The sequence below is a fragment of the Sphingobium sp. genome, from assembly GCA_023266575.1.
Taxonomy (GTDB): Bacteria; Pseudomonadota; Alphaproteobacteria; order Sphingomonadales; family Sphingomonadaceae; genus Sphingobium.
On the sequence record JAHFPV010000003.1, the window covers coordinates 56721 to 112747 of the forward strand.

A 56027-nucleotide genomic window follows, 5' to 3' on the forward strand; every position below is an offset into this window, starting at 1 on the left:
GGCGACAAATGGGCGGTGGTGCGCGCGCGTCCGCCGATCGAGGCGCTGATCGCGGGCGACAGCATCCCCGACTGGCTGGCCGACTGATGCACAGCCTGCCCGTCTTTCTGCGCCTGACGGGCAGGCCGGTGATCCTGACCGGGGATGGCGAGGCGGCGGACGCCAAGCGCCGCCTGCTTGAGCGGGCGGGCGCAGTCATCGTGGGCGAGGAGGACAAGCGCGCGCGGATTGCTATCGTGTCCGACGGGGACGTGGCGACGGCGGAGCGGCTGCGGGCGCGGGGCGTGCTGGTCAATGCGACCGACAATCCCGACCTGTGCGATTTTACCCTGCCAGCCATCGTCGATCGTGACCCGGTGCTGATCGCTATCGGGACGGGCGGCGCATCGGCGGGACTGGCCAAGGCGTTGCGGCAAAGGCTGGAGGCGCTGTTACCTGCCCGGCTCGGTGAATTGGCGCAGGCGCTGTTTGCCGCGCGCGGGGCGATCAAGGCGCGCTGGGCGGACGCGGGGGCGCGGCGACGGGGGATTGACGCGGGGCTGGCGCCGGGCGGGACGATCGACCCGCTGCGCGCTGATGCGGTGGATGCGCTGGCTGGCTGGCTGGCGGCTGACGGACAGGTGGAAGGTTCGCGGCTGGTCGCGATTGCGTTGCTGTCGGGCGATCCCGACGATCTGACTTTGCGCGCGGCGCGGCTGCTGGGGGAGGCGGATCGCATCTATCACCCGGCGTCGGTGCCAGCGGTGATCCTCGACCGGGCGCGGGCTGATGCCGCGCGGATCGTCGCGGATGTGCCGCCTGATGATCCGTGCGAGGGGCTGTCGCTCTGGGTGACGTTGGACGGGTCGATGGCCTGACGGTGGGTGATTCAGCCCTGCTGCGCGCTCAGTCGTTCGACTTCATCATGCAGCGCCTGGATGGACGAGACCAGGCGGGCGCGGTCGGCCTGGAGTTCGCGCAGGGTTTCGCGGGTTTCGCCCAGTTCCACGGCGCGGCGCGCAATGCGGGCGTCGAGTTCGGCATTGTGGCGGGTGAGCGTACCCAGCGTTTCGGCGCGCTGGCAAAGATGGCGCATACGGGCGTCCAGCACGTCGAAATCAAAGGGTTTGACGACATGGTCATCGGCCCCGGCATCCAGCGCCTCCACCGTCGACTGGCTGTCGAGCCGCCCGGTGAGCATGACGAAACAGGCGGATAGGGCCAGGTTCGCGGCGCGGATTTTCTTCATCGTCGCGACGGCGGGCAGCATCGTCAGCCCCATGTCGATCAGAATGATGTCGGCGGGGCGCGTCACCAGCAGGTTGACCGCGACAAAGCCGTTTTCCGCCAGCGCGACATCATAGTTGAGGTGCGACAGGCGGCGGGCGACGACGGCGCGCGCGGTGGGATTTTCATCGATCAGCAGCACGCGCAGGCGGCGTTGGGGGCGGGCGATCTCGCTCATGTCCTGATCTTCAGGCCGACGGCTGCGATTGCGCTTGAAGATCTGCATGGCTCCACCCTTTTGCTGCGCTCCAAAGGATAGGATTGCCGCGCAAAGAAATGGTTAACGGAGGGTAGCCACGATTAAATTCATTTAATTGGTTCGATGCGCGCGTGCGCCATAGCCTCCCCTTTGCGACCCACAGAAGGAGGATGCTTATGCCACAGACCGTGCCGCAACTGGCCATTGACGACATTGTCGACCTGCCCGCCGGGGCCAGCCTGTTCGGGTTGCAGGATGGCGATGTGCTGGACATCAGCCTGATGGATATTGTGATCGCGATCATCGACCAGCCGTGACGCCAGGGGCGTTGGGGGCGGCGCTGGGGCAGGCGGTGGCGGCGGCCCAGGATGCGCCGTTCGGCCGGGCACTGGCGCTGATCCGGCCATTTCTGCACGATATAGGCTGGTTTACCGATCTGCTGGCACAGGGCTGCGCGGCGATGACCGCCGATCCCATGCACCTGCCCGGCTTTCGCGCGAGCCGCAGCGGTGCGGCCCGGCATCTGGTGCTGGCGCGAACCGAGCGGATCTGGCTGTCGGCGACGGTGATCGACCCGGTCAAGCAAGCGGGTTCGCGGGTGCATTTTTCCGGTCGCCATATGCTCTGCCGCCCGCTTAATCGCGCGCTGCGGGGTGAGGGGTTCCGGCTGGAGGGAGAGCGGGCGGTGCCGACCGGGCCGCGTCATTGCGCGGTGGGCGATGTGCTGGAACTGGACGAGCGGCGTGAGACGCTGCGCATCCTGCCGGACGACGCGCCGCTGATGCTGTTGCGGGCGCAGATTGCGGGGCGAGGCCCGGTCTGTTCGCGCATATATGAGTCCGCAACCGGCGCGCTGGTGGCGCGGGCGGAGGCGGATGAGGGCCATGCCCGCGCGCTGATGCTGCTGTCGCTGCTGCGAGTGCAGGGGCGTAGCGATGCGGCGGCGCAGTTTGTTCAGGCGCTCGACACGCCGCTTGCCCCGCAGCGCTGGGCGGTGATGCGCGAATATCTGGCGCTCGATACGGCAAGCGCTTTGCCTGCGTTGCGCGCGATGGCGCAGGCGGAAAGCGACGCGGCGGTGCGGGCGCTGGCGGCGCGGACGCTGGCGCAGATCGGGGCTGTGCCATGCCCCGCCTGATCGAACCGGCACCGGATGACAATGTCATCGACCTCGATGCGCTGGTCGACTGGTGCGAGAGTGCGGCCTTCGATCCCGGCTGCGAGGAAGGGCTGGCCGCTGCCGCGCCGATGCTGCGGGCGTTGGGACGCAACCGCGATTTCCTGGCAGACTTCGCCATCGCCGAACTCAAGACGCGCTGCGCGGGTCAGCGGCAGGCCAATCCCTATTCGGCGCAGGTCATGCTGCTTCGCCCTCCCAGGGGCAAATATGTGCTGCGTGCCGCCTTCTGGCCCGCCGAGCGCGACCATGTGGTGCGGATGAGTGGTCCTGCCCCCTTCCTCTATCATGTGCCGCATGATCATGGTTTTGACTTTCTGACCATCGGCTATCTGGGACCGGGCTATGGCTCGGACTATTATGCCTATGACGGCGATGTCGCGGGCGCGGCGGGAGAGGTGGTGGCGCTACGTTTCGTGGAGCGAAGCCATTTGTCGCAGGGGCGGATGCTGCTCTACCGCGCCAATCGCGACATTCATGCGCAAGTGCCGCCCGATTCCCTGTCGGTCTCGCTCAACATATTGGCCAGCGCGCCCGATCAGGGCTGGCGGCGGCAATATCGGTTCGACACTGTTCGCAGCACGATCGCCGAATGTATGACCGTGGCCAGCGCGCAATTGCTGCTGGAACTGGCGGTGGGGTGCGGCAGCGGCAATGCGATCGACCTGGCCCAGGATTTCGTCGCGCGCCATCCTGCCGACGCGATGCGGCGGACGGCGTGGGATGCGATCGGCACCGGGCTGACCGGCGTGGCGCGACTGGCGCATTGGGAATCGGGTGCGCGCAGCAGCAGCCCGCTGATCCGGTTCGCCAGTGAAGCGGCGCTGCAATCTGTCCACAATGGATAGGGATTGGCTTGTCTTTGCGCTGTGTCGGCGTTCGGATGCAGCGGGTCAGTTATTGGTGGATGACGGGTGGGCAGGCGGGTCGATTGTCACGGATTGGGCAGTGATTTCGCACCGCTGGCACGGGCGCTGAGCGCGCGCGGCTTCGATCTGGCGATGCAGGGGGCGGGCGGCGATCCGCCACGGGTCAGCATCAGCGATGCGACGATCCTCTGGCAGGGCGTGGACGATCCCGCCGCCCGCGCCCGCGCGCTGGAGGGGGGCGCGCAGGATGTTGTCGGCCCGTGGATGCATGAGGGGGAAGCAGTGGCGCGGATCATCCGGCTGGCCCGCGACGACCAGCCCCGCTTGCGGGTGGGCGACCTGCTGATCCATCTGGTCGACCGGCAAGTCGAACGGGCGGGCCGGGCGATCCCGCTGTTGGCGCGCGAATATGCGCTGCTGCTGCATCTGGCGCGGCAGCCGGGGGAGGCGGTCAGCCGCGACGCGCTATTACGCGCGGTATGGCGGCTGGAATTTGATCCCGGCACAAACAGTGTCGAGGTGCATATGTCGCGTCTGCGCGCCAAGATCGACCGGGGGCATGACTGGCCGCTGCTGCGGACGGTCAGGGGGCGGGGCTATGCGCTTTGCCCGGCTGGTGGTGGCGCGCCGTCCGGGGCGTAGGCGCGCAGGAACAGATCGACCGCCAGCATGACATCTGCGTGCATCGCATCCGGCAATGGCTGGGCAATCTGTCCGAGCATTAATTGCTGATGACTGCCTGCCATGGTCAGGGCCATCAGCGTGCGCGCAGCGTCGGCTGGATCAGCCTGTCTGAGCTGGCCGCGATCCATCGCGCCTTGAATGAAGTCAGCGAGCAGGGCGCGTGTGTGTCGCGGCGCAAGCTCGAAGAAAATCCGGCTGAGTTCGGGAAATCGCGCGCCCTCTGCATAGATCAGCCGGTGCAAGGCGATGGCTTGTGCGGAGCAGACCTTGTCGAGCAGACTGCGGCAGGCGCGCAGCAGCGTTGGCTCCAGCAGGCCGCACGGATCGAGGATTTGCGAGAGTTGCACGCGATAGGCAGTGGCCACCCGATCAAGGACGGCAGAAAATAGCTCTTCCTTTGACGGGAAGTGATTCCACAGCGTCCCCTTGGACCCGCCCAGCGCCGCTGCGATGCCCGACATGGTCGTCCCGGCATAGCCATGTTCCAGGAAATATCCTTCTGCAACCATAAGGATAGCGTCACGCCGGTCCAGTCGACGCGCTTCCCTTCGGCTGGGGGGAGAGGATGTATCCAGACATGTCATTAAACCGTACCATAGAGTATGGTAATTTTGTTGACAAGGCCTCGCAACGGCGGCAATGGCAGTTTTCATACTGGATGGTACGGTTTGTCATGTCGGTGAGTCGCCTGTTTCCCCCCCAACGCTTACTGGTTCCGGTGAGCGCCCTGACGCTGCTGTCGGCGTGCGCGGCTGTGCCTGATCTTGGTCCCGCGCCTGCGATCCGCACGGCGCAGAGCGTTGCGGCGCAGGACAGTCTGCGCGCGCCCGACGCGGCCTGGCCGGGCGAGGGCTGGTGGACCGCCTATGGCGACCCGCAATTGACCGCGCTGATAGAGGAAGGGCTGGCCAACGCGCCCGACATGGCGATTGCCGCCGCCCGCTTCGCGCAAGCGCAGGGCATGGCGCAACAGGCGGGCGCTGCGCTGCTGCCGTCGGTCGATCTGGACGCCAAGACGGGGACCACCAAGCAAAGCTACACTATGGGGCAACCCAAGGAATTTATTCCGCAGGGCTGGCTCGGCACTGGTCAGGTGGCGCTCAATCTGGGCTTCGACCTTGATCTGTGGGGCCGGAACAAGGCCGCGCTGGCCGCCGCCACGTCGCAGGCGCGCGCGGCGCAGTTGGATGCGCAGCAGGCGCGGCTGGCGCTGACCACGGGGATTGCCGACGCCTATGCCGATCTGGCGCGGCTGTATGACGAAGCCGAATTGCAACAACGCACGCTCGATATCCGGGTTGCCAGCCAGAAGCTGGTCGCCGATCGCAGCCGCAATGGCCTTGAAACGCGCGGCAATCTGCGCCAGTCGGACGCGACCGTTGCGGCGGCGCGGGCGCAGCTGGCGGGCGCGCGAATGGCGATTGCGCTGCGCCAGCATCAGATTGCCGCGCTGGTCGGGGCCGGGCCGGATCGTGGCCTGGCGATCACCCGCCCGCCCAAGGGCCGCTTGATGCCGGTCGGCCTGCCCGCCGATGTCACCACCAATCTGGTCGCCCGCCGCCCGGACATTGCCGCCGCGCTGGCCCGGACGGAAGCCGCAGCTAAACAGGTCAAGGTCGCCCGCGCCGATTTCTACCCGGCGGTGCGGCTGAGCGCGCTGATCGGGGTCCAGTCGCTGGGTTACAACACTATGTTTAACGGCACCGGCGTCAACGGATCGGCCAAACCCTTCTATAACAGCCTGTTCGACAAGGATTCGCTGTTCGGCAGCGCCGGTCCTGCGATCAGCCTGCCGATATTCCATGGCGGCGCGTTGCAGGGACAGTATCGCGGCGCGCGCGCCAGCTATGACGAGGCGGTGGCCAATTATGACAAGAGTGTGCTGGCCGCCTATCGCGACGTCGCCGATGCGCTGACCAGCCGCTGCACGCTCGACGATCGGCTGGTGGACGCCCGCGCGGCGCTGGCGGCGTCGCAGGACGCCTATGGCATTGCGCGCAAACGCTATGATGGTGGTCTGTCCACCTATCTCGACGTGCTGAATGTCGAGGATCAGCTGATCGCTGCGCGCCGGTCCGTTTCCGCGCTGGAGGCCAGCGCCTTTTCGCTCGATATTGCCCTGATCCGTGCGCTGGGTGGCGGTTTCGTCGCCAGCGCCACCCTGCCCAAGGACGCTGCGCATGGCTGATGCCGCCCCCGAATTATCCGACACGCAACAGGCGGATCGCGCGACCGCGCGCAAGACCTGGCTGACCCGGCTGGCGTTGGCGGTGATCGTGCTGGGGCTGCTGTGGGCGGCATGGTATCTGCTGATCGGGCGCAACCATGTCAGCACGGACAATGCCTATGTGAACGCGGAAATGGCGCAGGTGACGCCGCTGATCTCCGCGCAGGTGACGCAGGTGCTGGTCAGCGATACCCAGGCGGTGAAGCGTGGTGACGTGCTGGTGCGGCTCGACCCGACCAATGCGCGCATCGCCATTGCCCAGGCACAGGCCGATCTGGCCGAAGCGCGCCGGAAATTTCGCCAGAGCAGCGCGACCAGCAATGCGCTGGAAGCGCAGGTCGATGCACGCGGCGCGGACATTGCACAGGCGCGCGCCCAGCTGGCGACGGCACAGGCCAATGTCGACAAGGCGCGGATCGACCTGCAACGGCGCGAGGCGCTGGTGGGCGAAGGCGCGGTGTCGGGCGATGAAGTGACCAGCGCGCGCACCGCCTATGCCGCCGCGCGCGCCGCGCTGGACCTTGCCCGCGCGGGCGTCACCACGGCGCAGGCGACGCGCAGCGCGGCGAGCGGGCAGCTGGCCGCCAATGATGCGCTGGTCAGCGGATCGAGCGTTGATACCGATCCGGGCGTGATGGTGGCGCAGGCCAAGCTGGACGCGGCCAAGCTGGACCTGGACCGCACGGTGATCCGCGCGCCGATCGACGGTGTCATCACCAAGCGGCAGGTGCAGGTCGGCCAGCGCGTCGCGCAGGGCAGCCCGATCATGACGATCGTGCCGCTGGCGCAGGCCTATGTCGACGCCAATTTCAAGGAACGCCAGCTGCGCCAGGTGAAGGTGGGGATGCCTGCCACGGTGATCGCTGACATTTACGGCAGCGATGTCGTCTATCATGGCAAGGTGGTGGGCTTTTCCGGCGGGACCGGATCGTCGCTCTCGCTGATCCCGGCGCAAAATGCGACCGGCAACTGGATCAAGGTCGTCCAGCGCCTGCCCGTCCGCATCGCGCTGGACCCCAAGGAACTGGCCGCCCACCCGTTGCGTGTCGGCTTTTCGACGGAGGTCGAGATCGACCTTTCGCGTCACTGAAGGGCCGGATCGTGAGCGGCGAGGATAATATCTTTAACCGGCTGACGCCGCGCCAGCGCACACTGGCCGGGCTGGTACTGGCGCTCAGCAATTTCATGGTCGTCCTTGACCTGACCATCGCCAATGTGTCCGTGCCGCATATCGCCGGCAATCTGGGCATCACCCCCGATCAGGGGACGTGGATCATCACATCCTACGCGGTCGCCGAAGCGATTTGCGTGCCGCTGACCGGCTGGCTGGCGCAGCGCTTTGGCGTGGTAAAGATGTTCATCTGGGCGATGATCGGCTTTGGCCTGTTTTCCGTGCTGTGCGGCCTGTCCATGTCGCTCAGCATGATCGTCGTCTGCCGCATCGGCCAGGGGCTGTGCGGTGGGCCGATCATGCCGATGTCGCAGACGCTGATGCTGCGCGTCTTTCCGCCCGAACGGCGCGCGCGGGCGATGGGCCTGTGGGCGATGACGACGCTGCTGGGACCGGCGATGGGACCGATTATCGGGGGCTATATCAGCGACAATTGGAGCTGGCACTGGATCTTCTTCATCAACCTGCCGATCGCTGTCCTGTGCGTGTTCGCGGCGATGGCGCTGCTGCGCCCAGTTGAAACGGAAACGGCGCGGGTGCCGATAGACAAGGTTGGGTTGGGTTTGCTGGTTTTCTGGATCGGCTGCCTTCAGATCATGCTCGATCTTGGCCGTGACCATGACTGGTTTGCCGATCCGCTGATCGTCATACTGGCGATTCTCGCGCTGATCGGCTTCCTGGCCTTCATCATCTGGGAATTGACGGAGGTGCACCCGATCGTCGATCTGCGGGTGTTCCGTCATATCGGCTTTACCACCGGGGTGCTGTCGCTGGCGCTGTGCTTTGGTGCCTATTTTTCCGGCATCGTCGTCATCCCGCAATGGCTCCAGTCGTCCATGGGCTATACCGCGACCTGGGCTGGCATCGTCACTGCCTTCACCGCGATGGCCGCGTTGATGAGCGCGCCGATCGCCGCCAGGATGATGGGCCGAGTCGATCCGCGCTTCATGATTTCGGGTGCGGTGTTGTGGCTGGGCCTGATGACCCTGTGGCGCGCGCACTGGACCAGCTCGGTCGATTTCTGGACGATGGCCGCACCCCAGTTCATCCAGGGGTTCGCCATGCCCTTCTTCATGATCCCGCTGACGACGCTGACGTTGGGGTCGGTGCGGCCGGAAGAGACAGCCTCCGCGGCGGGCCTTCAGAATTTCCTGCGCACCATGGCGCTGGCGATTGCGACATCGCTGGTGCTGACCGGCTGGGGCGATGGCCAGCGTGTATCGCGCAATGAGCTGGCGGGCGCGCTCCAGCCCGCCGACACGCAATCGGCGCTGGCCAATATCGGCATGTCGGCCGACCAGGCGCGGCAGGTCATATCGAACATCGTTGATCAGGAAGCGCTGGCGATTGCTGTCGATTATATATTCTTCATATCGGCCATTATCCTGTTCGTGGCCGCCGCCGTGGTCTGGCTGGCACCGCGCCCGCGCGCCGATGTGGACACGTCAGCGGCGCATTGACGCGGCGCAGCATCGCGGCCACTTAAGGCGCGAAGAGGCGGGGACAGATGCGAATCGTCATCATCGATGACAGTGGATTGCGGGCCAGCGTCTTGGAAGAGGGGCTGCATGAGGCGGGCTATGACGATATTCATATCGTCCCGCCGCGTGGCGGCTTTGTCGCGCGCCTCGAACGCATGGCCCCCGATGTCGTACTGATGGACCTGGGCAGCCCCAGCCGCGATACGCTGGAGGAAATGCTGACGGTCAGCCGCGCGCTGGCCCGGCCGATCGCCATGTTCGTGGACCAGTCGGACGAGGCGATGATCGGCGCGGCGATCGACGCAGGCGTGTCCGCCTATGTCGTCGATGGATTGCGCAAGGAACGGGTCAAGCCGGTGCTGGAACTGGCGGTGCGGCGTTTCAACGCTTTTGCCAAGATCCAGAGCGAACTGGATGAAGCCCGTAGTGCGTTATCCGACCGCAAGGTTATCGACCGGGCCAAGTCCATCCTGATGAACCAGCGATCGTTGAGTGAACAGGATGCCTATGCGCTGCTGCGGACGGCGGCGATGAACCAGGGCAAGAAGATTGTGGAAGTGGCGCAGGCGCTGATCACCGCCAGCGACCTGTTGGGAGGGGGATTATGACGATAGGGTTGCGCATCGCCTTCCTGCCGCTGACCGATGCTGCCGTTCTGGTGGCGGCGCGGGAGCGGGGTTTTGCCGAGGAAGAGGGGATCGCCCTTGATCTGGTGCGCACCACCAGTTGGGCGACGCTGCGCGACCGGTTGGTCTATGGCCAGGTGCAGGGCGCGCATATGTTGGCGCCGCTGGCTGTCGCGGTAACATTGGGGCTGAGCCAGCAGCCAGCGCCTTTGGCCGCGCCCTACAAGCTGAACGTCAACGGCAATATGCTGGTGATGGCGTGCGATTTTGCTAAGGCGCTGGAGCCGGTCATCGCCAACCGACTGGCCGATCCGCTGGGCACCGCGCATGATTTTGCCGCCGCGATCGGCCTGTGGCGACGCAAGCCGGTGATCGGCGTGGTCCATCGCTTTTCCGGCCATGCGATCATGCTGCGTTACTGGCTGGCGAGTGCGGGCGTGGACCCGGACCGCGACGTCGTGCTGCGCGTGCTGCCGCCATCGCTGACGGTCGAGGCGATGCACGCGGGCGAGATTGACGGCTTCATCGCGGGCGAACCCTGGGGCAGCGCGGCGGTGGAGGCTGGTTTGGCGGAAGCCGTGGCGATCGGCGAGCGGATATGGCGGCGCGGGGTCGAAAAGGTGCTGGCTTTCCGCGAATCCTGGCTGGAGGAAAATCCGCAAGCCGTCGACCGGCTGCTGCGCGCGCTGGTGCGGGCGGCGGCGTGGTGCGATGACCCGGCGCACAGGGATGACCTTGCCAACCTGCTCGCCCGCCCGGATTATGTCGATCAGCCTGCCTATCTGATTGAACGCGCGCTGTCGGGCGGCATTGTCGCGCGGGCGGGGGAACCGCCGATCGTCAGCCCGGATTTCATGCTGTTCGGACGGGAGGCGACGCCCTTTCCGTGGCGCAGTCAGGCGCTGTGGATCTATTCGCAACTGGTGCTTTGGGGTATGGTCGATCACGATCCGGCGACAGCGACACGCGCCGGGGCGGTGTTCCGTCCCGACATATTCCGCCGCGCACTGGCCGACAGCAATGTGCCGATGCCCGGTGCCAGCATGAAGCTGGAAGGGGCAGTCGCCTCTCCATTGGCGGTCGGATCACGCCGGGGCGAACTGACGCTGGGACCGGACAGCTTCTTTGACAAGCGGGTGTTTGACCCGGAACGAATCGAAGAGTTTTTGGCAGGATTTGCGCCGCTACGTTGATTTGGCGGGAAAAATTGTGCCTTGCAACATGACGCGAATCGCGAGATAAGACATGTAACCGCGCGACGATGCGCGTTTGACAGGAATGCGCCATCCCAAGGTCGGGACCGTCATTCCGACCTATCATACAGCAAAGCCGCTGACCGGACTCCCCATCGGGTGATGTCCGGCCTGCGGCTTTTTTTGTTCATTTTCGAGTCTGGGATGACCTATCATGGCAACTGCTTATTGGGATGGCGACAAGGAGGGTGAACTGGCCCCCGCCACGACCAGCTTCTGGAAGGCCGGCCATACGCCGACGCTGATTGCGGCCTTTCTCTATTTCGACCTGGCCTTCATGGTGTGGGTGCTGTTGGGGCCGCTAGCCCCGATGATCGCCAAGACGCTGATGCTGACCCCGGCCGAAAAGGGGCTAATGGTCGCCACGCCCACGCTGATGGGCGCGCTGCTGCGCGTCGTCAACGGGCTGCTGGTCGACCGCATTGGTCCCAAATTGTCGGGTGCGATCAGTCAGGTCATCGTCATCATCGGCCTGTTCACCGCCTGGGCCATGGGCATCGACAGTTTTGAAGGCACGCTGGCGCTGGGCGTCGTGCTGGGCTTTGCAGGCGCAAGCTTCGCGATCGCGCTGCCGCTCGCCAGCCGCTGGTATCCCGCCGAGCATCAGGGCAAGGCGATGGGCCTGGCGGGCATGGGCAATTCGGGCACGGTGCTGGCCGCCCTGTTCGCGCCGGGTCTGGCCAAATTGTTCGGCTGGAACGCGGTGCTGGGCCTCGCCTGCATCCCGCTCAGCATCGTGTTCGTCATCTATATGATCATGGCGAAGGATGCGCCCAACGCGCCGCCGCCCAAGAAGATGATCGATTATTTCGAGCCGCTCAAGCAGGCGGATGCCTGGCTGCTGATGGCCTTTTATGCCGTCACTTTCGGCGGTTTCGTTGGCCTTGCCGCCAGCCTGCCGATCTATTTCACCGATCAGTTCGGCCTGACCCCGGTGATGGCGGGCTATTGCACAGCGGGCTGCGTGTTCGCCGGGTCGCTGGTCCGTCCGATGGGCGGGGCGCTGGCCGACAAGATTGGCGGCGTGAAGGCGCTGATGATCGTCTATGTCGTGGCCGCGATTGCGCTGGCCGGTGTTGCTTTCGCCACCACGCTAGCTTCTGCGCTTGGCCTCTTCGTCCTCGCCATGCTGGCGCTGGGCACTGGCAACGGGTCGGTGTTCCAGCTGGTGCCGCAGCGGTTCCAGGCGGAAATCGGCGTGATGACCGGCCTGGTTGGCATGGCGGGCGGCATTGGCGGCTTCTATCTCGCCAGTTCGCTGGGCTTTGCCAAGCAACTTACTGGCAGCTTTTCGGCCGGGTTCCTGATTTTCGCCGGGCTGGCGGTCATCGCTTTTGTGGGACTTGCGATGGTCAAGGCCCGGTGGCGCGCGACCTGGAGCACGGGCGCGCGCATCTGATTGGAGTTTGGAGGGGCGGGGGCGGACCTTTACAGCAAGGCCGCCTCCTTAAATTGGTCGCAACATCATCCGAGGGGGGATGACTATCATGAAATATCTATACGCAACGGCGGCCACATTGGTCGCCGCAGGGACCGCCATGTCCACGGCCCAGGCCCAGGACATCAAGCTCAAGCCAGTGGCCGAAGCGCGGTTGCGCTACGAACATGCCGATCAGGACGGGCTGGCGACGGAAAAGTCCGACGCGCTGACCATCCGCGCCCGCGCCGGGCTGGTCGCGACCAGCGGGGCTTTGAGCGCCACGGTGATCGGGCAGGGCAATCTGGCGGTGGTCGACAAATATTTTGACGGGCTGAACGGGGCCGCGACCCGGCCGATTGTCGCCGATCCTGAAAATATCGCGCTCTATATCGCGCAGCTCCAGTACAAGACCAAGATGGTCACGCTGACTGGTGGCCGGCAGAAGATCGCGTTGGATGACGAACGGTTTGTCGGCAATGTCGCCTTCCGCAACAATGGCCAGACGTTCGACGCGGTGCGGATGGAACTCACCCCGGCCAAAGGGCTGAAACTGGACGTTTCCTATGCGTGGAGCGTGCGCACCATCTGGGGTTTTCAGGGTAAGGGCGCGCGGCAGCAGGCGGTGAGCGGCGACAATATTTTCGCCAACCTCTCTTATGTCACGCCGGTCGGTACGCTCACGGGCTTTGCCTATCTGGTCGATCAGGATGAAGCGGCGATGCAGGCCTACCGCCTGTCGAGCCAGACCTATGGTGTGCGGCTGGCCGGGACGCAGCCTTTGTCCAAGGCGGCGAAACTCTCCTATCAACTGAGCTACGCCAGGCAGGCCGACCATCATGCCAACCCCAATAATTACAGCGCGGATTATTGGCTGGCGGACGCGACGTTGGACGTGAAGGGCTGGAAACTCAACGCCGGTTACGAAGTGCTGGGCGCCAGCAGCGGCGCGGCCTTCACCAGTTTCCAGACGCCGCTCGGCACCAATTTCAAGTTTCAGGGCTGGGCCGACAAATTCCTGACGACGCCGGGCAACGGCATCCGCGACCTTTATGTCGGCGGTGGCTATGGCTGGAAACAGCTGGGTCCGCTGTCCGGCGTGGCGCTGATGGCTGTCTGGCATCGGTTCGACAGCGACCGGCTGGACCAGCATTATGGCGATGAAATCAACCTTATCGCATCGGCGAAGGTGAAGAAGACGGCGCTGTCCGTCCGCTACGCCAAATATGACGCCAAGACGATGGCCACGGACACGCAGAAATTGTGGCTTCAGGCCGACTGGGCCTATTGATCGATCACGAACGGAATCGCTTGAGCCGTCAGGCGATTCCGTTTATGGTGCATTGCAAGAGGGCGATGTTGCCCTTCCAACCATAGCCGAAGCGATCCACGGACGGATCGGCAAGGCGACTATGATGGCAAAGCCGCCATCCTGACTTTCGGTTCTCACCGGGGGTCAGGATGGCGGCTTTTTTGTTTTCCGGAGTGACGAGGATGGAATTTCAGGACGGATTGAGTCCGGTAACGGACAGCGAGGAGGAAATCCTTGTCCCGGCCGATGACGTGCGCGAACATCTGGTGGTGGTCGGCAACGGTATGGCCGGGTGCCGCGCGGTCGAGGAATTGCTGGCGCGCGATGCCGGGCGGTATCGTGTCACCATCTTCGGGGCCGAACCGCATGTGAATTATAACCGGATCATGCTGTCCCCAGTGCTGGCGGGCGAAAAGACGTTCGATGACATCATCATCAATGACCGCGCCTGGTATGATGATAATGGCATCACGCTGATCACGTCCGATCCGGTGTCGGCGATCGACCGCACGCACAAGAGTGTCACGAGCCAATCGGGTCGCACCATCGGCTATGACAAGCTGCTGATCGCCACGGGGTCCGACCCGTTCATCATCCCTGTTCCCGGCAAGGATTTGCCCGGCGTCATCAGCTTCCGCGACATGAAAGATGTCGATGTGATGCTGGCGGCGGCTGAGGCGGGCAAGGCCATTGGCGGTGGTGAAGCCGTGGTGATCGGTGGCGGGCTGCTGGGGCTGGAAGCGGCGCATGGCCTGACCCTGCGCGGCATGAAGGTGACGGTGCTGCACATCATGCCCACGCTGATGGAGCGGCAGCTTGATGAAGCCGCCGCCTGGCTGCTCAAGAGCGCGCTGGAAGGGCGGGGCCAGACGATCCTGACCGGTGCCGACACCGCCGAGATTTACGGCGAAGGCAAGGTTGAAGGCGTGCGCCTGAAGGATGGCACGCAAATCCCGGCCAGCCTGGTGGTGATGGCGGTGGGCATCCGCCCGTCGGTCGCGCTGGCGCGCGAGGCGGGTCTGGATGTCGGACGCGGCATCAAGGTCGACGACCATATGGTCACCAGCGATGCGGACATATTGGCCGTGGGCGAATGCGTTGAGCATGACGGCAATGTCTATGGCTTGGTCGCGCCGCTGTGGGACATGTGTCGCAGCCTGGCCGATGGCCTGACCGACCGGCACACAGGCTATAAGGGCAGCGTCACCTCGACCAAGCTGAAGGTCGCTGGTCTGGACGTCTTTTCCGCAGGGGACTTTTCCGGCGGTGAAGGCTGCGAGGACATCGTCCTGCGCGATGCGTCGCGCGGCGTGTACAAGCGGGTCGTGGTGAAGGACGACAGGGTCGTCGGCGCGGTCCTCTATGGCGATACGGCTGATGGCGGTTGGTATTTCGACCTTTTGAAGCGCGGCGAAAATGTCGCCGACATTCGCGACCTTTTGATCTTCGGCCAAGCCTTCGCCTCTGGAGGAGGCGCTATGGACCCTAAGGCGGCCGTTGCAGCGCTCTCGGACGATGCCGAGATTTGCGGCTGCAACGGCGTTTCCAAGGGGCAGGTTGTCGCCTGCATCGAAAAGGGGGCGTGCAGCCTGGACGCGGTGCGCGCGGGCTGCAAGGCATCGGCGAGCTGCGGCAGCTGCACGGGTCTTGTGGAAAATATCCTGGCGTTGACGCTGGGCGACGATGTCCAGTCCGGTCCCAGGACGATGTGCAAATGCACCAGTTTCGGCCATGACGATGTCCGCCGCGAAATCGTGGCGCAGGACATGCGCTCCATCCCCGAAGTGATGCAGAAGCTGCACTGGTCCACGCCCGATGGCTGTTCCTCCTGCCGCCCGGCGCTCAATTATTATCTGCTGTGCGCGCTGCCCGGCGTCTATGTCGATGACCAGCAGAGCCGCTTCGTCAATGAACGGATGCACGCCAATATCCAGAAGGATGGCACTTATTCGGTCGTCCCGCGCATGTGGGGTGGCCTGACCAACCCGCGCGAATTGCGCGCGATCGCCGATGTGGTGGAGAAATATGACGCGCCGATGGTCAAGGTCACCGGCGGTCAGCGGCTCGACATTTTCGGCATCAAGAAGGAGGATCTGCCCGCCGTCTGGGCGGAACTGAACGCGGCGGGCATGGTGTCCGGCCACGCCTATGGCAAGTCGCTGCGGACGGTCAAAACCTGTGTCGGGTCCGAATGGTGCCGCTTTGGCACGCAGGATTCGACCGGCCTTGGCGTCAAGACTGAGCGGATGACCTGGGGATCGTGGATGCCGCACAAGTTCAAGATTGCGGTATCGGGCTGCCCGCGCAATTGCGCGGAAGCGACGATCAAGGATTTCGGCGTGGTCTGCGTCGATTCCGGCTATGAGCTGCATGTCGGCGGCAATGGCGGCATCCATGTCCGCGTCACCGACCTGCTGTGCAAGGTCGCGACCGAGCAGGAAGCGCTCGATTATTGCGCGGCCTTCACCCAGCTCTATCGCGAGGAAGCCCGTTATCTGGAACGGACAGCGCCGTGGATCGAGCGGGTCGGCGTCGACTATGTGAAGCAGCGCATCGTCGAGGATGATGCCGGTCGCGAAGCGCTGCGCGCCCGATTCCTGTTTTCGCAGCAGTTCATGCAGGACGATCCCTGGGCGGAGCGGGCGGCGGGCGCGAACAGCGACCTGCACCAGCATCTCGACCCCATCTCCATCGCGGCGGAGTGAGACATATGACCGACTGGATCGACATCGGCACGCTGGCCGACATTCCGCAGCGCGGTGCGCGCACCGTTCAGATTGGTGGCGAGAAAGAAATCGCGGTGTTCCGCACCGGCGACGACCAGATTTTCGCCCTGGTCAATGAATGCCCGCACAAAAAGGGACCGCTGAGCCAGGGCATCGTCCATGGCCACAGCGTCGCTTGCCCGCTGCACAATTGGAACATCGCGCTGAAAAGCGGCGAAGCGCAGGGCGAGGATAAAGGCTGCACCCCGACGATCGCGGTGAAACAGGAGGATGGTCGCATCCTGATCGCGCGACCTGAACTGGCGAAGGTGGCCGCCTGATGAGCCAGGCGATCCGCACCACCTGCGCCTATTGCGGCGTCGGCTGCGGCATCGCGGCGACGCCGACCGGCGGCCGCGCCGTGACGATCAGGGGGGATGAGACGCATCCGGCCAATGCGGGCAAGCTCTGTTCCAAGGGTACGCATCTGGGCGAGACGGTGGGTCTTGAAGGCCGTCTGCTCCATCCCATGACCGGCGACAAGCGCGCCAGTTGGGACAAGGCGCTCGATCTGGTCGCCAGACGCTTTGCCGACACGATCGCCAGACATGGTCCCGATAGCGTCGCTTTCTACGTCTCCGGCCAGATCCTGACCGAAGATTATTATGTCGCCAACAAGCTGATGAAGGGCTTTATCGGGTCGGCCAATATCGACACCAACAGTCGCCTTTGCATGTCGAGCGCGGTCGCCGGGCATAACCGCGCATTCGGCGAAGATGTCGTCCCCGCCAGCTATGACGATCTGGACGAAGCCGACCTGATCGTCCTCGTCGGCTCCAACACCGCATGGTGCCACCCGATCGTCTATCAGCGGATACAGGCCGCCCGCGCCGCGCGCGGCACGAAACTGGTGGTGATCGATCCGCGCCGCACCGAAACCTGCGAAGGCGCAGACCTGCATCTGGCGCTGCGGCCCGGCAGTGACGTCGCGCTGATGAACGGGCTGCTCGCCTGGATGGAGCAGGCAAAGCTGCTCGACGCGGATTTTTTGGCGCGCAGCGTCCATGCGCCCAACGGCTTCTGGGACCATATCCGGACCGGCCATGACCTGTGGACCACGGCCAAGGCGTGCGATGTCTCGCCTGCCTCGCTCCAGCAATTTTACGAACTGTTCGCCGCGACCCCGCGCACCGTCACCATGTTCAGCCAGGGGATCAACCAGTCGATCCGCGGCACGGATCAGGTCAATGCGATCATCAACGTCCATCTCGCCACCGGCCGCATCGGCAAGCCGGGCGCGGCGCCTTTCTCCATCACCGGCCAGCCCAACGCCATGGGCGGGCGCGAAGTCGGCGGCCTTGCTTCCTCGCTGGCGGCGCATATGGATTTCGCACCGGACAATGTCGCGCGCGTCGGCCGTTTCTGGGCCGCGCCGACCATGGCGACCAAGCCGGGGCTGAAGGCTGTCGACATGTTCCGCGCCGTCAACGAAGGCCGGATCAAGGCTTTGTGGGTGATGGCGACCAACCCCGCCGTGTCGATGCCCGACGCCAATCGCGTCCGCGAAGCGCTGGAGACGGTTCCTTTCCTCGTCGTGTCGGAGGTGATGGCCAACACCGACTCCAGCGTCCACGCCCATGTCCGCCTGCCCGCCGCCGCATGGGGCGAAAAGGACGGCACCGTCACCAATAGCGACCGCACGATCAGCCGCCAGCGCGCGCTGCTGCCGCTGCCCGCCGAAGCGAAACCCGACTGGTGGATCGTCACGCAAGTCGCCCGCCGCATGGGGTGGCGCAACGCCTTTGCCTATGATCGTCCCGCCGACATCTGGCGCGAACATGCGCGCCTGACCGCCTATCAGAATGATGGCGTGCGGCTGCTGAACCTGCGCGCGCAGGCGACACTGGGCAATGACGCCTATGAGGCGATGGAGCCGTTCCGCTGGGGCGGCACGCCCTTTGCCGACGGGCGCTTTTCGACGCCGGATGGCAAGGCGCGGTTGCTGCCGGTCAGCCAAATGGATGTGCAGGGTCCGCTCAAGGACTGGCCGATGACGCTCAACACGGGTCGGTATCGCGACCAGTGGCACACGATGAGTCGCACCGGCCTGTCGCCCAAATTGGCGCGCCACCGGGGGGAGCCACTGGTCGAGGTCCATGCGGACGACGCAGCTGCGCTGGGCATCGCCGACGGTGATCTGGCCCGCGTATCGACGCCGCAGGGCGACAGCCTGTTCCGCGCGCGGATCAGCGATGGCCAGCGTCCCGGCGACGTCTTTACCCCGATTCACTGGACCGACCAGCAATCGACCGGCGGCCGCACCGGCCTGCTGCCGCGCCCGCTGGTCGATCCCCATTCGGGTCAGCCGGGGTTCAAATCCACCCCGGTCAGGGTCGAAAAAGTCGCCACCGAATGGAAGGGCTTTCTGATCCTGCGCGGGAGCGAACCCGTGCGCGTGCCATGCCTGTGGGCCACGCGCATCACCGTGCCGGGCGGCGCGCTCTATGAAGTGGCGGGCAATGGCGATCCGGCGCGGCTGGAAGCGTGCCTGCCCAAGGGCGATCGGGTCGAGGCGATCGACATGACGCGCGGCACCCGCCGCGTCGCGATCATCCGCGACGGCAAGCTGGCAGGCGTACTGATCGTCACCCGCAGCGGCATATTGCCCACGCGCGACTGGCTGATCGGTCAGTTGGCGGTGGAAGGTGTGGGCGCATCGGTGCTGGCGGCACGCGGGCCGGGGAGCCAGCCTGACAAGGGCGCGGTGGTGTGCGTCTGTTTCGACATTGGGCTTAACCAGATTGTTGCGGCCATTCGCGAACAGAGGCTGGTCGATGTTCCCGCGATCGGCGCAGCCTTGGGGGCGGGGACCAATTGCGGGTCATGCCGCCCGGCGCTGGCCAACATATTGGCCCAGGCCCAACAGGAGACGCTTCATGCAGCCGAATGAGTTGATCGCGCCCGGACAGGTGTGGCTGGTGGGCGCGGGGCCGGGCGACCCGGACCTGCTGACGCGCAAGGCGGACAAGCTGATCGCCGCCGCCGACATCGTCTTTTACGACGCGCTGGTCGGGCCGCAAGTGCTGGACCTGATCCCAGCCGGAGTCGAGCGGGTGAGCGTGGGCAAACGCTCCGGTCGTCACAGCAAGCAACAGGACAGCATCAACGATCTGCTGCTGGCCGCCGCCCGTGCGGGCAAGCGGGTGGTGCGGCTGAAGGGCGGTGATCCGTCGATATTTGGCCGGTCGGCCGAGGAAATGGACCATCTGGGTGACGCAGGGATTGCCGTGCGCATCTGCCCCGGCATCACCACCGCCAGCGCGGCGGCGGCAAGCGGCCATGCCTCGCTTACCCTGCGCGGCAAGGCGCGCGGGCTGACTTTGGTGACCGCGCATCTGAAGGCGGGCGAACCGTTGAAACTCGACTGGGATGCGCTGGCGCGGCCCGGCGGGACGATCGGCATCTATATGGGCCGCGCGGCGGCGGGCGAAATCGCGCGCAACCTGATCGCGGCAGGGCGCGACCCGGAAACCCCGGTGATGGTGGCGGTCAATGTCTCGCTGCCCAGCGAACGGCTGATCCGCGGCAAGCTGTCGGCGCTGGCCTTTCTGGTGCAGACGATCAGCGACGAAGATCCGACCCTGCTGCTGATCGGCGAAGCGGTGGCGGGGACGCGGGTGCCGGTGCAGATTGGGGCGAGCGTGGCTTTACCTGCCTAACTACCGTCGCTCGAAACGAACGGGTGTTGCGTGTTATAACCCCGCCAGATCCTCAGGCCGGTTGATATTGGGCATGACCAGCCCCGGCATCTCCACCACCCGCGCGCCGATGCGGTCGAGCCAGCCATAGATGGAGCGGTTATTGTCCGCCGCCAGATGCGCGTCGAGTTCAGGCGCGAGAGATGCAGGCCACCAGCCGAGCAATTGCTGGCCTTTCAATATCGCCGCATCCGCCCCGATCAGTGCCGCTGGCAGGTCCACCGGATAGAGTGGCATGTCGCACCCCGTCGTCAATACCCCGGCAAAGCCGTGGTTCTGCGCATCATGCAGCGCGGCGTTCAGCCCGCCCAATGGTCCCATGTCCGGCGCGGGCCGATCGGCCAGGCCACCCGCGCGCCCGCAGATCACCACCTGCGCGACATGGGGCGCAAGGCCTGCGATCGCATGGTCCAGCAAGGTCCGTCCATCCGCCATCACGGCCAGCGCCTTGTCGCTGCCAAAGCGGCTGGACCGGCCCCCCGCCAGCACCGCGCCCAATATGAGCTGTTCCGTCATGATGCTTCCTTGATAGCGCCCTTCTATCAGGCCTATACCAAATATATGCAGACCCGCCTCGTCGAATATTTCCTGGCGCTGGAGCGTGAAGGCCATTTTGCGCGGGCGGCGGCTCTATGCCATGTGTCGCAACCCACGCTGTCGGCGGGCATCGCTACGCTGGAATCGCAACTGGGCAAAAGGCTGATCCGGCGCGACCGCAAATATGCCGGATTGACGCCGGAGGGCGAGGCGATTTTGCCATGGGCGCGGCAATTGGTCGCGGCGGCCGAGGCGCTGGGGCAGGCGGCGGAGACGGCGCGCGGGCCGCTTAAGGGCGAATTGCGGCTGGGCGCAATCCCCGCCGCCATGCCGGCGATCGGCTGTCTGGCGACCGCGATGCTGGAACGACATCCGGGGCTGAACATTTCCGTCCGGGCGCTGACATCGCGCCAGATCGAGCGCGAACTGGCCGCGTTCGAGCTGGACGCGGGCCTCACCTATCTCGATTTCGAACCGCCCGCCCACGCACTGTCGGTGCCGCTCTATGCCGAGCGGGCGATGCTGGTGAGCGCGGTGGATGGCGTGCCGATTCCCGCTGTCGTCGATTGGGCCGACCTCGCCAGCCTGCCGCTCTGCCTGTTGCATCAGGGGATGCAGAACCGGCGGATATTGGACGCGCGGCTGGCCGATCGAGGACTGGCGCTGCGGCCCTTGGTGACCGCCGACTCTTATGTCGCGCTGTTGGGGCTGGTGCAGCAGGGGCGGCTCTGTTCGATCATTCCCGACAGCCATGCCGCCTTGCTGGACGGTCTGCGCTGGGCGCGCACGACGCCGCTGCCGGACATGGGGGATGGCAGCCGGGTTGGCGTCATCGTGTCGGACAGTGCGCCGATGGGCCCATTGGCGCAGGCGGTGCTGGCGGTGGCGCGCGGGTTGCGCCTGCCGCCCGGATTCGGATCGCTTTGATAGACTATCTCTATCAAGCATCGCTGGCTTCGATTTGACCGGCGCGCCCCGCTGCCGCACTATCCGGTCAAAATTGCGGCCATAAGGCAGGGTATCGGGATGGAAGAGTTTATCGAAGGCTGGACCGCGCGCCACGGCGCGACCCGCGACCAGTTGCTGCCGCTGCTCCATGCGGTGCAGGAAGAGGCTGGCTATGTACAGGATGCGCTCGTGCCGGTCATCGCTCGCGCGCTGAACTTGTCGCGCGCTGACGTGCATGGCGTCGTCACCTTCTACCATGATTTTCGCCGGACGCCTGCGGGTCGCCATGTCGTCAAGCTGTGCCGGGCCGAAAGCTGTCAGGCGCGGGGCGGCGCGGCGATCGAGGCGGCGGCGGCGCAACGGCTGGGCGTGGCGATGGGGGAGACGCGCAGCGACGGCGCGGTCAGTCTGGAGCCGGTCTATTGCCTGGGCCTGTGCGCGGTCGGCCCCAATGCGCTGGTCGATGGTCGTCCCATGGCGCGGATCGACACGGCCGCGCTGGATCGGATCGCAGCGGAGGTGGCGGCATGAAAATTTATGTGAGCCGCGACATGGCATCAGTTGCGCTGGGCGCGGATGACGTTGCGCAGGCCTTTGCCGACGCCGGGTGCGAGGTAATCCGCACCGGATCGCGCGGGCTGTTCAGCATCGAGCCTTTGGTAGAGGTGGAGACGGCGGACGGCCGCATCGGCTATGGTCCGGTCGGGCCGTGGGATGTCGCGGCGGTGCTGGATGGCAGCCACCCCAACCGGCTGGGAGCGGTCGATCAACTCTCCTTCTTCGCCGGGCAGCAGCGTTTCACCTTTGCCCGGTGCGGCATGATCGACCCGCTGAGCCTGACCGATTACGCCGCGCAGGACGGCTGGAAAGGGCTGGACGCCGCGCGCGCGATGGCGCCACAGGCCGTGGTCGATGCCGTCAAGGCGTCGGGCCTGCGTGGGCGCGGCGGGGCAGGTTTCCCGACCGGCATCAAATGGCAGACGGTGCTGGATGCGCCGGGGACGCAAAAATATATCGTCTGCAACGCCGACGAGGGCGACAGCGGCACCTTTGCCGACCGGATGCTGATGGAGGGCGATCCCTATTGCCTGATCGAGGGCATGGCGATCGCCGCCCATGCCGTGGGCGCGCATCATGGCTATATCTATATCCGCTCCGAATATCCCTTCGCCATCTACACGATGCGGCTGGCGATCGAGCGATCGGCGCATCGGATCGCGCCCTTCACGCTGGAAGTGCGTGAGGGCGCGGGCGCCTATGTCTGCGGCGAAGAAACGGCTTTGCTCGATTCGATCGAGGGCAAGCGCGGCCAAGTGCGCGCCAAGCCACCCTTGCCTGCGCTCAAAGGCCTGTTCGGACAGCCGACGGTGATCAACAATGTGCTGAGCCTCGCTGCCGTGCCGTTCATTCTGGCCGAAGGGGCGGATGCCTATGCGGCGGTCGGCTTTGGCCGGTCGCGCGGGACGATGCCGGTGCAGCTGGCAGGCAATGTGCGACATGGCGGGCTGTACGAAATCGGCTTTGGCATCACGTTGGGCGAACTGGTGAACGATATTGGCGGCGGCACCGCGAATGGCCGCCCGGTGCGCGCGGTGCAGGTGGGCGGGCCGCTGGGGGCTTATTTTCCGCCAAGCATGTTCCATCTGCCCTTCGATTATGAAAGCTTCGCCGCTGCTGGTGGCCTCATCGGTCATGCCGGGATCACGGTGTTCGATGACAGTGTCGATATGGCGCATATGGCCCGCTTCGCGATGGAATTTTGCGCTGCGGAAAGCTGCGGCAAATGCACGCCCTGCCGCATCGGATCGACGCGCGGAGTGGAGATTGTCGACCGGATCATGGCGGCGCGGCCAACTCCCCCATCCGTCATGCCAGCGAGGGCTGGCATCTCACTTGCTGAAGGTGGCGCGGAAGAAAAGGGGGATCCCAGCGTGCGCTGGGATGACGGGGTTTTGGGCAAAGCCCTCTACTCCCGTTCCCCATCCCGGATCGACAGCTCGCTCGATGCGCAAACCACGCTTCTCCGCGACCTGTGCGATACGATGAAATATGGGTCGCTCTGCGCGCTGGGGGGCTTCACCCCCTATCCGGTGCTGAGTGCTCTGGACTATTTTCCAGAGGATTTCGGCGCGAGTCCAAGTCCGAATTTGGCGCCGTTGAAGGAGGCTGCGGAATGACCTTTACCCGCGAAACCGACCATGGCACCCCGGCTGCAATCGCTACCGGCAAGTCCGTCACCCTGACCATCGACGGGCAGGCCGTGACCCTGCCCGAAGGCACCAGTATCATGCGCGCCGCGTCGCTGCTGGGCGGCTCCATCCCCAAACTCTGCGCCACCGACAGTGTCGAGAGTTTCGGCTCCTGCCGCCTTTGCCTGGTCGAGGTGGAAGGGCGCAACGGCTATCCCGCCTCCTGCACCACACCGGTGGCCGAAGGCATGGTCGTGCACACCCAGACCGATCGGCTGAAAAAGCTGCGGCGCGGGGTGATGGAACTCTATATTTCCGATCATCCGCTCGACTGCCTGACCTGCGGCGCTAATGGCGATTGCGAATTGCAGGATCAGGCCGGCGCGGTTGGCCTGCGCGACGTGCGCTACGGCTATGACGGCGCGACCAATATGGGGCAGGCGAAGGACCAGTCGAACCCCTATTTCGATTTCGACCCCAGCAAGTGCATCGTCTGCTCCCGCTGCGTGCGTGCCTGCGACGAAGTGCAGGGGACGTTCGCGCTGACGATCGAGGGGATGGGGTTCGATTCCAAAGTCTCCGCGTCGCAGGGCGAGGGATTTCTGGGGTCCGAATGTGTCTCCTGCGGTGCCTGCGTGCAGGCCTGCCCCACCGCATCGCTGATCGAAAAGAAGGTGGTCGAGGTCGGCACCCCCGACCGCGCTGTCGTCACCACCTGCGCCTATTGCGGCGTCGGCTGCACCTTCCGCGCGGAAATGCGGGGCGAGGAACTGGTGCGCATGGTGCCGTGGAAGGATGGCAAGGCCAATCGCGGCCATAGCTGCGTCAAGGGCCGCTTCGCCTGGGGCTATGCCCAGCATCAGGATCGCATCCTCAACCCCATGATCCGCGCCAGCGTCGATCAGCCATGGCGCGAAGTGTCATGGGATGAGGCGATCGACTATACCGCGTCGGAATTCCGCCGTATCCAGGCCAAATATGGCACCCGCTCCATCGGCGGCATCACGTCCAGCCGCTGCACCAACGAAGAAACCTTCCTGGTCCAGAAACTGATCCGGCAGGGCTTCGGCAATAATAATGTCGATACCTGCGCCCGCGTCTGCCACTCGCCGACCGGCTATGGCCTGAGCCAGACCTTCGGCACATCGGCTGGCACGCAGGATTTCGACAGCGTCATGCAGGCGGACGTGATCCTGGTCATCGGCGCGAACCCGACCGACGGCCACCCGGTATTTGCCAGCCGCATGAAAAGGCGGTTGCGGCAGGGCGCGAAGCTGATCGTCATGGACCCGCGCCGCACCGATCTGGTCAAATCCCCCCATGTCGAGGCGGACCATCATCTGCCCCTGCGCCCCGGCACCAATGTCGCGATGCTGACCGCGATGGCGCATGTGATCGTCACCGAAAAACTCTATGACGAGGCGTTCATTCGCGAGCGCTGCGATTGGGACGAGTTTGCCGACTGGGCCGATTTCGTCTCCCAACCCGCCCGCTCGCCCGAAGCCATCGAGCCGCTGACCGGCGTGAAGGCGGATGAGGTGCGCGCCGCCGCCCGGCTTTACGCCACCGGCGGCAATGGTGCCATTTACTATGGCCTTGGCGTGACCGAGCATAGCCAGGGGTCATCGACCGTCATGGCCATCGCCAACCTCGCCATGGCCACCGGCAATGTCGGGCGAGAGGGCGTTGGCGTGAATCCGCTGCGTGGCCAGAATAATGTCCAGGGCGCCTGCGACATGGGCAGCTTCCCGCATGAATTTTCCGGCTATCGCCATGTGTCGGACGTGGCCACGCGCAGCCTGTTCGAGCAGGCATGGGGCGTGTCGCTCGACGGCGAGCCGGGGCTGCGCATCCCCAACATGCTGGACGCGGCGACCGACGGGACGTTCAAGGGGCTGTTCGTGCAGGGTGAGGATATTCTCCAATCCGATCCCAATACCCATCATGTCGCGGCGGGGCTGGCGGCGATGGAGTGCGTGGTGGTGCAGGACCTGTTCCTCAACGAAACCGCCAATTACGCCCATATCTTTCTGCCCGGTTCGACCTTCCTGGAGAAGGACGGCACCTTCACCAACGCCGAACGCCGCATCCAGCGGGTGCGCAAGGTGATGGCGCCCCTGAACGGCTATGCCGACTGGGAAATCGTTCAGCTGGTCGCCAATGCCATGGGCCTCAATTGGACCTATGATCACCCCTCCCAGATCATGGATGAGATTGCGGCGTTGACCCCGACCTTTGCCGGTGTCCATTATGACCGGCTGGAGGCAGAGGGATCGCTGCAATGGCCCGCCAATGACGCTGCGCCGGACGGCACGCCGACGATGCATATGGGCGGCTTCGTGCGGGGCAAGGGTAAGTTCGTCGTCACCGATTATGTGCCGACCGATGAAAAGACCGGCCCGCGCTTCCCGCTGCTGCTGACGACCGGACGCATCCTGTCCCACTATAATGTCGGCGCGCAGACGCGGCGCACCGCCAACACCGCCTGGCACCCGGAGGACCGGCTGGAAATCCATCCGTCGGACGCCGAGAATCGCGGGATCAAGGAGGGCGACTGGGTCGCGCTGAAGAGCCGCGCGGGGGAAACGACGCTGCGCGCGCAAGTGACCGAACGGGTTGCGCCGGGCGTGGTCTATACCACCTTCCACCACCCCGAAACGCAGGCTAATGTCATCACCACCGACTATAGCGACTGGGCGACCAACTGCCCGGAATATAAGGTGACGGCGGTGCAGGTCATGCCATCCAACGGGCCGAGCGACTGGCAACAGGATTATGCGCAGAAGGCCCGGATGAGCCGCCGCATTGCACCACTGGAAGCAGCGGAATAGGATCGGGCGGATGAGCGACGAAACCGAAATCATGTCCACCACCGACCGGTTGGTCTATATGGCGCACCAGATTGCCCGCAATCTGGAAACCATGGGTGAGGCGAAGGCGGTGGCGGCGCTGGTCGAGCATCTGACCCGTTTCTGGGATCCGCGCATGAAGGCGCAGATCATTGCCATCGCGCAAGACCGGCCCGAACGCCTGTCGCCCATCGTGGCGGCAGCCGTGGCGCGCATGGCGCAGGGCTGGTCAGCGCCGCAGGTGGATGCGGCCCAGTTCAACGCGGTGGGCGAGACCGGTCATTGCGACGCCGGATGAGCGCCGCACTGTGACGGATCATGATGCGGGCAGCATGGCGTGGCTGCCCTTTGACCGCCTGACGCCGGACGGCGAAACCGTGACGATGGATCGGGCGCTGGCCGACGAAGTGCCGGTCGCGATCGAGTTTAACGGTATCGGCTATGCCGTGTTGATGGCGACGCCGACCGATATTGGCGATCTGGTGCTGGGCTTTGCGCTGGCCGAGCGACTGGTCGGGCCGGATGATGTCCCGTTCGATGTCGATACCCATCGCACCGATCAAGGCATTGTTGCCCGCGCCACCCTGCCGCCGTCGCGGACGGACCTGTTGCTGGACCGGGTGCGGCACCGGGCGTCGGACTCCTCGTGCGGCATATGCGGCATTGAAAATCTGGAGCAGGCGATCCGGCCCCTGCCACAGGTAGCGGAGCGTTCGCGCGCCGACCGGGCGGCGATTTTTCGCGCGCTCGATGGGCTGGCGGTGCATCAGCCGCTCAACGCCGCCACCGGTGCGGCCCATGCCGCCGCCTGGGTCGGTGCGGACGGGGCGATCCGTCTGGCGCGCGAGGATGTTGGGCGGCACAATGCGTTCGACAAGCTGATCGGCGCGATGAAGCGGGCGGGCGCGGACTGGGACGGCGGTTTTGCCCTGCTGTCGTCGCGCTGTTCCTACGAACTGGTGGAAAAAGCGGTGCTGAGCCAATGCCCGCTGCTGGTGACCATCTCCGCCCCCACGAGGCTGGCGGCGGCGCGCGCGGCGCAGGCCGGGCTGCCGCTGGTCGTGCTGGCGCGGCCAGACGCGGTGTTGCATCAGGGCAACGCACTGCTGGCGTAGCGCAACTGGCCGCTTGGCATCACCCGGCCTTTCCCCTAGAGCGCGCGACGCGGCGGGGTTTCCCCGTCGTGCTAGATCGCGCCGGTGTCCCGCAAGGGGCTTAAAATGGGAATGCGGTGCGGGCGTGCAAGCGCCCAATTCCGTGGCTGTCCCTGCAACTGTAAGCGGTGAGCATGATGCACGCGGGTCGCAAGACCCGGCCACTGGACAGCCTATGTCTGGGAAGGTCCGTGCGTCATTGCCCTGACCCGCGAGCCAGGAGACCTGCCGGCGTCTGGTCGCTCTTGCCCTGATCCAGGGGATGGTCATGGCACGGTGGTTTTCCGTCGAGCGACGCTGTGCGGCCGGGGCCGCATCGTGCCGTGCGGCGGGGGCTGGCGTCATCCCGCATCATGGCGCGACCGTTTGCGCGGACGCCCCGGCCTTGAAGTCGCAAATGACGCTCAGGGCTTATATCATGGTAAAAACAGGCATTTCTCTTATCGCGCTGCTGGCGGCAACGCCCGCTCTGGCGCAGGACGATAACATCGTCGTCACCGCGTCGGGCATCGAACAGTCGCGGGACGAGGTGGGGCAGGCGATCACCGTCATCGACGCGCAGACCATCCAGACGCGGCAGGCGGTCGATGTGGTCGATCTGCTGGCGACGACGCCGGGCGTGCGCTTCAACCGCAACGGTTCCACCGGCGGCGTGACCGGGGTGTCGCTGCGCGGCGCGGAAACAACGCAGACATTGGTGCTGATCGACGGGGTGAAGGTCAACGACCCCAGCGGCATCGGCGATGGCTATGATTTCGGCCATTTGCTGACCGGCAATATCAAGCGGATCGAAGTGCTGCGCGGCTCCAACTCGGTCGTCCATGGCAGCCAGGCGATCGGCGGCGTGGTCAACATCATGACTGGCGTGCCTGCCGAGGGCTTTGGAGCGAACGCTTCGGTCGATTATGGCTATAGCGATACGCTGAACGCCAAGGCGGACGTTTCCGGCACCAGCGGGATCGCGTCGGGCGGGGTGGGCGCGGCCTATTTCCGCACCGATGGCATTTCCTCGGCGGCGGGCGGCACGGAGAAGGATGGCTATGAAAATATCGCCACCAATGCCCGGCTGAAACTGGCGTTCAGCGATGCGCTGAGCCTCGACCTGCGCGGCTATTATATCCATGCCGACCTGGACTATGACAGCTTCTTCGGCGCGCCTGCCGACAGCAGCGATGTGAGCAAGCTCGACCAATATGTGGGCTATGCGGGTCTCAACTTCGCCCTGCTGGATGGGAAGCTGACCAACCGTGCGGCGGTCACTTATCTGCGCAACGACCGCGACTATTATTTCGTGCGCGGCACCGACCCGGACTATGGCTATTCCGGCACCAACCTGCGCTTCGACTATGAAGGCGTCTATGCCCCGGTCGATCAGGCCAGGCTGGTGTTCGGCTATGAGCATGAACGGCCCGACTATGATTTCTTCGGTTTCGGCAGCACGTCGTCGGCGAAGATCAACATCGACAGCGTCTATGCCCTTGCCATCGTCAAGCCCTTCACCGGCCTGTCGGTCACAGGTGGGGTGCGGCATGACGATCATAGCCAGTTTGGCGGCGCAACCACATTCGGCGCGAACGCAAACTACACGCCGAACGCTGGCGCGACCAACATCCGCCTGAGCTATGGCGAAGGGTTCAAGGCACCCTCGCTCTATCAGCTTTACGACATGTTCAGCGGCAACAGCGCGCTGCGCCCCGAACGGTCGAAAAGCTATGATGTCGGTTTCGACCAGAGCCTGGACGGCGGGCGGGCGACAGTGTCGGTCACGGCGTTCCTGCGCAATACCACCGACCAGATCAATTATGACAATGCGACCTTCAGCTACAGCAATCTGGACCGCACCCGCGCCAAGGGGGTGGAGGCCAGCATTGCCTTAAAGCCGGTGGACGCACTGACCGTGACCGGCAGCTATAGCTATGTCGATGCGCGTGACCGGTCGGGCGGGATCAATGATGGCAACCGCCTGCCGCGCCGCGCGGTCAATGCGGTCAGCGTCTCGGCGGACTATGTCTGGTCCTTCGGCCTGTCGACTGGTGCCACGGTGACGATGGTGGGCGACAGTTTCGACAATGCCGCCAACACCCGCCGTCTGGATGGCTATGCGCTTGCCGGTTTGCGCGCCTCGCTGCCGCTGGGCGAGCATCTGGAAGTCTATGGCCGCATCGACAATCTGTTCGATGAAGCCTACGCCACCGCCTATGGCTATGGCGTCTATGGCCGCTCCGCCTTTGGCGGTGTGCGTGTCCGCTTCTGATATGGCACAAGGGGGGACGGGCGTCAGGCTCGTCCCTTCACTTTGGCGCGTTCAGCCGCGTCGCGCTTTTGCTGCGTGGCGCCCCAAGTTGCGCCACGATGGCCCGCGCCGCCTGTACATAGGCGGGGCCGCCGCATACGGTCCAGCTTTGCGGCAGGCTGATGCGCGGGATGCTCTTGATCGCTGGATGCTGAAGCATTTCGGTCCCCTGATCGACCACCGCTTCGCTGCCGCTTTCGACGATCAGCCAGTCGGGCCGGGCCGCGACCATCGCCTCCAGCGGCACCTGCGCCAGCGCAGGCTTACCGAGTTTCGCGGCGAGGTTTGTGAGGCCCACCCGGCGCATCAGGTCATCGACCAATGTGCCGGTGCCGGTCATGTAGCCGCGCCGCTGATAATAGGCCGCCACGCCGTTACGTTTTGCTTTGGGCAGTGCCGCCAGTTCGCGGTTGATCTGCGCGATCAGCTTTTCGCCCCGGTCGACATGCCCGACCGCGCGCGCGACCTGCCGTATCTGATCGAGAATCGCGGCATAGCTGTCCGCACTGGCCAACCCCAGCGTGGTCCATTGCCCCGGCGGCGCGCCAGCCACCATGTTCGGCCCGATGGGATAGCCCAGGATCAGGTCGGGCCGGATCGCCAGCACCTCCTCCGAAGCGCGCCGCAGCACGCGATAGCTCCGCGCCTTGTCCGCCGCCGCCGACAATTCGGGATCGCGCGCATTGCTGCTGAGCGCGGCGATCTGCCCCTCGTCGGCCAGCGCGACGAGATATTGGTCGGCGCAGACATTGAGCGAGACAATGCGGCGCGGCGTTGCGTTCGCTGCGCTGGTGAGTGTCAGGGCAGTAATGGCAAGGGTCAGCGGACGGATCATGGAGCCTGTCTTGTAGTAGGACGTGTTCCCGCGAAGGCGGGAACCCAGTCCCGCGCTCAGAACTGGGTTCCTGCCTTCGCAGGAACACGTCGCTTTGCCAACCGCCAAGGGGAGCGCCCATGACGGCCCGCCGTCACCCCTTCCTCGTCCCGACGCTGCTGCTTCTGCTGGTCGCCGCAGCAATGGGTTCCGTGATGCTGGGCGCGGTCGCGATCAGTCCGGCGCGGATATGGGCGGTGCTGACTGGCGGCGGCGATGATGTTGCGCGCGCGATCATCATCGACCTGCGACTGCCGCGGATGCTGCTTGGCCTGCTGGTCGGCGCGATGCTGGGCCTGTCGGGCGCGGCGTTGCAGGGCTATTTGCGCAATCCGCTGGCCGAACCCTCCGTGCTGGGTGCGTCCAATGCGGCGGCTTTGGGCGCGGTCTGTGCGCTCTATTTTGGTCTTAGCGCCTTGCACCCGCTGGTCCTGCCGTTGCTGGCGATCACCACTGCGCTGATCGCCATTGCCGGGCTGTTTCTGCTGGCGGGACCATCAGAAAGCCCGTTGACGTTGATTCTTGCGGGCATTGCCGTCGCGACGCTGGCGGGAGCGGGGATCAGCCTGTCGCTCAACCTGTCGCCCAATCCCTTTGCGGCGATGGAGATTATGAGCTGGTTGATGGGCAGTCTGGAAAACCGCAGCTATGTGCATGTCGTCGTCGCCTTGCCCTGTATTGCCATCGGCGCGGCGCTGCTGCTGGCCGACGGGCGGACGCTGGACGCGCTGACGCTGGGTGAGGAAGGCGCGCAGGCGCTGGGCGTGAACCTCAACGCCGCGCGGTTGCGGATGATGCTGGGCGTCGCGATCGGCGTGGGCGGCGCGGTGGCGGTGTCGGGGGCGATCGGCTTTGTTGGCCTGATCGTGCCGCATATCGTGCGCCCGCTGACCGACCGGTCGCCCTCAGCCGTGCTATTGCCCTCGCTGCTCGGCGGCGCGGTGCTGCTGACGCTGGCCGACATTGGCGTGCGGCTGATCCCGTCGGCCAATGAATTGAAGCTCGGCGTCGTCACCGCGATGCTGGGCGTGCCGGTGTTCCTGGTCCATCTGATGCGGGAGCGGCGGCTATGGTGAGCCTGGCGGTAGAGGGATTGTCGGTCCGGCTTGGCCGTCATGCGGCGGTGCGCGATGTGAGCATGACGCTGGAGCCGGGCCAGCTGGTCGGCATCATCGGACCCAATGGCGCGGGCAAATCGACGCTGATCCGGGCGATGCTGGGGCTGGCTAGGCCGCAGGCGGGCCGGGTGCTGATCGACGGGCAGGATGTCGCACGGATCGACCGGCGGAGCATCGCGCGTGCCATCGCCTATCTACCACAGGGCCAGACATTGCACTGGCCCTTGAGCGTCGAGCGGCTGGTGGCGCTGGGGCGGCTGCCGCATCTGGGGCCACTCTCCCGCCTGTCGGATGAGGATGAGGCGGCGGTGGAGGCTGCGATGGCGCGGGCCGATGTGCTGCATCTGAAAGGCCGGATCGCCACCGAATTGTCGGGCGGGGAGCGGGCGCGGGTGCTGCTGGCGCGGGCGCTGGCGGTGGGTGCGCGCGGGCTGATCGCCGACGAGCCACTTGCGGCGCTGGACCCCGGTCACCAGATCGATGTCATGGACCTGTTGCGCGACGAGGCGCGGGGCGGGGCGCTGGTGGTGACGGTGCTGCACGACCTCAGCATGGCGGCACGCTGGTGCGACCGGCTGCTGCTGATGGACGGCGGCGCGCTTGTCGCGGATGGCGCGCCGATGGACGTGCTGACCGCGCAGGCGCTTGCGGATGTCTATGGCATCACCGCGTGCATCGATCCGGGCAATGGCTGGCCGCTGATCCTGCCGACCGGGCGGGTGCCCCGGTCGGCAGCGGACTGATTATTCCGCGAAGCTGCGGGGAGCAGGGGCGATGACCGTGACGTTGCCAGCGCCCACTTCGGATACTTCCAGCGCGCGTTCGGCAACGCCGGTGCGGCCAAAACGGAATGCGCCGTCAATGCCGGAAAAGCCGCCCGAATCGCGCAGGCGCGTGGCGGGGAACGGGCTGCCCGGTTTCCAGTCCTGGGCGATCCGCACCGTCAGCAGGACCGAATCATAGCCGAGCGACGACAGGCGGAAGGGCGACGTGCCGTAACGGGCACGATATTTGCCCGCGAGCTGGCCGTAGAGCGTGTCCGACACGCTGGCGAACCAGGCACCGCGCAGCACCGGGCTGGCGGCCAGCGTGCCTTCGGTATTCCACAATTCCGTGCCGAGCAGCCGCGCGGTCGCGCCGCCATTTTTGCGCACGATCGGTGCGACCTGGAGCGCCACCTTGCCGCTGTCGGCGATCAGGAGCGCGTCATAGCTGGACGAGGCTTGCAACTTCTTGACCGCTGCGGTGATCGAAGCGGGGCTGCGGTCGAAATTCTGCATCGACACGACCGTGCCGCCCGCCTGCTCGACCGCGCGCAGCAGCGCATTGCCCGCCCGTTCGCCATAGGTGCCGCGCGGGATGAGCGCGGCGAAGCGCGACAGCCCCTTGTCGCGGGCGAAACCGACGACCCGCTCGATCGACTGATTGGGGTTATAGCCCATGATATATACGCCGCTGCCCGCTGCGCTGGCGTCGTTGGAGAAGCTGATCACCGGCACATTGGTGCGCGCGGCGATCGGCCCGATAATGCGGGCATCTTCGGCGAGCAAGGGGCCAAGGATCAGGCGGTTGCCTTCGGCCAGCGCGCGGTTCGCCGCTGCCGCCGCGCCCAGGGCGGTGTCATAGGTGGTGATGCGGATCTTGTCGGTTTTGGTGTCCATCAGCGCCAGCGTGGTGGCGTTGGCGATCGACTGGCCGACGCCTGCATTGGGACCGCTCATCGGCACCAGCAGCGCGACGCGGTGGCGCAGCGTGTCGGTCGGCAGGCCTTGCGTCACGTCCGGGCCGCTTGGCCCAACCGGGCCGGTCGGGGTGGTGGGTGCCGGTCCCTTGGGCACGATCGACTGGCAGGCGGCGAGCAGCAATGTGCCCGCTGCAAGCGCAATACGCGCGCCACGCTTCAATGAAGCGAACAAGTCCGCTTGCCGGGAGGCATCCGTCTCTGTCATCTGGCGTCCTTATGGAAACTCAATCTTCGGGTCTTGAACCTGGGCTTTATATCGTCGCGGGGCCGATCGGCAACCTTGGTGACCTTACCCCGCGCGCGGCGGAGGTGCTGCGGCTGGCGGACGTGGTCGCCGTGGAAGATACACGGGTAAGCGCGCGGCTGCTGCGCCATGCTGGCTCTGATCGGCCAATGCTGCCCTATCATGACCATAGCGGCGAAAATGTGCGGGCGCGGCTGGTGGAGCGGATGGCGGGCGAATCGGTCGCCCTGCTGTCGGACGCGGGGACGCCGCTCATTTCCGATCCGGGCTATAAGCTGGTGCGCGATGCGCGGGCGGCGGGGCGGCGGATCACGACCCTGCCCGGTCCCAACGCGGCGATTGCGGCGCTGACGCTGTCGGGCCTGCCGACCGATCGTTTCCTGTTCATGGGCTTCCTGCCCAGCAAGGCCAAGGCGCGGGGGGATGTGCTGGATGAGGTAGCCGGGCTGCGGGCGACGTTGGTGTTCTACGAAAGCGGCCCGCGCCTGTCGGAAAGCCTGTCCGCCATGGCCGCGCATCTGGGCGACCGGGACGCGGCGGTCAGCCGGGAGATCAGCAAGACATTCGAGGAAACCGCCTGCGGGACGCTGAGCCTATTGTCCGCCCGCTATGCCGATGCGCCGCCCAAGGGGGAGATTGTCGTGACGGTCGGCCCGCCCGGCGAAGCGCCGCCCGCCAGTGCCGAGGATGCCGACGCAGCTTTGCTGGAGGCGCTGACCCGGCTGTCGGTGTCGAAGGCGGCGGGAGAGGTCGCCAAGAAATTGGGGCTGGACCGGCGCGCACTCTATGACCGGGCGACGGAATTGAAGGGGTGAAGCGCCCAATTCCTGCCAGACTGGCCGCCGAACGACGCGGGCGTCAGGCCGAGCGGATCGCGGCCTGGTGGCTGCGCTTGAAAGGCTGGCAGATTGTCGGACGGCGGATGCGCACGCCGGCGGGCGAGGTTGATCTGGTCGCGCGCAAGGGCGGGATGCTGGCCTTTGTCGAGGTGAAGGCGCGCGCCACGGCGGCGGAACTGGACCTGGCGATCGACGAGCGGCGATTGCGCCGGGTCGCGGCGGCGGCGGAAATCCTCTGGCATGATCTGGGCAAAGCGGGGGACGATATGCGAATCGACGTCATCCTCCTTGCGCCGGGCCGCGCGCCACGCCATCTGGCCAATGTCTGGCATGGGGGGTGATGTGCCGCTCCCCAAAACCGTTCGGGCTGAGCGAAGTCGAAGCCCTCGCCTGAGCGCAAGCGAAGGCAAAGCACCTCGCTAACGCTCGGCGGAGCCCTTCGACTTCGCTCAGGGCGAACGGAAAAGGAATGAAGATGACCGAACTCAACCCCCTGACCGTCGCCGTGCAGATGGACCCGATGGAGGGCATCAAGATTGCGGGCGATTCGACCTTTCACATCATGCTGGCGGGGCAGGCGCGGGGGCACAGGCTCTACCATTATCTCGCCCCTGACCTGACCTATCGCGATGGCCGGGTGCTGGCCAAGGCGCGGCCGGTGAAGGTCCAGAAAGTGGAGGGCGATTATTTCGCCTTTGGCGAGGCGGAGATGCTGGACCTGGGCCGCGATGTCGATGTCGTGCTGATGCGGCAGGACCCGCCGTTCGACCTGAGCTACATCACCGCCACCCATTTGCTGGAGCGGGTGCAGGCCGAAACGCTGGTGGTCAATGATCCTGCCAGCGTCCGCAATGCGCCGGAAAAGCTGTTCGTGCTGGACTATGCCCGCTTCATGCCGCCGACGATGATCACCCGTGATCTGGCCGAAGTGCGCAGTTTTCTGGCCCAGCATGGCGAGATTGTTGTGAAACCGCTTTATGGCAATGCGGGTAACGCCGTGTTCCATGTCGATGCCAAAGGATCGAATCTTTCCGCGCTGGTGGAAATCTTCAACGCGTCATGGGTTGAGCCATTCATGGTACAGGCCTTCATCCCCGGCGTCGCCCAAGGCGACAAGCGTATCGTCCTGATCGATGGCGAGGTCGCGGGCGCGATCAACCGGATTCCGGGCGCGGGCGAAATCCGATCCAACCTGGCGGTCGGCGGGTCTGCGGCCAAGACGGTGCTGACCGACAAAGAACGCGAAATCTGCGCCGCTATGGGACCAGAATTGAAGGCGCGCGGATTGCTGTTCGTGGGTATCGATGTGATTGGCGGCGAATGGCTGACTGAGATCAACGTGACCTCGCCCACCGGCATCGTGGCGATCGACGCCTTTGATGGCACGGATACGGGCGGGCTGATCTGGGACGCGATCGACGCCCGGCTGGCGGCACGGGCGGCGGCTTGATCATAGTGCGCCACTGGGATGACAGGGTTTGACCGACTGGGTTCTCCGCCTGATCGACGCGGGCGGCTATTGGGGCATTTTTGCGCTGATGGTGCTGGAAAATGTCTTTCCGCCGATCCCGTCGGAATTGATCATGGGCATTGGCGGTATTCGCGTGGGTCAAGGCCGGATGGCGATGGAGTGGTTGCTGTTGGCGGGGACGCTTGGCACCACGGTCGGCAATTATTTCTGGTATATGGTCGGGCATGTGCTGGGCTTTGGCCGGTTGAAGCCTTTGGTCGATCGCTATGGCCGCTGGGCGACGCTGGAATGGCGCGATGTCGAGGCGCTGGACCGATTGTTCGGCAAATATGGCCAGATCGTCGTGTTCGTGTTCCGCTTCATGCCCGCGTTGCGGACGATGGTGTCACTGCCCGCCGGACTGTTCCGCATGGGGCATATGAAATTTCTGGCGTGGACGGCCGGGGGCGCGCTGATCTGGAATATCATCCTGGCCTATGCCGGTTTCGTGCTGGGCAAGAATTTCAGCGAGATTGATAAATATATCGGCCCCGCCGCCACGGTATGCGTCGTGGGGGCGGTGCTGGTCTATCTGTGGCGGCTGGCTACCTGGCGGCCCAAGGGCTGAGTGTTCAGAACGGTATTTTCACGCCGACCATGACCCGCTGCGATGTGGTGCCGTTCCCCATGCCCTGGCTTTCCACATGCAGATTGCCCTTAACCTTGCCAAACAGGCCCATCTCCGCGCGACCGAGCGGGGGTTCATCACTAACCGGTGCGCGCTCGATCCGCTGGCTTTGCCTTCGCGCGGTGACGACGATCGAATCGACGCTGGGCTGAACCGATTTGAGGTCGAAGTCGGGCGGGATTGCGCCGACACTTTGCAAGGTCAGGATAAAACATAGCATCGGCTTTCCACCGCTGGGAAAGCACGAGGCTGACGCAGGAATGCGGCGAATTTCAGGCGCGCGGATGGGCGTTGCGATAGACGTCCATCAGATGGGCGGCGTCGACCTGGGTATAGACTTGAGTTGAGGACAGGCTGGCATGGCCGAGCAGTTCCTGCAGACTGCGCAGATCCGCGCCGCGGCCCAGCAAATGGGTGGCGAAGCTGTGGCGGAGCGCGTGGGGGGTGGTGCGGTCCGAGAGGCCGAGGCGTCCGCGTGCGCCCTGTACCGCGCGGCGGATGAGGGCGGGGGAGAGGGGGCCGCCGCGTGCGCCGCGAAACAGCATTTCGTCGCGGTTCATGGGATAGGGGCAAAGCGCCACATAGGCGTCGATCGCGGCACGGACCTGCGGCAGCAGCGGGACGACGCGCATCTTGCCCCGCTTGCCGGTGACGCGCAGGGTTTCGCTTAAAGGGAGCACCGCGCCGGTCAGGCCCATTGCTTCGCCGATGCGCAGGCCCGCGCCATAGAGCAGCAGCAGCACCGCCCAGTCGCGCGCGCCGATCCACGGTTCGCGTGCGCCCTCGGCAATGTCCTGCGCCAGCGCGACGGCTTCGTCGGGGGAGATGGGGCGGGGCAGGCCGCGCTTGGTGCGCGGGCCTTTGAGTAGGGGCACGCGGGCGTCCTCACCCCCGATGAAGCGCAGGAAACCGCGCACGGCGGACAGTTCGCGCGCCGCCGACAGATTGCCGATGCCATCCATCCGCCGCGCGGTGAGGAAGGCGCGCAGGTCCGCTTGCTCCAGCCGGGTGAGCAACGGGACGGTAACTTGTTCGCCATGATGCGCCTCCAGAAAGGCGACCAGCCGCTCGGCGGTCGCGACATAGGCGCGCACCGTATGGGTCGATCGCCTCCGGTCGAGGCTGAGATGATTACGCCAGCGTTCGATAAGGTCTGGGGAGGGCATGGCAGGAGGATAGGGCAGGTTGGACAAAATGGGAAATGGTGACCCGATGTTCCGCAATGTATGTTGCCTGGGATCAAGCCATCCTATCCTCCCCTTGCAAGGGAGGTGTCGGGCCGAAGGCCAGACGGAGGGGTGTCGCGCTATCGATGGGGTGACACCCCTCCACCGGCTCCGCCGGTCCCCCTCCCCTTGCAGGGGAGGATTAAGGGTGGGATCCTTGCACGCCAGACCTCCACCTTGAAATCCGGCGGGAAATAGGCACATGGGAAGCATGGCACCCCCTTTTGATCTGGCCGACCTGCCGACGGGCGTGGCGATGCCGCTGTCGCCGCTGGTCGCCCGCGTGCTGGCGCCCAATCCGTCGCCCTTCACCTTTACCGGCACCCAGACCTATGTGGTCGGGAGCAGCGACGTGGCGGTGATCGATCCCGGCCCGGACGAGGCGGACCATCTGGCGGCGCTGATGGCGGCGATCGCCGGGCGGCAGGTTGTGGCGATCGTCTGCACCCATACCCATCGCGACCATAGCCCGGCGGCGCGGCCATTGAGCGAGATGACCGGTGCGCCGGTGATCGGCTGCGCGCCGTTGACGCTGGACGATGACGGGCCGCGCGCCGATGCGGCGTTCGATGCGGCCTATCGCCCCGACCGGGTGCTGGCCGATGGCGAACGGCTGGCGGGCGACGGCTGGACATTGGAGGCGGTGGCGACGCCGGGGCATACGTCTAATCATCTCTGCTTTGCGCTGGTCGAGGAACAGGCGCTGTTTACCGGCGATCATGTCATGGGCTGGTCCACCAGCGTGATTTCTCCGCCCGATGGCGACATGGCCGATTATATGCGGTCGATGCAGCGGCTGCTGGAGCGCGAGGATGCGGTCTATTATCCCGCTCATGGCGAGCCGATCGACAATCCGCAGCGGCTGGTGCGCGGCATGATGGGACATCGCAAGCAGCGCGAGGGGCAGATATTGCGCTTTCTGGAGCGCAATGGCGACAGCGTCATCCCCGACATGGTGGCCGAAATGTATAAGGGCGTCGATCCGCGCCTGCATCCCGCCGCCGGGCGATCGGTGCTGGCGCATCTGATCGACCTTGATCAGCGCGGGATCGTGCGCGCGGCGGACGGCCTGTGGCAGATGCGCTGAAACGCTATGCCGGGCCGGTTGCGGCTGGGCTGCTGCTGCTGTTCGTGGCCGGGGCGATGTGGCTGGGCTGGCAGCGCTATGACCGCGATTATGTCGTGGCGGTGGAGGAGGACGGGTCTGCGGTCACCAAGGTGATCGCGGCCAAGCTGTCCGGGGTCAGCAGCCTCAAAGTCTCCGAACTCAACGGCACGATTCAGAGCAGCGCGCAGGATGTGCGCGGCTTTGGTCTGCTCAAGTCCGATCAGGTCGTGAAAATGCCCTTCTCGGTCGATTATTTCGTCGATGTCAGCGGGTTGGACGCGGGCGATCTGGAATGGAACGGGCAGACCCGCACGCTGATCGTCAATGCGCCGGACGTGATGCCGGGCAAGCCCAATGTCGACGAAAGCCGCCGCACTTTGGTGCAGACCAACGGCCTGTTCGTGACCCGGCAGGCGAGCGAGGCGCTGAGCCGCCGTGTGTCCGCCCATGCGCAGAGCCGCGCGCTGGCGACGGCACGCTCGCCCGAACGCATGGCGCAGGCGCGCGATTATGGCCGGGCGGCGATCGGCAAGCTGATGACGGCACCGCTCACTGCGGCGGGCTATGGCGATGCGCGGGTGATCGTGACCTTTCCGCCGGAGCGCAAGGGCAGGAAGGACGAGCGCTGGGATGTCACCACGCCGATCAACGAGGTGCTGGCCAACCGGCAACGGCAGCGTTAGGGCGCTCATCAGGGACCGAGGAGTTTTAGGCATATGAACGCTTTTACCGGCATTCCGCAGGGCACCGACCTGCGCGCAGAGATTGAGCGGCTGCGCAAGGAGCGCAACGCCGTGATCCTGGGTCATTATTATCAAAGCCCTGAAATTCAGGACCTGTCCGATTTCGTCGGCGATTCGCTGGAGCTGTCGCGCAAGGCGGCGGAGACGGATGCGGACGTGATCGCCTTTTGCGGCGTGCGCTTCATGGCGGAGACAGCCAAGATTTTGTCGCCCGACAAGATCGTCGTTCTGCCCGACATGGATGCCGGTTGCAGTCTGGAGGACAGCTGCCCGCCCGCCCAGTTCAAGGCGTTCCGCGAGGCGCATCCCGACCATATTGCGCTCAGCTACATCAACTGTTCGGCCGAGGTGAAGGCGCTGTCCGACATCATCGTGACATCCTCGTCCGCCGAGAAAATCCTGTCGCAAATCCCCAGGGACCAGAAGATCATCTTCGGTCCCGACAAGCATCTGGGCGGCTATCTGAAGCGCAAGCTGGGCCGCGACATGCTGCTCTGGCCGGGCGTATGCATCGTGCATGAGGCGTTCAGCGAGACGGAGTTGCTCAAGCTCAAGGTCCAGCATCCCGACGCACCGATCGCCGCACACCCAGAATGTCCGCCCTATATCGTCGATCATGCCGATTATGTCGGATCGACGAGCGGCATCCTTGATTTCGCCAAGACGATGCCCGGCGACACGCTGATCGTTGCGACCGAACCGCATATCATCCACCAGATGGAAAAGGCGGTGCCGGAAAAGACGTTCATCGGCGCGCCCGGTGCGGACGGCAACTGCAACTGCAATATCTGCCCCTATATGGCGCTCAACACGATGGAGAAGCTGTATCTGGCGCTGCGCGACCTACAGCCGCGGATCGAGATGGACGAGACGCTGCGTCTGGGCGCGAAGAAGAGCCTGGACCGGATGCTGGAAATGGCGAGTGCGACGGTGGGGTTGGGGGATTTGGGGGCGCGGTGATGACCTTCTCCCTCCCCCATTTCGACCTTGCCGCTTTCGTCGCTTCCACCCTCGCCGAAGATCTCGGCCCGGACGGGCGGGACGTCACCAGCGAGGCGGTGATCCCGGCTGATGCGATGTTCGACGGGGTGATGGATACGCGCGATGCGGTGACGCTGGCGGGATTGTCGGTGGCGGTGGCGTTTTTTCGGGCGCTTGATCCCGATGTGGTGATTGAACAGCTGCGTCAGGATGGGGATCAGGTTGCGGGGGGGACCGATATTTTGCGGATTCGCGGGAAGGCGCGGGCGATGCTGACGGCGGAGCGATCGGCGCTCAATACGGTCCAGCATCTGAGCGGCATCGCGACGATGACGCGGGCCTATGTCGATGCGATCGCGGGGACGGGCGCGACGCTGCTCGACACGCGCAAGACCATTCCGGGGCTGCGTGTCCTTGAGAAATATGCGACGCGGATGGGCGGGGCGACCAATCATCGCATGGGGCTGTGGGACGCGGCGATGATCAAGGATAATCATGTCGCGGTGGCCGGATCGGTCGGCGAAGCGGTGCGCCGCGCGGTCGATGCCGGAGTGCAGCAGATCATTGTCGAGGTCGACCGGATCGACCAGATCGAACCGGCGCTGGCCGCCGGGGCGACGCATTTGCTGCTCGACAATATGGACGCGGCGATGCTGCGTCAGGCGACGGCATTGGTCGCCGGGCGGGTGCCGACCGAGGCGTCGGGCGGGGTGACGCTGGAGACGATCCGGGCGAAGGCGGAAACGGGCGTCACCTATATCAGCGTCGGGCGGCTGACCCAGTCGGCCCCTGCGGCGGACATCGGGCTGGATTTTGCTTATGCTTGAGCGGCTGGTCGTGCTGGCGCTGATCACAGTGCCGGGGACGGCGCTGGCGCAATCGGCCCAGTGCAGTCCGCCTGCCCAGGTCGCCCGGCCCGATTTGGAAGGGCCAAGCGCGGAGGAACCCAGGCGCATTCTGCCGATCGGCAGCTATACGCTGGCGCTCAGCTGGTCGCCGCAATATTGTTCGACAGCGAAGGGCGGGCGCAGCGTGCTTCAGTGCGGGGGGCGGAATGGCCGTTTCGGCTTCACCCTGCACGGGTTGTGGCCCGATGGTTTTGGCAAGGAATGGCCGCAATATTGCCGCGCCGCCGATCTGGTGCCGCGGCAAGTGATCCGGCAAAATCTGTGCGCGACGCCCTCGGTCCAGCTGATCCAGCATGAATGGGCCAAGCATGGCACCTGCATGACGAGCAAGCCGGAGCTGTATTTCAACCTGTCGCGGGCTTTGTACCAGTCGGTCCGCTATCCCGACATGGGGGCGCTGGCGCGGACGAAGAATTTGACTGTGGGGCAGTTTGCGCAAGCCTTCGCACGCGCCAACCGGGGGCTGAGGCCGGACATGCTGCGCGTCACGACGACGCGCGGCAATTGGCTGAGCGAAGTGTGGCTGTGCATGGACCGGGCGATGGAATTTACCCGCTGCCCGGCGCATCAGGGCGGCGCGCCGATCGCAAGCTATGTGCGGATACAGCCAGGGCCAAATATTCCCAATCCGCGCAGACCCGCGACGCAGACCATGCCACGCGAGGTGCCGGTGCCGGCGCGCAAGCCGGGGCTGATCCTGGACCTTGATCCCAATGTCCAGACGCTGGGGAATAGCGCGGGGGCCAATCCCTAGCCGTCGATCGTCACGGTCGAGGGATGATGCTTGTCGAGATGCTTGCGGATGATGCGCAGGTTGCGGCTGTTCGATCGGAAGGCGAAGTCGAACAGGTCGCCGACAAGGGGGATGGCGCCCAGCAGCGTATCGATCCCGACATTGGCCGACATGCGGGTCAGCTGCCATTTGGACATGCCCAGATTGCGCGCTTCCCAGATCATCCAGATGCCCATCGACGCGGTCGCCAGGTCACCGATGACCGGCACCAACCCGACGATGCTGTCGATGCCGACCGGGCGGTTGATGCCGGGAACGACGAAGAGCCGCTCCAGCACCTCCTCCATCGTTTCGATGCGACGGCGGACCGAAGCAGGGTCGCGGCCAAAGCCCGGCATGGCGCGGGCGCCAGCCTTTGCGGGATCGGGCGAAATCGGCATGGGCAAAGCGTCTCCTGTTGCCAACTCTAGGGTGCAGACCCACATATTACGAGGATCGAGACAGGATTGTCCGGGATGCTGTGGGAGGAGAAGCGCGAAGAGCGGGCAAAATTGCCCGTTCGAGAGCTTCGACGTGCCACAGGGCCCGGACAATCCTGCCCCGGAGGGGTGGGACGAAAATGGCCGGTGGAGCGGTCGAACGCTTGCAAGATAGTGCCGCTATCTCGCGGCGCGCTCTCCCTCCCACCAGCCATTTTCGTCTCCATCTCGACCTCGTAATATGTGGGTCTGCACCCTAATTGGTGCGGCGGAACAGATGGTTCAATGGGTGGCGCGCACGGGGCGAGGGGAGGAAGCCGTTGAGTCGCTTGGACACGAGCGACCAGCGGATTGGCGCGCCAAGCGGGATATAGCCATTATGGGCGACCATCAGCGCTTCGGCCTGCGCGATGCGGGCGGTGCGATCGGCAAGTGAACTGGCGAGGCTCGCGGCCTGAAGCTGGGCATCGGCTTCATTGCTGCAATGGATTTTGCGGGCGCAGCCGACCCGGCCCAGATACCAGAGCGCGCTGTCATAGGCGGCGACTTCGTCGATCAGCCGCAGGTCCGCATCGCTAGTGAGGGGGACGCGGCGGACGGCCAAGCCGATTGCGCCAAGATCGCGGCGCAGCAGCCCGAACAGCAGGGTCGCGCCCGGACCCTGCGGCAGGGCGATACGCAGCGGCGGCGGCGCGCCGCGATCGGTGCGCCAGCGGTCGATGGTCGCGCGCGCCTGCGCCCGTCGATCCTCCAGCGACAGCGCGGCCCAGTCTGGCTCGGTCGGCGGTCGGCCAAGGTCAAGCTGGTCGGGGACGATGCGGTTGCTGGTTGCCCAGCCGCCGATGGGCAGCAGGGCGGGAATCTGGCTGCGGTCGATCGCCATGTTGATCGCGGCGCGCACCCCGTCATCGTCCAGCAGGCGGCCCCGGCCGGTCACCGCCAGCCCCAGCAAGCCCTGCACCGGATCGGCGCGCACCGCGTCGCGATCGATCCCCGCTGGCACCAGCAGCGGCAGTTCGGCCAGGCGTCCGCCCAGCACCAGCGCGGCCTGGCGTTCGCGGAAGCGTATGATCGCCAGCGCTGCCCGTTCGGAACGCACGACCCGCGTCTGCCAGGCGGGGACGGGCGTTTCTTCCGGCTCATCCCCGCCGCTCAGACGATCGACCGGGGTCAAGATTACGGCCTTGCCCCATATCTTGCGCCGATAGGGTCCAGTGCCGCCGTCGCGCGAGACGATGGCCATTTGCGGCTGGGCGAGCATCTGGAGGATGTGAGGGCGGGCGGCGGCGAGGCGGATTTCGATCACTTCGCCGGTCATCGGGATGACGGCCTGCACCGCGTCCAGCGGTCCGTCAGGATCGAAGCGGCGCAGCGATTCGATCCGCGCCATCAGCATCCGCGCGACGTCGGGCGCGGTGACGCGCGCGCCATTGGCCCAGAAGGCGCGGCGCAGACGGAAAATATAGCTGCGTCCGTCATCTTCCACGATCCAGCGCTGCGCCAACGCCGGTAATATGTCGCCGCGGGCGTCGAACGCGACCAAGCCCTGTGCGGTCGCTTCCAGGATCAGCTTGGCGCCGGGATCGGGCAGATGTTGCAAGGGTTTGGCGAAATCATCGCGGTCGCCCACGACGCTGACGACCACCGGGTCGTTATTCTCGCTGGAGCAGCCGCCAAGCAGCGCAAGCAGGCCGGGCAGCGCGGCAAGGGCAAGGCGGTGGAAGCGCCGACGGGGGATGGGCACGGTCGACATGATGGCCCGCTACCCTAGCCCGCTATCGGGCCGCCGCCAACCGCCATGGCCGGGCGATGGCGATCATTCCGACACCATGCCGGGATCGCGCGCCACCGCCATGGGCAGGTGCAGGATGAAGCAGGCGCCGCTCTGGGCGTCCTGCCGATCGGCGATGCTGATGCGGCCCTGATGGCCGTCGATGATGGAGCGGGCAATGGCCAGGCCAAGGCCGGAATGTTTGCCGAAAGTTTCGCCTTCGGGGCGGACGCTGTGGAATCGGCGGAACACATGTTCGCGCTCCGATTCCGGGACGCCCGGCCCTTCATCCTCGACACTGACCAGCACCTGATCGTCAGCCACGGTGGCGACCACCTGAACCAGTCCGCCATCGGGCGAGAAGGAAATGGCGTTGTCGATCAGATTTTCCAGCACCCGCACCAGCCGCTGTTCTTCGCCCAGCACCACCGCGACATCCTTGCGCGGGCGAGCGAAGGCGAGGCGGACGCCGCGCGGCACGCCGCGCGCTTCATGGGCGCCGACGATCTTTTCGATCAGCTGGCCCAGATCGATCGGCTCGAACCGGGTGCGGGAAAGTTCGGCATCGACGCGGGAGGCTTCGGCAATGTCGGTGACCAGCCGGTCGAGGCGGCGGACATCGTCCTGCGCGATCGCCATCAACTGCGCGCGCAGGTCGGGCCGCTCGACCCGGTCGAGTGCATCGAGGGCGGATCGGAGCGAGGCGATGGGGTTTTTAAGCTCATGGCTGACATCGGCGGCAAAGGCGTCGGTCGCGTCGATCCGCTGGCGCAGTGCCTGGCTCATGTCCGACAAAGCGCGCGCCAGCATCCCGATTTCGTCCCGCCGTTCGGGCAGGCGCGGCACGGTGACCTGCCGCGCCCGGCCCAGCCGCACCCGCACGGCGGCGCGGGCAAGGCGCTGGAGCGGCAGTACGATGGTGCGGGCCAGGAACAGCGAGAGCAGCACCGAGGCGAGCGCGGCGACGGCCAGCACCATGCCCAGCCGCAGCCGCTCCGCCCGGACGGTGCGGGTGATGTCGCGAGCATTTTCGGTCGCCAGCAGGCTGGTGCCGTCGCGCATCACCATGGCGGCGGAAATCACGAAGGTCCGGTCGGGGGCATAGCGATTGACTGCCTGGGGTCGCCCGGTCTTGCGCGCCAGCTGCACTTCGGGCCAGGCATCGGCGCGATCGACGGTCGGTTCGGTAAAGTCTGGCGGACGGTCAGCCGATACGACCCGGTCCATCGCCTTGTCCAGGAAGCGGGCGACATGGCGCTGCCAGCCTTCTTCCGATGGCTGGCGCAGCCGATAGCGCGGCGCGTTCATGGCGAAACTGTCGGACAGGCGATGGCCGTCGGGGGCGTAGCGGCGCACCCGGTCGCCGGTCTGGCGGGCATAGGCGGCGATCAGTTGACCCTGCCGTTCGGGCGGGGCGCTTTCCAGCCCGATCGCCAGCAATTGCAGTTCCCGCGCCGACTGTTCCAGCCGTGCGTCGACGATGCGCGTGCGATAGCTGTCGAGATAGAAGAATCCCCCCGCCAGCAGCGCCAGCGCAAAGACGTTGACGGCCAGAATGCGCGGCGTGAGGCTGATCCGCCCGGACCAGCGCAGGCCGTCAGCACCCATGCCGTCACTCTTCGGAGAAGCGATATCCGGCGCCATAGAGTGTGTCGATTGCGTTGAAATCGGAATCTACCTCGCGGAATTTGCGCCGCAGCCGCTTGATATGGCTGTCGATGGTGCGGTCGTCGACATAGACGTCATCCTGATAGGCGGCGTCCATCAACTGGTTGCGGTTCTTGACCACGCCGGGGCGGGCGGCCAGCGTTTCGAGGATGAGAAATTCGGTGACGGTCAGCGTCACGTCCTGCCCGTTCCATTTGACCCGGTGGCGCGCCGGGTCCATTTCCAGCCGCCCGCGGATGATAGGGTCGGCGACGGGCTGGTCGGGGGTTTCGGGCGTGCGGCTGACTTCGGCGCGGCGCAGGATCGCGCGGATGCGGGCGATCAGCAGCCGCTGCGAAAAGGGTTTGGAAATATAGTCGTCCGCGCCCATCGCCAGCCCCAGCGCCTCGTCCAGTTCGTCGGCCTTCGACGTCAGGAAAATGACCGGCATCGGGCTTTTCTCACGCAGGCGGCGCAGCAGTTCAAGGCCGTCCATACGCGGCATTTTGATGTCGAACACGGCCAGATCGGCGGGATTGTCGAGCAGCGCTTTCAGCGCGCCTTCGGGATCGGAATAGACCCGCGTCATGAAGCCTTCGGTCTGGAGCGCGATCGACACGGACGTCAGGATATTCTTGTCGTCATCCACCAGGGCGATGGTTGCTGTCATGCGGCATCCCAGAAATATGTGTGGCCAGGAATATGTGAGGACGGGGGCGACAGAGCGTTAGACCATGCCAGCGCGCGCTGCAAGGAAGGCAGGTGCAGCCGATCCTGCGGCATAAGAGTCGCTATTCGGGACAAACGCCGGACCACAGGGATTTGACGCACCATCCGCAAAGCCTTATGCCCCCAAATGTCTGCAGGAATGACGCCGCGCACAAGACAGCGGCGCTGAGGGGCGGACCGGTCGCGAATATGCAGATGTTTGTGACACGGAATTATTACATCAGGAGCAAAGGCGTGCAGGCCAAATCCTCAATCACCCTGGTCAACCAGGGCATTACGACCAATGCCGTCCAGTTCTGGAATCTCGGCACCGCGCCTTTGGTCGAGGCGGCGATCCGCAACGGCGAAGGCATATTGTCGAAGGACGGCCCGCTGGTCGTCAAGACCGGCAAGCATACCGGCCGCAGCGCCAAGGACAAGTTCATCGTCCGCGACGCCGAAACCGAATCGACGGTGTGGTGGGGCGATACCAATCGCGGGATGACGCCGGAGCAGTTCGCTGCGCTGAAGGAAGATTTCTTCAAGGCGCTGGGCGAGAAAGACACGCTCTATGTCGCCGACCTGTTTGGCGGTTCGCAGCCTGAACATCGCGTCAATGTGCGCGTCATCAACGAACGTGCCTGGCACAATCTGTTCATCCGCACCCTGCTGGTCCGTCCGACCGCGGAAGAATTGGCGGACTTTGCGCCTGAATATACGATCATCGACCTGCCGACTTTCAAGGCCGATCCGGCGCGTCATGGCTGCCGCAGCGAGACGGTGGTGGCGGTCAACTTCACCGAGAAGCTGATCCTGATCGGCGGCACCGCCTATGCCGGTGAAATGAAGAAGTCGGTGTTCGGCATCCTCAACTATCTGCTGCCGGTGAAGGGCGTGATGCCGATGCATTGTTCGGCCAATATCGGCCCGAACGGCGACACCGCTGTGTTTTTCGGCCTGTCCGGTACAGGCAAGACCACCCTGTCGGCGGACGCCAGCCGCACGCTGATCGGCGATGACGAGCATGGCTGGTCGGACACCGCCGTGTTCAATTTCGAGGGCGGCTGCTACGCCAAGATGATCAACCTGTCGGCCGAGGCGGAGCCTGAGATTTTCGCCACCACCAAGCGTTTTGGCACGGTTCTGGAAAATGTCGTGATCGACGAGGAGACTCGCGAGATCGACCTGGACGACAATAGCCTGGCCGAAAACAGCCGCGGTTCCTACCCGATCGATTTCATTCCCAACACGTCCGAAAAGAATCTGGGTCCGGTCCCGAAGAATATCATCTTCCTGACCGCCGACGCCTATGGCGTGCTGCCCCCGATTGCGCGGCTGACCCCGGAACAGGCGATGTACCACTTCCTGTCGGGTTATACCGCGCGGGTCGCTGGCACCGAAATCGGCGTGACCGAGCCGACCGCGACCTTCTCCACCTGCTTTGGCGCGCCCTTCATGCCGCGTCACCCCAGCGTCTATGGCAATCTGCTGAAAGAGCGGATCAACAAGGGCGGGGTCACCTGCTGGCTGGTCAATACCGGCTGGGCCGGTGGCAAGGCGACGATGCCGGGGATCAAGCGGATGCCGATCAAGGTTACCCGCGCGCTGCTCAACGCCGCGCTCGACGGCAGCCTGAACCAGGCCGAATTCCGCACCGATCCCAATTTCGGCTTCGACGTGCCGGTGGCGGTCGCTGGTGTCGAATCGACCATCCTGGATCCGCGCGCGATGTGGGCGGACGCCAACGCCTATGACGAAACCGCCGCCGTGCTGGTCAAGCAGTTCGTCGACAATTTCGCGCAGTTTGAGGATCATGTGGACGAAGGCGTCCGCAGCGCGGCGCTGACCGTCGCCGCCTGATCCGGCGCAATCATGAAAAATCGGGGCCGGGGGAGCGATCCTTCCGGCCCTTTTTCTTTTTGCACATGCGTAACGATGCTATGCTGCGCGTCGTGGTGAAGCAGGAGTGACGATGATGGGCATGTTCGACGATCTCATTGGCAAGGTAGGCGGTCTGGAAGCGATCGCGGCGCAGATCGGCGTGACGCCGGAACAGATGCAGGGATTGATGACCGAAATCAGCGGCAAGATCGGGTCGGGTGAAACCAGCGTGGCCGCGCTCGCTGAAACGGCGGCGGAACATGGCGTGTCGGCGGACAAGTTGCAGGAATTGCTGGGCCAGTTCGGCGGTCCCGAAGCGATATTGGGCAAGCTTGGCGGCATGTTCGATCGCGATGGCGACGGCAATCCGCTCAATGAACTGGGCGGCCTGGCCAAAGGGCTGTTCGGCTGAAGCCAGCCCGATGACGGGGGGCAGCTATCGGCCCCCCAAGTTTTTTTCGCCTTGCCTTCATGCGGCGTTGGCTCCATTCGCGGCTGATATCAGTTGTTGCGAACGATACGCAACTGGCGTTGCCTGCCCCGGCAGGCGCGCGTAGATGGCAAGGAAGAAGGTCTTGACCGACGTGACGATTGAAAAGCCGCACCTGGAACCCACCGGCGCGCTGAGCGTGGAAACGGTGCTGTCGGTGCGGCACTGGAACGAGCATCTGTTCAGTTTCCGCATCAGCCGCCCGGCCAGCTTCCGCTTCCGCTCCGGCGAGTTTGTGATGATCGGCCTGAAGGGCGAAAATGGCAAGCCGCTGCTGCGCGCCTATTCGGTCGCCAGTCCTTCGTGGGACGAGGAGCTGGAATTTCTGTCGATCAAGGTCGAGGATGGTCCGCTGACGTCCAAGCTCCAGCTGATCGAGCCGGGCGACCAGATTTATCTGGGCCGCAAGCCGACCGGCACGCTGGTGACCGACGCGCTGCTGCCGGGCAAGCGGCTGTTCATGCTGTCGACCGGCACGGGCCTCGCCCCCTTCCTCAGCCTGTCGCGCGACCCGGACGTCTATGAATTTTACGAGCAGGTCGTCGCGATCCATTCGGTGCGGCGGGTGAGCGATCTGGCCTTCCGCGAGGAGCTGGAATCCAAATGGGCGGAGGATCCGCTGGTGTCCGAACAGGCGCCCGCCCAGTTCCATTATGTGCCGACCGTGACCCGCGAGCCGTTTGACGGCCACACCGCACGGATCGACAAGCTGGTCGAGAGCGGCGTGCTGTTCGAGGGCATTCCGGGTGCGCCGAAGTTTGACCCCGAAACCGACCGGATCATGATGTGCGGCAGCATGGAGATGATCAAGCAGTTCGCGGCCTGGTTCGAAGCCAATGGCTTTACCGAAGGGTCGAATGCCGCGCCGGGGCAGTTTGTGATCGAACGGGCGTTTGTGGGGTAAAGGTGGTTTATCCTCTCCCTTGAGGGAGAGGTTGCGCAGACTTGGCAGCTGCTGCCTAGTGGTCCGATTCTGACATTTGCTACCCTATGGGATAAGGCGTGTTCAAATGTCAGAATCTTTTCGGACCACTAGCATTCTTTTGATTCTAGTGGATTTTACGATTTTGACATTTGCAGACCCATCCCAGCCGCCAGGGGATGCAAATGTCAAAATCAATCCACTAGTCGCAGCTGGTGAGGGTGTCCGACTTGTCGGAAGCGTGCCATCATGGCGTAGCACACCCTCATCCAACTTCGCCTAACTGGCTGCGCCAGTAAGGCTGCATATCCTTCTCCCTTGAGGGAGAAGGTTTGTCACGATCGCCGCTCCGCCACCCATGCCTCGACATGCCCGGCCAGCACAGTCATCGGCACGCCGCCGCCCTTGACTACCGCGTCGTTGAACAGGCGAAAGTCGAAGCGGTCGCCCAGCGCGGTTTTCGCCATGCTGCGCAGGCGGTTGATTTCGCCATGGCCAACCTTGTAGCCGCAGGCCTGCCCCGGCCAGGCGCAGTAACGATCGACCTCGCCCTGCACATCCTCGACCGTGGAGCCATTGGTGGTGGCGAACCAGTGGATGGCATGATCGCGGGTCCAGCGCTTGGCGTGGAGGCCGGTATCGACCACCAGACGGCAGCAGCGATAGGCGATCGACTGGAGATAGCCCAGCCGCCCGGCGACATCGCCGTCATAGGCACCAAGCTCGTCGCCCAGTTGCTCGGCATAGAGCGCCCAGCCCTCGCTATAGGCGTTGAAGGCGAGCAGGGAGCGGATCAGCGGCAGTTTATACGTATATTCGCCCTGCCAGATATGGCCCGGTATGCCTTCATGATAGGTGAGCGTCGGCAGGCCGTAACGCGGCCAGATGCTGGTATCGCGCAGGTTGATATAATAGTTGCCGGGCGTCGATCCGTCGATGGAGCCGGCCCCGGCATAGGCACCGGGCGCGCCCGCCTCTATCTCCACCGGGACGCGCTTGACGATCAGTTTGGCCGGGACCAGCGTGGCGAAGGCGTTGGGCAGGCGGGTGCGGATGTCGGTGAGGCGGCCGTCAATATAGGCGAGGATCTGCGCGCGGCCCTTATCGTCATTGGGGAAGAGGTAGCGCGGGTCTTTCCCCATTGCGGTCATCCGTTCGCCCACGGTCCCCTGGGTCATGCCCAGACCCTTGAGCAGCCCGTCCATTTCCGATTGCAGCGCGGCGAGTTGCTCCAGCCCCAGTCTATGCACGTCGTCCGGGGTCATAGTGGTCGTGGTCCCGGCTTTGAGCGCCCAGGCATAATAGGCCTCGCCCTGCGGCAGCTTCCACACGCCTGCGTCCATAGTGGCGGTGGTGCGCTGGCGTTTGAGTTCGGCGACTTGCGCGGAGAGCGCCGGGGCGACTTTGGTGCGGACGATCTGGAGCGCCTTTGCCCCATAGTCGCCGGGCATGGACGCGGTGCGGCGGGCGATGGAGACGACCGGCACCCACTGGTCGAGGGGGAGGGCGCGCACCGCCTCCATCTGGGCGATGCTCTTGTCGAGCAGGAAGGCGGGGGCGGAGACGCCAATGCCTGCGTCATGGCGGAGCCGCTCCGTCTCGCCCGCCAGATTGGCGGCATAGGCGGTGAGGCGATCGAGATAGGCGTCGGCATCGGCGGGGGTGGCGATGGCGTGGTTGGAATCGAGGAAATCGGGGGTCTCGACGAAGCTGCCGGTGTTTTGCGCGACGGCATAGGGCGCGTTGCGGTAGGACCAGTTGCTGTTCATCATCGCCATGTCGCCAAAGGGGAAGGCGAACCCTTCCGCCGCCAGTTCGTGCGCGGCGCGGGTCACCTCCACACTGGTGCGGGTGACGGGGGAGAGCGGAGCAAGATCGATGGCGCGGAGTTTGCTCAGGCGATCGGTCACATGGGCGGCGATCTGCGCCTGACCTGCCGGGCTTTTATTGCCGAGCCGGTGCTTGAGCGCGGCGCGGGGGCCGGTGTCGATGCCAAGCCCGCTGGCGCTTTCGGGGGCATCGGCGAGCATTGCTTCGGCCATGGCGGCAAGGGTCGCTTCGGCGCGGGCATCTGGTGTTTGGGTGGCGGCGCGGGCGGGCAGCGCGGCCAGCGCGAAGGCGGAGGAACCGGCGACGAGGAAATCGCGGCGAGTGGCGGTCATGCAAGCGCTCCGGGATAGGATATTTGCCGCTTAACTTCGCATATTTCCCGGTAAATGCGACATGATATTTCCTATTGGCGACAGATCATAACAAATGGCTGCGCGCCTGTTCCGCCTCCTCGCGCTGGTCGATCCGCACGCGATGGGGCATGGCGGCGCGCAGCCCTTCCACATCGCCCGCCAGTGACCGCAGCGCCGCGAACATGATGCGATGGTCCGTCCCGGTGCGATAGCCAACCTCCCGCCCGCCCCGGAAGATCGGTCGCGGCGCGGCGTCATGGATCAGCGCCATGGCGCGATCCCGCGCGGCATCCAGCCCCATTTCGATCGCCCAGTCCCACGCCGCAGCGAAACTGTCCGCGCCGGGCCGCGCGCGCAGATGATAGGCAGACCGCGGCGAACAGCCGACGCTGCGCGCCGCATGCGCGACGATGCCGCACTGGGCCAGCGCGGCGATGAACGCCGCCTGCGCATCAGGCGTCCAGCCGCGCGCGCGGCGCTGGAGCGGGACCGGGGTGAAGTGGAGAAGATCGGGAGAGTCGGGCATGACGGGGAGCATGGCATGGGAGGCGGGTTGTAGGACAGGGGGGAGGGCGGAGCGTTGACAGCGGGACAACGACATATTATGTCTGTATGTAACGACATATGGGATATGCCGATGACCGCGACCTTCACCAGCCGGGAATTCAACCGCGACCCCGGCAGCATCAAGCGGGCGGCGCAGTCCGGCCCGGTGTTCATCACCGACCGCAACAAGCCCTCGCTCGTCGTGCTGGCGATCCGCGATTATGAGCGGCTGGCGGGGCATGGCGCGTCGCTGTTCGACCTGCTGATGCCCGATGATGATCAGGATTTCGATTTCGACCCGCCCAAGGCGCAGATCGCATCGCGTGCCGCCGAGCTGGATTGATGTTCCTGATCGACACCAATGTGATTTCCGAAAGCCGCAAGATGCGGTCGGGCCGCGCCGCGCCGCAGGTTGTGGCGTGGCTCAAGGCGACCGACCCCAGCACGACCTTTGTTTCGGCGATGACCCTGTTCGAGCTGGAACTGGGCGTGGTGCGTATCGAGCGCCGCGATACCGCGCAGGGGACAAGCCTGCGCCGCTGGCTCGATCAGATCGTCAAACCCGGCTTTGCGGGGCGGGTGCTGGCGATGGACGGCGCGGTGGCGGTGGCCTGTGCCGGACTGCACGTCCCCGACCCGGTGAGCGAACGCGACGGCTGGATCGCGGCGACGGCGCTGGTCCATGGGCTGACCGTGGTGACGCGCAATGTTCGGGATTTCGAGGGGACGGGGGTCGGGGTGGTTGATCCTTGGGTGGGGTAGGCGTGGTGATAGCGGCTTTGGCCGAACACAATTGGCCGATTGCGGAATGGCGGGTTTATGGCGAGTAACCTTAGCAAGCGGACCTTCGAGTCTAGGCCAGGCGAGAAGCCGTCAACGCGTCCTCTGCGTTCTCGCCAAATCTTCTAGCTTGCGATAATAATTCTCAAGCATCCCAAGGTTTTCGAGCATTCGAAGCGGATTTCCTTGTGCCGCTTCTAAAGCATGGTCTTCCGAAATGCTGCACCACGGGCACAAGCTCGAATTCGATAAAACTGGTTCCGCGCAACTTTTGCACACTTTTACCGCCGGACATATTTCAGTGCCGTCGAACACGGCGCGCGCGCCATTCTCCGCTTCCAAGAATGGCTGCGCCATCGATTTTCCGATAAGGGCATGGAACCAGCTTATGCCACTTTCAGCAGCAATATCCTTGGTACGTGAGATAGTTGTGGGTGCGGCACCCTTGCCGACGATGATCGCTGTACAGCAGTTTATGGGTACTTGCAGAATTTTATGGTCGCCAATCGTCTCGCAATAATCTTCCTGATCTAGCAGCCGACATTCCTGTTCATAACTCCAAGCGACATCTTTTGAAAAATAAGCCGTATTCAGAACGGCCTGCTGCAAGAAATAGGCGTGTCGCGGTTTTTTTGTCCCGACTGCCCTTTGCAAATGACCAGCAATATCAGGACTCGGTTCGGTCCGGTAAGTCACATCCATGATGACGATGTTTGGGAAGTTGGACTTAACTGTATCGACGTCGAACTCGACCACGAATCCCGAATGATTGTCGCCATAGTGTGCCCACATCGGCGCGACGACTGGTGACGCGGAAAAACAGGATGTAGGCCACTGCGGCAGTTCATCCACCAGTTCACGATAAGCGGCTAACAAATCCGGCGTGACGGTGAGGTCGACCCCAAGGAACAGCTCGTAAGGGTCGTTGTAATCTTTTGGAAACGAGCATTTAATACCGCAGATGCTCGGTCGCGTGAAAACGAATTCGATGACGTTGGCCGAAAAATATTTGTAGATTTTCCGTCCCATATTCACCTCGTCAGCACTTCGGCGTGTACTCGCCCATTTTTGGTCAACGCTCCGTTCGCGTCAAGCATCAACTCGCCCGGTTTAGAGCGGAATGCTGGCCAGCAGATCTGATGCTGTGGATTTTGCCTATATGGCCGCTCGGCGACCGACAACTTTTGCTGGGTGGGCATGGGGAAGGACTGACCGCTTTTAAGAATCCATCATAGTTTGCCGAACGTCCAAAACTGGCGCGATCCCGCCCTAAACCCCCTCCACCCTTAACACCGTCCCCTCAGCCGCGATCACGCGCACCCGTGCGCCGACCTCCGCGTCCGCGCCGACCGCGCTCCAGACGCTGTCGCCGACTTTGACGCGGCCTTCGCCGCCGGTGATGGCTTCCACCACGGTGACGGTCTGGCCGATCAGGCGGGCGGTGCGGTCGTTGAGGAGGGGGTCGGTGGAGGCGACGGGGTGGTCGGTATACCAGCGGCGACCGGCCCAGACGGCGGCGATGCTCAAGGCAGCGAAGATCAGCAGTTGCAGGGGCAGGCCGATCGGCAGCGCCAGCGCGGTCAGGCCGGTGATGGCGGCGGCGATGGCGATCCAGATCAGGAATACGCCGGGGATCATCACTTCGGCGATCCCCAGCAAGGCGGCGAGGACCAGCCAGGCCCAATGATCTTCGAGCAGGGTGGTTAGGGTCATGAGGTGGGGGTCCGGGGGTTGGGTTGGTGTTGAGGATTTAAGCCCCTCCCCTTCAGGGGAGGGGTTGGGGTGGGGGTTATCGTCGTAGAACTGCGTCTGGGGCACGCCCCCACCCCCAACCCCTCCCCTAAAGGGG

55 protein-coding genes and 1 riboswitch (1 of these 56 only partly in view) are annotated in these 56027 nt (G+C 64.9%); of the genes, 40 read left to right on the plus strand and 15 right to left on the minus strand.

The annotated features are described in order from the left end of the window. Window positions 1-87: the 3' portion of a diaminopimelate decarboxylase gene (gene lysA, locus Q0D44_RS05040; RefSeq protein WP_294133413.1), read on the plus strand. Its footprint begins 1179 nt before the window's first position; 87 of the gene's 1266 nt are visible here — the last part of the coding sequence; the start codon falls outside the window, past its left edge; its stop codon occupies window positions 85-87. Continuing rightward, on the plus strand, window positions 87-857 hold the full coding sequence (locus tag Q0D44_RS05045; protein WP_294133416.1) for a siroheme synthase: 771 nt from the start codon (window positions 87-89) through the stop codon (window positions 855-857). The genes lysA and Q0D44_RS05045 overlap by 1 nt, the downstream gene beginning before the upstream one ends. Before the next feature lie 11 nt (window positions 858-868). Here Q0D44_RS05045 and Q0D44_RS05050 read toward each other — a convergent pair whose 3' ends face one another. Further along, complete coding sequence (locus tag Q0D44_RS05050) at window positions 869-1492, minus strand: response regulator (RefSeq protein ID WP_294133419.1); 624 nt, start codon at window positions 1490-1492, stop codon at window positions 869-871. Window positions 1493-1641: 149 nt separating this feature from the next. Between Q0D44_RS05050 and Q0D44_RS05055 the strand changes: the two genes are divergently transcribed. From Q0D44_RS05055 to Q0D44_RS05070, 4 genes are all read left to right on the plus strand, one after another. Next, window positions 1642-1782, plus strand: coding sequence for a hypothetical protein (locus Q0D44_RS05055; RefSeq protein WP_294133423.1), 141 nt, complete (start codon window positions 1642-1644; stop codon window positions 1780-1782). Continuing rightward, window positions 1779-2603, plus strand: a complete 825-nt coding sequence (locus Q0D44_RS05060) for a hypothetical protein (protein ID WP_294133424.1) — start codon at window positions 1779-1781, stop codon at window positions 2601-2603. Before Q0D44_RS05055 ends, Q0D44_RS05060 begins: the two co-directional genes overlap by 4 nt. Beyond that, window positions 2591-3490, plus strand: a complete 900-nt coding sequence (locus tag Q0D44_RS05065; RefSeq protein ID WP_294133426.1) for a transposase — start codon at window positions 2591-2593, stop codon at window positions 3488-3490. Before Q0D44_RS05060 ends, Q0D44_RS05065 begins: the two co-directional genes overlap by 13 nt. Before the next feature lie 66 nt (window positions 3491-3556). Further along, window positions 3557-4153 carry a winged helix-turn-helix domain-containing protein gene (locus tag Q0D44_RS05070; RefSeq protein ID WP_294133428.1) on the plus strand — a complete coding sequence of 199 codons (597 nt, stop codon included), beginning with the start codon at window positions 3557-3559 and terminating at the stop codon, window positions 4151-4153. Here Q0D44_RS05070 and Q0D44_RS05075 read toward each other — a convergent pair. Continuing rightward, window positions 4108-4779 (minus strand): TetR/AcrR family transcriptional regulator, encoded by a 672-nt coding sequence (locus tag Q0D44_RS05075; protein WP_294133430.1) that lies wholly within the window; start codon window positions 4777-4779, stop codon window positions 4108-4110. The genes Q0D44_RS05070 and Q0D44_RS05075 overlap by 46 nt on opposite strands. An 89-nt stretch (window positions 4780-4868) precedes the next feature. Here Q0D44_RS05075 and Q0D44_RS05080 point away from each other — a divergent pair, with 89 nt between their 5' ends. The 11 genes from Q0D44_RS05080 to cobA all read left to right on the plus strand — a co-directional run bounded on the left by Q0D44_RS05080 (window position 4869) and on the right by cobA (window position 20106). Continuing rightward, window positions 4869-6383 carry an efflux transporter outer membrane subunit gene (locus Q0D44_RS05080; RefSeq protein WP_294133433.1) on the plus strand — a complete coding sequence of 505 codons (1515 nt, stop codon included), beginning with the start codon at window positions 4869-4871 and terminating at the stop codon, window positions 6381-6383. After that, on the plus strand, window positions 6376-7512 hold the full coding sequence (locus Q0D44_RS05085; RefSeq protein WP_294133436.1) for an EmrA/EmrK family multidrug efflux transporter periplasmic adaptor subunit: 1137 nt from the start codon (window positions 6376-6378) through the stop codon (window positions 7510-7512). Before Q0D44_RS05080 ends, Q0D44_RS05085 begins: the two co-directional genes overlap by 8 nt. Window positions 7513-7523: 11 nt before the next feature. Next, complete coding sequence (locus Q0D44_RS05090) at window positions 7524-9053, plus strand: DHA2 family efflux MFS transporter permease subunit (protein ID WP_294133439.1); 1530 nt, start codon at window positions 7524-7526, stop codon at window positions 9051-9053. A gap of 47 nt (window positions 9054-9100) precedes the next feature. Then, window positions 9101-9682, plus strand: a complete 582-nt coding sequence (locus tag Q0D44_RS05095) for an ANTAR domain-containing protein (RefSeq protein WP_294133441.1) — start codon at window positions 9101-9103, stop codon at window positions 9680-9682. After that, on the plus strand, window positions 9679-10893 hold the full coding sequence (locus Q0D44_RS05100) for a CmpA/NrtA family ABC transporter substrate-binding protein (protein WP_294133444.1): 1215 nt from the start codon (window positions 9679-9681) through the stop codon (window positions 10891-10893). Before Q0D44_RS05095 ends, Q0D44_RS05100 begins: the two co-directional genes overlap by 4 nt. A gap of 214 nt (window positions 10894-11107) precedes the next feature. Then, the gene (locus Q0D44_RS05105) at window positions 11108-12352 is read left to right on the plus strand and encodes a nitrate/nitrite transporter (protein ID WP_294133448.1); all 1245 of its coding nucleotides are present in this window, start codon (window positions 11108-11110) and stop codon (window positions 12350-12352) included. Between the two features lie 88 nt (window positions 12353-12440). After that, window positions 12441-13661 carry an alginate export family protein gene (locus Q0D44_RS05110; RefSeq protein ID WP_294133451.1) on the plus strand — a complete coding sequence of 407 codons (1221 nt, stop codon included), beginning with the start codon at window positions 12441-12443 and terminating at the stop codon, window positions 13659-13661. 203 nt (window positions 13662-13864) lie between these two features. Then, window positions 13865-16387 carry a nitrite reductase large subunit NirB gene (gene nirB, locus Q0D44_RS05115; protein ID WP_294133453.1) on the plus strand — a complete coding sequence of 841 codons (2523 nt, stop codon included), beginning with the start codon at window positions 13865-13867 and terminating at the stop codon, window positions 16385-16387. A 5-nt stretch (window positions 16388-16392) separates the two neighbouring features. Then, the gene (gene nirD / locus Q0D44_RS05120) at window positions 16393-16728 is read left to right on the plus strand and encodes a nitrite reductase small subunit NirD (protein WP_217672687.1); all 336 of its coding nucleotides are present in this window, start codon (window positions 16393-16395) and stop codon (window positions 16726-16728) included. After that, window positions 16728-19337 carry a nitrate reductase gene (locus tag Q0D44_RS05125; RefSeq protein WP_294133457.1) on the plus strand — a complete coding sequence of 870 codons (2610 nt, stop codon included), beginning with the start codon at window positions 16728-16730 and terminating at the stop codon, window positions 19335-19337. Before nirD ends, Q0D44_RS05125 begins: the two co-directional genes overlap by 1 nt. Next, the gene (gene cobA, locus Q0D44_RS05130; protein WP_294133459.1) at window positions 19324-20106 is read left to right on the plus strand and encodes a uroporphyrinogen-III C-methyltransferase; all 783 of its coding nucleotides are present in this window, start codon (window positions 19324-19326) and stop codon (window positions 20104-20106) included. Before Q0D44_RS05125 ends, cobA begins: the two co-directional genes overlap by 14 nt. A gap of 33 nt (window positions 20107-20139) precedes the next feature. On the opposite strand, the gene Q0D44_RS05135 is transcribed toward cobA, so the two are convergent. After that, a complete protein-coding gene (locus Q0D44_RS05135; protein WP_294133461.1) occupies window positions 20140-20661 on the minus strand; it encodes a molybdenum cofactor guanylyltransferase in 522 nt (173 codons plus the stop codon). Between the two features lie 45 nt (window positions 20662-20706). Here Q0D44_RS05135 and Q0D44_RS05140 point away from each other — a divergent pair, with 45 nt between their 5' ends. The 7 genes from Q0D44_RS05140 (at window position 20707) to Q0D44_RS05170 (ending at window position 30076) form a co-directional block, all read left to right on the plus strand. Next, complete coding sequence (locus Q0D44_RS05140; protein WP_294133960.1) at window positions 20707-21609, plus strand: LysR family transcriptional regulator; 903 nt, start codon at window positions 20707-20709, stop codon at window positions 21607-21609. 99 nt (window positions 21610-21708) lie between these two features. Continuing rightward, window positions 21709-22161, plus strand: a complete 453-nt coding sequence (locus Q0D44_RS05145; RefSeq protein ID WP_294133463.1) for a formate dehydrogenase subunit gamma — start codon at window positions 21709-21711, stop codon at window positions 22159-22161. Next, the gene (locus Q0D44_RS05150) at window positions 22158-23807 is read left to right on the plus strand and encodes a formate dehydrogenase beta subunit (RefSeq protein ID WP_294133466.1); all 1650 of its coding nucleotides are present in this window, start codon (window positions 22158-22160) and stop codon (window positions 23805-23807) included. The genes Q0D44_RS05145 and Q0D44_RS05150 overlap by 4 nt, the downstream gene beginning before the upstream one ends. Then, a complete protein-coding gene (gene fdhF, locus Q0D44_RS05155; protein ID WP_294133468.1) occupies window positions 23804-26650 on the plus strand; it encodes a formate dehydrogenase subunit alpha in 2847 nt (948 codons plus the stop codon). The genes Q0D44_RS05150 and fdhF overlap by 4 nt, the downstream gene beginning before the upstream one ends. A gap of 10 nt (window positions 26651-26660) precedes the next feature. Beyond that, complete coding sequence (locus Q0D44_RS05160) at window positions 26661-26966, plus strand: formate dehydrogenase subunit delta (RefSeq protein ID WP_294133470.1); 306 nt, start codon at window positions 26661-26663, stop codon at window positions 26964-26966. Between the two features lie 34 nt (window positions 26967-27000). Then, window positions 27001-27783 carry a formate dehydrogenase accessory sulfurtransferase FdhD gene (fdhD, locus tag Q0D44_RS05165; protein WP_294133962.1) on the plus strand — a complete coding sequence of 261 codons (783 nt, stop codon included), beginning with the start codon at window positions 27001-27003 and terminating at the stop codon, window positions 27781-27783. Window positions 27784-27848: 65 nt separating this feature from the next. Beyond that, window positions 27849-28070: riboswitch (cobalamin riboswitch) on the plus strand. 170 nt (window positions 28071-28240) lie between these two features. Beyond that, window positions 28241-30076 carry a TonB-dependent receptor gene (locus tag Q0D44_RS05170; protein ID WP_294133473.1) on the plus strand — a complete coding sequence of 612 codons (1836 nt, stop codon included), beginning with the start codon at window positions 28241-28243 and terminating at the stop codon, window positions 30074-30076. Between the two features lie 37 nt (window positions 30077-30113). On the opposite strand, the gene Q0D44_RS05175 is transcribed toward Q0D44_RS05170, so the two are convergent. Further along, window positions 30114-30950, minus strand: a complete 837-nt coding sequence (locus tag Q0D44_RS05175) for an ABC transporter substrate-binding protein (protein ID WP_294133474.1) — start codon at window positions 30948-30950, stop codon at window positions 30114-30116. Between the two features lie 119 nt (window positions 30951-31069). Here Q0D44_RS05175 and Q0D44_RS05180 point away from each other — a divergent pair, with 119 nt between their 5' ends. After that, a complete protein-coding gene (locus Q0D44_RS05180; protein ID WP_294133478.1) occupies window positions 31070-32065 on the plus strand; it encodes an iron ABC transporter permease in 996 nt (331 codons plus the stop codon). Then, window positions 32059-32850 (plus strand): ABC transporter ATP-binding protein, encoded by a 792-nt coding sequence (locus tag Q0D44_RS05185; protein WP_294133483.1) that lies wholly within the window; start codon window positions 32059-32061, stop codon window positions 32848-32850. The genes Q0D44_RS05180 and Q0D44_RS05185 overlap by 7 nt, the downstream gene beginning before the upstream one ends. Here Q0D44_RS05185 and Q0D44_RS05190 read toward each other — a convergent pair whose 3' ends face one another. Beyond that, a complete protein-coding gene (locus tag Q0D44_RS05190; RefSeq protein WP_294133486.1) occupies window positions 32851-34056 on the minus strand; it encodes a penicillin-binding protein activator in 1206 nt (401 codons plus the stop codon). Window positions 34057-34067: 11 nt separating this feature from the next. On the opposite strand from Q0D44_RS05190, the gene rsmI reads away from it, so the two are divergent. From rsmI to Q0D44_RS05210, 4 genes are all read left to right on the plus strand, one after another. Then, window positions 34068-34910, plus strand: a complete 843-nt coding sequence (rsmI, locus tag Q0D44_RS05195; protein ID WP_294133489.1) for a 16S rRNA (cytidine(1402)-2'-O)-methyltransferase — start codon at window positions 34068-34070, stop codon at window positions 34908-34910. Then, a complete protein-coding gene (locus Q0D44_RS05200) occupies window positions 34907-35275 on the plus strand; it encodes a YraN family protein (RefSeq protein ID WP_294133492.1) in 369 nt (122 codons plus the stop codon). The genes rsmI and Q0D44_RS05200 overlap by 4 nt, the downstream gene beginning before the upstream one ends. A gap of 134 nt (window positions 35276-35409) precedes the next feature. Continuing rightward, on the plus strand, window positions 35410-36384 hold the full coding sequence (gene gshB / locus Q0D44_RS05205) for a glutathione synthase (RefSeq protein ID WP_294133964.1): 975 nt from the start codon (window positions 35410-35412) through the stop codon (window positions 36382-36384). 28 nt (window positions 36385-36412) lie between these two features. Continuing rightward, window positions 36413-37012: a DedA family protein gene (locus Q0D44_RS05210; RefSeq protein ID WP_294133494.1), complete on the plus strand. Its 600-nt coding sequence runs from the start codon at window positions 36413-36415 to the stop codon at window positions 37010-37012. Window positions 37013-37016: 4 nt separating this feature from the next. Here Q0D44_RS05210 and Q0D44_RS05215 read toward each other — a convergent pair whose 3' ends face one another. Together Q0D44_RS05215 and Q0D44_RS05220 are read right to left on the minus strand one after the other, a co-directional pair. After that, a complete protein-coding gene (locus Q0D44_RS05215) occupies window positions 37017-37292 on the minus strand; it encodes a hypothetical protein (RefSeq protein ID WP_294133496.1) in 276 nt (91 codons plus the stop codon). A gap of 52 nt (window positions 37293-37344) precedes the next feature. After that, entirely contained in the window at window positions 37345-38238 is an 894-nt protein-coding gene (locus Q0D44_RS05220; RefSeq protein WP_294133498.1) for a tyrosine recombinase XerC, read from the minus strand. A 271-nt stretch (window positions 38239-38509) separates the two neighbouring features. On the opposite strand from Q0D44_RS05220, the gene Q0D44_RS05225 reads away from it, so the two are divergent. From Q0D44_RS05225 to Q0D44_RS05245, 5 genes are read left to right on the plus strand one after another with little or no spacing between them, the layout of a single operon-like run. Beyond that, on the plus strand, window positions 38510-39385 hold the full coding sequence (locus Q0D44_RS05225) for an MBL fold metallo-hydrolase (RefSeq protein ID WP_294133501.1): 876 nt from the start codon (window positions 38510-38512) through the stop codon (window positions 39383-39385). Next, complete coding sequence (locus Q0D44_RS05230; RefSeq protein ID WP_294133504.1) at window positions 39370-40089, plus strand: DUF4230 domain-containing protein; 720 nt, start codon at window positions 39370-39372, stop codon at window positions 40087-40089. Before Q0D44_RS05225 ends, Q0D44_RS05230 begins: the two co-directional genes overlap by 16 nt. 33 nt (window positions 40090-40122) lie before the next feature. Continuing rightward, window positions 40123-41109: a quinolinate synthase NadA gene (nadA, locus tag Q0D44_RS05235; RefSeq protein WP_006963651.1), complete on the plus strand. Its 987-nt coding sequence runs from the start codon at window positions 40123-40125 to the stop codon at window positions 41107-41109. Next, window positions 41109-41957, plus strand: coding sequence for a carboxylating nicotinate-nucleotide diphosphorylase (gene nadC, locus Q0D44_RS05240; RefSeq protein ID WP_294133513.1), 849 nt, complete (start codon window positions 41109-41111; stop codon window positions 41955-41957). The genes nadA and nadC overlap by 1 nt, the downstream gene beginning before the upstream one ends. Beyond that, window positions 41950-42792 (plus strand): ribonuclease T2, encoded by an 843-nt coding sequence (locus Q0D44_RS05245; protein WP_294133516.1) that lies wholly within the window; start codon window positions 41950-41952, stop codon window positions 42790-42792. The genes nadC and Q0D44_RS05245 overlap by 8 nt, the downstream gene beginning before the upstream one ends. Here Q0D44_RS05245 and Q0D44_RS05250 read toward each other — a convergent pair. From Q0D44_RS05250 to Q0D44_RS05265, 4 genes are all read right to left on the minus strand, one after another. After that, window positions 42789-43211, minus strand: a complete 423-nt coding sequence (locus tag Q0D44_RS05250; RefSeq protein ID WP_294133518.1) for a DUF4112 domain-containing protein — start codon at window positions 43209-43211, stop codon at window positions 42789-42791. The genes Q0D44_RS05245 and Q0D44_RS05250 overlap by 4 nt on opposite strands. 295 nt (window positions 43212-43506) lie before the next feature. Beyond that, on the minus strand, window positions 43507-45003 hold the full coding sequence (locus Q0D44_RS05255) for an ABC transporter substrate-binding protein (RefSeq protein ID WP_294133521.1): 1497 nt from the start codon (window positions 45001-45003) through the stop codon (window positions 43507-43509). A 63-nt stretch (window positions 45004-45066) separates the two neighbouring features. After that, a complete protein-coding gene (locus Q0D44_RS05260; RefSeq protein WP_294133523.1) occupies window positions 45067-46665 on the minus strand; it encodes an ATP-binding protein in 1599 nt (532 codons plus the stop codon). Continuing rightward, window positions 46634-47338 carry a response regulator transcription factor gene (locus Q0D44_RS05265; RefSeq protein ID WP_294133525.1) on the minus strand — a complete coding sequence of 235 codons (705 nt, stop codon included), beginning with the start codon at window positions 47336-47338 and terminating at the stop codon, window positions 46634-46636. The genes Q0D44_RS05260 and Q0D44_RS05265 overlap by 32 nt, the downstream gene beginning before the upstream one ends. 293 nt (window positions 47339-47631) lie before the next feature. Between Q0D44_RS05265 and Q0D44_RS05270 the strand changes: the two genes are divergently transcribed. The 3 genes from Q0D44_RS05270 (at window position 47632) to Q0D44_RS05280 (ending at window position 50651) form a co-directional block, all read left to right on the plus strand. Further along, window positions 47632-49236 (plus strand): phosphoenolpyruvate carboxykinase, encoded by a 1605-nt coding sequence (locus tag Q0D44_RS05270; RefSeq protein ID WP_294133527.1) that lies wholly within the window; start codon window positions 47632-47634, stop codon window positions 49234-49236. A gap of 115 nt (window positions 49237-49351) precedes the next feature. Then, the gene (locus Q0D44_RS05275; RefSeq protein ID WP_119746441.1) at window positions 49352-49669 is read left to right on the plus strand and encodes a hypothetical protein; all 318 of its coding nucleotides are present in this window, start codon (window positions 49352-49354) and stop codon (window positions 49667-49669) included. Window positions 49670-49814: 145 nt separating this feature from the next. Then, complete coding sequence (locus tag Q0D44_RS05280) at window positions 49815-50651, plus strand: ferredoxin--NADP reductase (protein ID WP_254798126.1); 837 nt, start codon at window positions 49815-49817, stop codon at window positions 50649-50651. 353 nt (window positions 50652-51004) lie between these two features. Here the strand turns inward: Q0D44_RS05280 and Q0D44_RS05285 are convergent, their stop codons facing one another. Continuing rightward, on the minus strand, window positions 51005-52831 hold the full coding sequence (locus Q0D44_RS05285; RefSeq protein ID WP_294133533.1) for a DUF885 family protein: 1827 nt from the start codon (window positions 52829-52831) through the stop codon (window positions 51005-51007). 85 nt (window positions 52832-52916) lie between these two features. Beyond that, window positions 52917-53378, minus strand: coding sequence for a hypothetical protein (locus Q0D44_RS05290; RefSeq protein WP_294133536.1), 462 nt, complete (start codon window positions 53376-53378; stop codon window positions 52917-52919). 111 nt (window positions 53379-53489) lie between these two features. Here Q0D44_RS05290 and Q0D44_RS05295 point away from each other — a divergent pair, with 111 nt between their 5' ends. Next, a complete protein-coding gene (locus Q0D44_RS05295; protein WP_294133538.1) occupies window positions 53490-53741 on the plus strand; it encodes a type II toxin-antitoxin system prevent-host-death family antitoxin in 252 nt (83 codons plus the stop codon). Further along, a complete protein-coding gene (locus tag Q0D44_RS05300; protein WP_294133541.1) occupies window positions 53741-54160 on the plus strand; it encodes a type II toxin-antitoxin system VapC family toxin in 420 nt (139 codons plus the stop codon). Before Q0D44_RS05295 ends, Q0D44_RS05300 begins: the two co-directional genes overlap by 1 nt. A gap of 111 nt (window positions 54161-54271) precedes the next feature. On the opposite strand, the gene Q0D44_RS05305 is transcribed toward Q0D44_RS05300, so the two are convergent. Together Q0D44_RS05305 and Q0D44_RS05310 are read right to left on the minus strand one after the other, a co-directional pair. Further along, window positions 54272-55207, minus strand: coding sequence for a DUF2971 domain-containing protein (locus Q0D44_RS05305; protein WP_294133544.1), 936 nt, complete (start codon window positions 55205-55207; stop codon window positions 54272-54274). Window positions 55208-55447: 240 nt separating this feature from the next. Next, on the minus strand, window positions 55448-55891 hold the full coding sequence (locus Q0D44_RS05310; RefSeq protein WP_294133547.1) for an NfeD family protein: 444 nt from the start codon (window positions 55889-55891) through the stop codon (window positions 55448-55450). Between the last annotated feature and the right edge of the window lie 136 nt (window positions 55892-56027).

Bases quoted from the DNA above. Each gene is read 5' to 3' on its own strand.
- Q0D44_RS05045 (WP_294133416.1), top strand. From the start codon at position 87: ATGCACAGCCTGCCCGTCTTTCTGCGCCTGACGGGCAGGCCGGTGATC.
- Q0D44_RS05050 (WP_294133419.1), bottom strand. From the start codon at position 1,492: ATGCAGATCTTCAAGCGCAATCGCAGCCGTCGGCCTGAAGATCAGGAC.
- Q0D44_RS05055 (WP_294133423.1), top strand. From the start codon at position 1,642: ATGCCACAGACCGTGCCGCAACTGGCCATTGACGACATTGTCGACCTG.
- Q0D44_RS05065 (WP_294133426.1), top strand. From the start codon at position 2,591: ATGCCCCGCCTGATCGAACCGGCACCGGATGACAATGTCATCGACCTC.
- Q0D44_RS05075 (WP_294133430.1), bottom strand. From the start codon at position 4,779: ATGACATGTCTGGATACATCCTCTCCCCCCAGCCGAAGGGAAGCGCGT.
- Q0D44_RS05080 (WP_294133433.1), top strand. From the start codon at position 4,869: ATGTCGGTGAGTCGCCTGTTTCCCCCCCAACGCTTACTGGTTCCGGTG.
- Q0D44_RS05085 (WP_294133436.1), top strand. From the start codon at position 6,376: ATGGCTGATGCCGCCCCCGAATTATCCGACACGCAACAGGCGGATCGC.
- Q0D44_RS05095 (WP_294133441.1), top strand. From the start codon at position 9,101: ATGCGAATCGTCATCATCGATGACAGTGGATTGCGGGCCAGCGTCTTG.
- Q0D44_RS05100 (WP_294133444.1), top strand. From the start codon at position 9,679: ATGACGATAGGGTTGCGCATCGCCTTCCTGCCGCTGACCGATGCTGCC.
- Q0D44_RS05105 (WP_294133448.1), top strand. From the start codon at position 11,108: ATGGCAACTGCTTATTGGGATGGCGACAAGGAGGGTGAACTGGCCCCC.
- Q0D44_RS05110 (WP_294133451.1), top strand. From the start codon at position 12,441: ATGAAATATCTATACGCAACGGCGGCCACATTGGTCGCCGCAGGGACC.
- nirB (WP_294133453.1), top strand. From the start codon at position 13,865: ATGGAATTTCAGGACGGATTGAGTCCGGTAACGGACAGCGAGGAGGAA.
- nirD (WP_217672687.1), top strand. From the start codon at position 16,393: ATGACCGACTGGATCGACATCGGCACGCTGGCCGACATTCCGCAGCGC.
- Q0D44_RS05125 (WP_294133457.1), top strand. From the start codon at position 16,728: ATGAGCCAGGCGATCCGCACCACCTGCGCCTATTGCGGCGTCGGCTGC.
- cobA (WP_294133459.1), top strand. From the start codon at position 19,324: ATGCAGCCGAATGAGTTGATCGCGCCCGGACAGGTGTGGCTGGTGGGC.
- Q0D44_RS05135 (WP_294133461.1), bottom strand. From the start codon at position 20,661: ATGACGGAACAGCTCATATTGGGCGCGGTGCTGGCGGGGGGCCGGTCC.
- Q0D44_RS05140 (WP_294133960.1), top strand. From the start codon at position 20,707: ATGCAGACCCGCCTCGTCGAATATTTCCTGGCGCTGGAGCGTGAAGGC.
- Q0D44_RS05145 (WP_294133463.1), top strand. From the start codon at position 21,709: ATGGAAGAGTTTATCGAAGGCTGGACCGCGCGCCACGGCGCGACCCGC.
- Q0D44_RS05150 (WP_294133466.1), top strand. From the start codon at position 22,158: ATGAAAATTTATGTGAGCCGCGACATGGCATCAGTTGCGCTGGGCGCG.
- fdhF (WP_294133468.1), top strand. From the start codon at position 23,804: ATGACCTTTACCCGCGAAACCGACCATGGCACCCCGGCTGCAATCGCT.
- Q0D44_RS05160 (WP_294133470.1), top strand. From the start codon at position 26,661: ATGAGCGACGAAACCGAAATCATGTCCACCACCGACCGGTTGGTCTAT.
- fdhD (WP_294133962.1), top strand. From the start codon at position 27,001: ATGGCGTGGCTGCCCTTTGACCGCCTGACGCCGGACGGCGAAACCGTG.
- Q0D44_RS05170 (WP_294133473.1), top strand. From the start codon at position 28,241: ATGGTAAAAACAGGCATTTCTCTTATCGCGCTGCTGGCGGCAACGCCC.
- Q0D44_RS05175 (WP_294133474.1), bottom strand. From the start codon at position 30,950: ATGATCCGTCCGCTGACCCTTGCCATTACTGCCCTGACACTCACCAGC.
- Q0D44_RS05180 (WP_294133478.1), top strand. From the start codon at position 31,070: ATGACGGCCCGCCGTCACCCCTTCCTCGTCCCGACGCTGCTGCTTCTG.
- Q0D44_RS05185 (WP_294133483.1), top strand. From the start codon at position 32,059: ATGGTGAGCCTGGCGGTAGAGGGATTGTCGGTCCGGCTTGGCCGTCAT.
- Q0D44_RS05190 (WP_294133486.1), bottom strand. From the start codon at position 34,056: ATGACAGAGACGGATGCCTCCCGGCAAGCGGACTTGTTCGCTTCATTG.
- rsmI (WP_294133489.1), top strand. From the start codon at position 34,068: ATGGAAACTCAATCTTCGGGTCTTGAACCTGGGCTTTATATCGTCGCG.
- gshB (WP_294133964.1), top strand. From the start codon at position 35,410: ATGACCGAACTCAACCCCCTGACCGTCGCCGTGCAGATGGACCCGATG.
- Q0D44_RS05215 (WP_294133496.1), bottom strand. From the start codon at position 37,292: ATGCTATGTTTTATCCTGACCTTGCAAAGTGTCGGCGCAATCCCGCCC.
- Q0D44_RS05220 (WP_294133498.1), bottom strand. From the start codon at position 38,238: ATGCCCTCCCCAGACCTTATCGAACGCTGGCGTAATCATCTCAGCCTC.
- Q0D44_RS05225 (WP_294133501.1), top strand. From the start codon at position 38,510: ATGGCACCCCCTTTTGATCTGGCCGACCTGCCGACGGGCGTGGCGATG.
- nadA (WP_006963651.1), top strand. From the start codon at position 40,123: ATGAACGCTTTTACCGGCATTCCGCAGGGCACCGACCTGCGCGCAGAG.
- nadC (WP_294133513.1), top strand. From the start codon at position 41,109: ATGACCTTCTCCCTCCCCCATTTCGACCTTGCCGCTTTCGTCGCTTCC.
- Q0D44_RS05245 (WP_294133516.1), top strand. From the start codon at position 41,950: ATGCTTGAGCGGCTGGTCGTGCTGGCGCTGATCACAGTGCCGGGGACG.
- Q0D44_RS05250 (WP_294133518.1), bottom strand. From the start codon at position 43,211: ATGCCGATTTCGCCCGATCCCGCAAAGGCTGGCGCCCGCGCCATGCCG.
- Q0D44_RS05255 (WP_294133521.1), bottom strand. From the start codon at position 45,003: ATGTCGACCGTGCCCATCCCCCGTCGGCGCTTCCACCGCCTTGCCCTT.
- Q0D44_RS05260 (WP_294133523.1), bottom strand. From the start codon at position 46,665: ATGGCGCCGGATATCGCTTCTCCGAAGAGTGACGGCATGGGTGCTGAC.
- Q0D44_RS05265 (WP_294133525.1), bottom strand. From the start codon at position 47,338: ATGACAGCAACCATCGCCCTGGTGGATGACGACAAGAATATCCTGACG.
- Q0D44_RS05275 (WP_119746441.1), top strand. From the start codon at position 49,352: ATGGGCATGTTCGACGATCTCATTGGCAAGGTAGGCGGTCTGGAAGCG.
- Q0D44_RS05280 (WP_254798126.1), top strand. From the start codon at position 49,815: ATGGCAAGGAAGAAGGTCTTGACCGACGTGACGATTGAAAAGCCGCAC.
- Q0D44_RS05285 (WP_294133533.1), bottom strand. From the start codon at position 52,831: ATGACCGCCACTCGCCGCGATTTCCTCGTCGCCGGTTCCTCCGCCTTC.
- Q0D44_RS05290 (WP_294133536.1), bottom strand. From the start codon at position 53,378: ATGCCCGACTCTCCCGATCTTCTCCACTTCACCCCGGTCCCGCTCCAG.
- Q0D44_RS05295 (WP_294133538.1), top strand. From the start codon at position 53,490: ATGACCGCGACCTTCACCAGCCGGGAATTCAACCGCGACCCCGGCAGC.
- Q0D44_RS05300 (WP_294133541.1), top strand. From the start codon at position 53,741: ATGTTCCTGATCGACACCAATGTGATTTCCGAAAGCCGCAAGATGCGG.
- Q0D44_RS05305 (WP_294133544.1), bottom strand. From the start codon at position 55,207: ATGGGACGGAAAATCTACAAATATTTTTCGGCCAACGTCATCGAATTC.
- Q0D44_RS05310 (WP_294133547.1), bottom strand. From the start codon at position 55,891: ATGACCCTAACCACCCTGCTCGAAGATCATTGGGCCTGGCTGGTCCTC.